This window comes from Citricoccus alkalitolerans (assembly GCF_039528175.1).
Lineage (GTDB): Bacteria > Actinomycetota > Actinomycetes > Actinomycetales > Micrococcaceae > Citricoccus > Citricoccus alkalitolerans.
In genome coordinates, this window is record NZ_BAAALH010000002.1 from 1081901 (window position 1) to 1139571 (window position 57671).

At 69.0% G+C, this 57671-nt stretch carries 49 protein-coding genes and 1 riboswitch (1 of these 50 cut by a window edge); of the genes, 23 read left to right on the top strand and 26 right to left on the bottom strand.

Annotation, left to right across the window (positions count from 1 at the left end; all coding sequences use genetic code 11):
- Positions 1 to 21 precede the first annotated feature (21 nt).
- The 3 genes from tcuA to ABD134_RS10830 form a co-directional block, all read right to left on the bottom strand.
- Entirely contained in the window at positions 22 to 1539 is a 1518-nt protein-coding gene (gene tcuA / locus ABD134_RS10820; protein WP_344229347.1) for an FAD-dependent tricarballylate dehydrogenase TcuA, read from the bottom strand.
- 182 nt (positions 1540 to 1721) lie between these two features.
- Entirely contained in the window at positions 1722 to 2495 is a 774-nt protein-coding gene (locus ABD134_RS10825) for a response regulator transcription factor (protein ID WP_344229349.1), read from the bottom strand.
- 14 nt (positions 2496 to 2509) lie between these two features.
- Positions 2510 to 4321 (bottom strand): sensor histidine kinase, encoded by a 1812-nt coding sequence (locus tag ABD134_RS10830; protein ID WP_344229351.1) that lies wholly within the window; start codon positions 4319 to 4321, stop codon positions 2510 to 2512.
- 193 nt (positions 4322 to 4514) lie between these two features.
- Here ABD134_RS10830 and ABD134_RS10835 point away from each other — a divergent pair, with 193 nt between their 5' ends.
- The 6 genes from ABD134_RS10835 to ABD134_RS10860 all read left to right on the top strand — a co-directional run bounded on the left by ABD134_RS10835 (position 4515) and on the right by ABD134_RS10860 (position 10770).
- Positions 4515 to 5498, top strand: coding sequence for a Bug family tripartite tricarboxylate transporter substrate binding protein (locus ABD134_RS10835; RefSeq protein WP_344229353.1), 984 nt, complete (start codon positions 4515 to 4517; stop codon positions 5496 to 5498).
- On the top strand, positions 5495 to 6181 hold the full coding sequence (locus ABD134_RS10840) for a tripartite tricarboxylate transporter TctB family protein (RefSeq protein WP_344229355.1): 687 nt from the start codon (positions 5495 to 5497) through the stop codon (positions 6179 to 6181). Before ABD134_RS10835 ends, ABD134_RS10840 begins: the two co-directional genes overlap by 4 nt.
- A 1-nt stretch (position 6182) precedes the next feature.
- Positions 6183 to 7859, top strand: coding sequence for a tripartite tricarboxylate transporter permease (locus ABD134_RS10845; RefSeq protein ID WP_344229357.1), 1677 nt, complete (start codon positions 6183 to 6185; stop codon positions 7857 to 7859).
- A gap of 214 nt (positions 7860 to 8073) precedes the next feature.
- On the top strand, positions 8074 to 9090 hold the full coding sequence (locus ABD134_RS10850) for a serine hydrolase (RefSeq protein ID WP_344229359.1): 1017 nt from the start codon (positions 8074 to 8076) through the stop codon (positions 9088 to 9090).
- Complete coding sequence (locus ABD134_RS10855; RefSeq protein WP_344229361.1) at positions 9087 to 10013, top strand: serine hydrolase; 927 nt, start codon at positions 9087 to 9089, stop codon at positions 10011 to 10013. The genes ABD134_RS10850 and ABD134_RS10855 overlap by 4 nt, the downstream gene beginning before the upstream one ends.
- An 85-nt stretch (positions 10014 to 10098) precedes the next feature.
- The gene (locus ABD134_RS10860) at positions 10099 to 10770 is read left to right on the top strand and encodes a DoxX family protein (RefSeq protein WP_344229363.1); all 672 of its coding nucleotides are present in this window, start codon (positions 10099 to 10101) and stop codon (positions 10768 to 10770) included.
- Here ABD134_RS10860 and ABD134_RS10865 read toward each other — a convergent pair.
- From ABD134_RS10865 to ABD134_RS10875, 3 genes are all read right to left on the bottom strand, one after another.
- The gene (locus tag ABD134_RS10865) at positions 10709 to 11188 is read right to left on the bottom strand and encodes a sensory rhodopsin transducer (protein WP_344229365.1); all 480 of its coding nucleotides are present in this window, start codon (positions 11186 to 11188) and stop codon (positions 10709 to 10711) included. The genes ABD134_RS10860 and ABD134_RS10865 overlap by 62 nt on opposite strands.
- A complete protein-coding gene (locus ABD134_RS10870) occupies positions 11188 to 12396 on the bottom strand; it encodes a D-arabinono-1,4-lactone oxidase (RefSeq protein ID WP_344229367.1) in 1209 nt (402 codons plus the stop codon). Before ABD134_RS10870 ends, ABD134_RS10865 begins: the two co-directional genes overlap by 1 nt.
- Positions 12397 to 12496: 100 nt before the next feature.
- Positions 12497 to 13162 (bottom strand): winged helix-turn-helix domain-containing protein, encoded by a 666-nt coding sequence (locus ABD134_RS10875; RefSeq protein WP_344229369.1) that lies wholly within the window; start codon positions 13160 to 13162, stop codon positions 12497 to 12499.
- 74 nt (positions 13163 to 13236) lie between these two features.
- Between ABD134_RS10875 and ABD134_RS10880 the strand changes: the two genes are divergently transcribed.
- Complete coding sequence (locus tag ABD134_RS10880) at positions 13237 to 13425, top strand: hypothetical protein (RefSeq protein ID WP_344229371.1); 189 nt, start codon at positions 13237 to 13239, stop codon at positions 13423 to 13425.
- A gap of 61 nt (positions 13426 to 13486) precedes the next feature.
- On the opposite strand, the gene ABD134_RS10885 is transcribed toward ABD134_RS10880, so the two are convergent.
- Positions 13487 to 14080 carry a cyclodeaminase/cyclohydrolase family protein gene (locus tag ABD134_RS10885; RefSeq protein WP_344229373.1) on the bottom strand — a complete coding sequence of 198 codons (594 nt, stop codon included), beginning with the start codon at positions 14078 to 14080 and terminating at the stop codon, positions 13487 to 13489.
- A gap of 122 nt (positions 14081 to 14202) precedes the next feature.
- Between ABD134_RS10885 and ABD134_RS10890 the strand changes: the two genes are divergently transcribed.
- Positions 14203 to 15546, top strand: a complete 1344-nt coding sequence (locus ABD134_RS10890; RefSeq protein ID WP_344229375.1) for an AI-2E family transporter — start codon at positions 14203 to 14205, stop codon at positions 15544 to 15546.
- Between the two features lie 31 nt (positions 15547 to 15577).
- Positions 15578 to 19180, top strand: coding sequence for an SNF2-related protein (locus tag ABD134_RS10895; RefSeq protein ID WP_344229377.1), 3603 nt, complete (start codon positions 15578 to 15580; stop codon positions 19178 to 19180).
- A gap of 190 nt (positions 19181 to 19370) precedes the next feature.
- On the opposite strand, the gene ABD134_RS10900 is transcribed toward ABD134_RS10895, so the two are convergent.
- From ABD134_RS10900 to ABD134_RS10910, 3 genes are all read right to left on the bottom strand, one after another.
- Complete coding sequence (locus ABD134_RS10900) at positions 19371 to 20549, bottom strand: hypothetical protein (RefSeq protein WP_344229379.1); 1179 nt, start codon at positions 20547 to 20549, stop codon at positions 19371 to 19373.
- 213 nt (positions 20550 to 20762) lie between these two features.
- Positions 20763 to 21869: an agmatine deiminase family protein gene (locus ABD134_RS10905; RefSeq protein WP_344229381.1), complete on the bottom strand. Its 1107-nt coding sequence runs from the start codon at positions 21867 to 21869 to the stop codon at positions 20763 to 20765.
- 147 nt (positions 21870 to 22016) lie between these two features.
- Positions 22017 to 22949, bottom strand: a complete 933-nt coding sequence (locus ABD134_RS10910; RefSeq protein WP_344229383.1) for a LysR substrate-binding domain-containing protein — start codon at positions 22947 to 22949, stop codon at positions 22017 to 22019.
- 170 nt (positions 22950 to 23119) lie between these two features.
- Between ABD134_RS10910 and ABD134_RS10915 the strand changes: the two genes are divergently transcribed.
- The 5 genes from ABD134_RS10915 (at position 23120) to ABD134_RS10935 (ending at position 32034) form a co-directional block, all read left to right on the top strand.
- Positions 23120 to 26935, top strand: a complete 3816-nt coding sequence (locus ABD134_RS10915; protein WP_344229385.1) for a proline dehydrogenase family protein — start codon at positions 23120 to 23122, stop codon at positions 26933 to 26935.
- 149 nt (positions 26936 to 27084) lie between these two features.
- A complete protein-coding gene (locus ABD134_RS10920) occupies positions 27085 to 27960 on the top strand; it encodes a TetR/AcrR family transcriptional regulator (RefSeq protein ID WP_344229387.1) in 876 nt (291 codons plus the stop codon).
- Positions 27961 to 28031: 71 nt separating this feature from the next.
- Positions 28032 to 29300, top strand: a complete 1269-nt coding sequence (locus ABD134_RS10925; protein ID WP_344229389.1) for an acyl-CoA dehydrogenase family protein — start codon at positions 28032 to 28034, stop codon at positions 29298 to 29300.
- A 96-nt stretch (positions 29301 to 29396) separates the two neighbouring features.
- Positions 29397 to 29954, top strand: a complete 558-nt coding sequence (locus ABD134_RS10930) for an acyl-CoA thioesterase (RefSeq protein WP_344229391.1) — start codon at positions 29397 to 29399, stop codon at positions 29952 to 29954.
- Between the two features lie 67 nt (positions 29955 to 30021).
- A complete protein-coding gene (locus ABD134_RS10935; RefSeq protein WP_344229393.1) occupies positions 30022 to 32034 on the top strand; it encodes an FMN-binding glutamate synthase family protein in 2013 nt (670 codons plus the stop codon).
- A gap of 12 nt (positions 32035 to 32046) precedes the next feature.
- Here ABD134_RS10935 and ABD134_RS10940 read toward each other — a convergent pair whose 3' ends face one another.
- Positions 32047 to 32952 carry a LysR substrate-binding domain-containing protein gene (locus ABD134_RS10940; protein ID WP_344229395.1) on the bottom strand — a complete coding sequence of 302 codons (906 nt, stop codon included), beginning with the start codon at positions 32950 to 32952 and terminating at the stop codon, positions 32047 to 32049.
- A 37-nt stretch (positions 32953 to 32989) separates the two neighbouring features.
- Positions 32990 to 34387 (bottom strand): MFS transporter, encoded by a 1398-nt coding sequence (locus ABD134_RS10945; protein ID WP_344229397.1) that lies wholly within the window; start codon positions 34385 to 34387, stop codon positions 32990 to 32992.
- A gap of 111 nt (positions 34388 to 34498) precedes the next feature.
- Between ABD134_RS10945 and ABD134_RS10950 the strand changes: the two genes are divergently transcribed.
- The gene (locus ABD134_RS10950) at positions 34499 to 35029 is read left to right on the top strand and encodes a DUF3237 domain-containing protein (protein WP_344229399.1); all 531 of its coding nucleotides are present in this window, start codon (positions 34499 to 34501) and stop codon (positions 35027 to 35029) included.
- A 9-nt stretch (positions 35030 to 35038) separates the two neighbouring features.
- Here the strand turns inward: ABD134_RS10950 and ABD134_RS10955 are convergent, their stop codons facing one another.
- Positions 35039 to 36070 (bottom strand): Lrp/AsnC family transcriptional regulator, encoded by a 1032-nt coding sequence (locus ABD134_RS10955; RefSeq protein WP_344229401.1) that lies wholly within the window; start codon positions 36068 to 36070, stop codon positions 35039 to 35041.
- 160 nt (positions 36071 to 36230) lie between these two features.
- Here ABD134_RS10955 and ABD134_RS10960 point away from each other — a divergent pair, with 160 nt between their 5' ends.
- From ABD134_RS10960 to ABD134_RS10970, 3 genes are all read left to right on the top strand, one after another.
- Complete coding sequence (locus ABD134_RS10960) at positions 36231 to 36998, top strand: DUF5058 family protein (RefSeq protein WP_344229403.1); 768 nt, start codon at positions 36231 to 36233, stop codon at positions 36996 to 36998.
- A 48-nt stretch (positions 36999 to 37046) separates the two neighbouring features.
- Positions 37047 to 37796 carry a hypothetical protein gene (locus ABD134_RS10965; RefSeq protein WP_378108216.1) on the top strand — a complete coding sequence of 250 codons (750 nt, stop codon included), beginning with the start codon at positions 37047 to 37049 and terminating at the stop codon, positions 37794 to 37796.
- Positions 37797 to 37954: 158 nt separating this feature from the next.
- Positions 37955 to 39130, top strand: a complete 1176-nt coding sequence (locus ABD134_RS10970) for an amidohydrolase (protein WP_344230857.1) — start codon at positions 37955 to 37957, stop codon at positions 39128 to 39130.
- A gap of 78 nt (positions 39131 to 39208) precedes the next feature.
- On the opposite strand, the gene ABD134_RS10975 is transcribed toward ABD134_RS10970, so the two are convergent.
- Both ABD134_RS10975 and ABD134_RS10980 read right to left on the bottom strand, forming a co-directional pair.
- Entirely contained in the window at positions 39209 to 40273 is a 1065-nt protein-coding gene (locus ABD134_RS10975) for an amidohydrolase family protein (RefSeq protein ID WP_344229405.1), read from the bottom strand.
- A 62-nt stretch (positions 40274 to 40335) separates the two neighbouring features.
- A complete protein-coding gene (locus tag ABD134_RS10980; RefSeq protein WP_344229407.1) occupies positions 40336 to 41391 on the bottom strand; it encodes an ABC transporter substrate-binding protein in 1056 nt (351 codons plus the stop codon).
- A 154-nt stretch (positions 41392 to 41545) separates the two neighbouring features.
- Between ABD134_RS10980 and ABD134_RS10985 the strand changes: the two genes are divergently transcribed.
- A complete protein-coding gene (locus ABD134_RS10985) occupies positions 41546 to 42304 on the top strand; it encodes an IclR family transcriptional regulator (protein WP_344229409.1) in 759 nt (252 codons plus the stop codon).
- Positions 42301 to 43539, top strand: a complete 1239-nt coding sequence (locus ABD134_RS10990) for an MFS transporter (RefSeq protein ID WP_344229411.1) — start codon at positions 42301 to 42303, stop codon at positions 43537 to 43539. The genes ABD134_RS10985 and ABD134_RS10990 overlap by 4 nt, the downstream gene beginning before the upstream one ends.
- Before the next feature lie 84 nt (positions 43540 to 43623).
- Here the strand turns inward: ABD134_RS10990 and ABD134_RS10995 are convergent, their stop codons facing one another.
- Positions 43624 to 44865, bottom strand: a complete 1242-nt coding sequence (locus ABD134_RS10995) for an MFS transporter (protein WP_344229413.1) — start codon at positions 44863 to 44865, stop codon at positions 43624 to 43626.
- 118 nt (positions 44866 to 44983) lie between these two features.
- Here ABD134_RS10995 and ABD134_RS11000 point away from each other — a divergent pair, with 118 nt between their 5' ends.
- A complete protein-coding gene (locus ABD134_RS11000) occupies positions 44984 to 46318 on the top strand; it encodes an MFS transporter (RefSeq protein WP_344229415.1) in 1335 nt (444 codons plus the stop codon).
- A 45-nt stretch (positions 46319 to 46363) separates the two neighbouring features.
- Here the strand turns inward: ABD134_RS11000 and ABD134_RS11005 are convergent, their stop codons facing one another.
- From ABD134_RS11005 to hisD, 7 genes are all read right to left on the bottom strand, one after another.
- Positions 46364 to 46675: a hypothetical protein gene (locus ABD134_RS11005; RefSeq protein ID WP_344229417.1), complete on the bottom strand. Its 312-nt coding sequence runs from the start codon at positions 46673 to 46675 to the stop codon at positions 46364 to 46366.
- A gap of 71 nt (positions 46676 to 46746) precedes the next feature.
- Positions 46747 to 47871: an Ig-like domain-containing protein gene (locus ABD134_RS11010; protein ID WP_344229419.1), complete on the bottom strand. Its 1125-nt coding sequence runs from the start codon at positions 47869 to 47871 to the stop codon at positions 46747 to 46749.
- A gap of 224 nt (positions 47872 to 48095) precedes the next feature.
- Entirely contained in the window at positions 48096 to 49100 is a 1005-nt protein-coding gene (locus ABD134_RS11015) for an aldo/keto reductase family protein (RefSeq protein WP_344229421.1), read from the bottom strand.
- 127 nt (positions 49101 to 49227) lie between these two features.
- Positions 49228 to 49431 carry a cold-shock protein gene (locus ABD134_RS11020; protein ID WP_115932123.1) on the bottom strand — a complete coding sequence of 68 codons (204 nt, stop codon included), beginning with the start codon at positions 49429 to 49431 and terminating at the stop codon, positions 49228 to 49230.
- A gap of 250 nt (positions 49432 to 49681) precedes the next feature.
- Positions 49682 to 50155 (bottom strand): RNA-binding S4 domain-containing protein, encoded by a 474-nt coding sequence (locus ABD134_RS11025; protein ID WP_344229423.1) that lies wholly within the window; start codon positions 50153 to 50155, stop codon positions 49682 to 49684.
- Between the two features lie 96 nt (positions 50156 to 50251).
- A complete protein-coding gene (locus ABD134_RS11030; RefSeq protein ID WP_344229424.1) occupies positions 50252 to 50809 on the bottom strand; it encodes a flavin reductase family protein in 558 nt (185 codons plus the stop codon).
- Between the two features lie 73 nt (positions 50810 to 50882).
- Positions 50883 to 51002: riboswitch (SAM riboswitch) on the bottom strand.
- A gap of 130 nt (positions 51003 to 51132) precedes the next feature.
- A complete protein-coding gene (gene hisD, locus ABD134_RS11035) occupies positions 51133 to 52440 on the bottom strand; it encodes a histidinol dehydrogenase (RefSeq protein WP_344229425.1) in 1308 nt (435 codons plus the stop codon).
- 103 nt (positions 52441 to 52543) lie between these two features.
- On the opposite strand from hisD, the gene ABD134_RS11040 reads away from it, so the two are divergent.
- Complete coding sequence (locus ABD134_RS11040) at positions 52544 to 54184, top strand: mechanosensitive ion channel family protein (protein WP_344229427.1); 1641 nt, start codon at positions 52544 to 52546, stop codon at positions 54182 to 54184.
- A 111-nt stretch (positions 54185 to 54295) separates the two neighbouring features.
- On the opposite strand, the gene ABD134_RS11045 is transcribed toward ABD134_RS11040, so the two are convergent.
- The 3 genes from ABD134_RS11045 to ABD134_RS11055 form a co-directional block, all read right to left on the bottom strand.
- A complete protein-coding gene (locus tag ABD134_RS11045) occupies positions 54296 to 54835 on the bottom strand; it encodes a universal stress protein (RefSeq protein ID WP_344229429.1) in 540 nt (179 codons plus the stop codon).
- 27 nt (positions 54836 to 54862) lie between these two features.
- Positions 54863 to 55705 carry an SDR family NAD(P)-dependent oxidoreductase gene (locus ABD134_RS11050; RefSeq protein WP_344229431.1) on the bottom strand — a complete coding sequence of 281 codons (843 nt, stop codon included), beginning with the start codon at positions 55703 to 55705 and terminating at the stop codon, positions 54863 to 54865.
- Positions 55706 to 55876: 171 nt separating this feature from the next.
- Positions 55877 to 56749, bottom strand: a complete 873-nt coding sequence (locus tag ABD134_RS11055; RefSeq protein ID WP_344229433.1) for an MBL fold metallo-hydrolase — start codon at positions 56747 to 56749, stop codon at positions 55877 to 55879.
- An 11-nt stretch (positions 56750 to 56760) separates the two neighbouring features.
- Between ABD134_RS11055 and ABD134_RS11060 the strand changes: the two genes are divergently transcribed.
- Positions 56761 to 57671, top strand: the 5' portion of a protein-coding gene (locus ABD134_RS11060) for a glutathione S-transferase family protein (protein ID WP_344229435.1). It continues 199 nt past the right edge of the window; only the first 911 of its 1110 coding nucleotides appear in the window; it begins with the start codon at positions 56761 to 56763; its stop codon lies off the right edge, out of view.

A 57671-nucleotide genomic window follows, 5' to 3' on the forward strand; every position in this document is an offset into this window, starting at 1 on the left:
CGGCCGGCACGCCTTCCGATGTCAGGCCAGCGTACCGGCGCGCCGTCCGAAGACGACGCCCGCGGCCAGGCCGGAGCCGCCGGGGTAGTTGCCGGCGAACAGCCCGCCGAGCATCTCACCGCACACGTACAGCCCGGAGATGTGCTCGCCCTCGGCGTCCAGGACCCGGCCGTGGGTGTCCGACTTCAGGCCGCCGAAGGTGAACGTGATGCCACAGGTGACCGCGTAGGCGTAGAAGGGCCCCTCGGTCAGCGGGGTGGCCCAGTTGGACTTGACCGGGGTGGTCTCGGCGCGGCGGCCGTCCTTGACGGTGGGGTCCCAGGGGACGGTGGTGTCGATGGACCCGTTGTAGTCCTGGACAGTGCCGGTGAGGGCCTCCGGGGCGATCCCGATCTTCTCGGCCAGCTCCTCGAGGGTGCCTGCCTCGGCCACGGTGATGCCGGGCATCTCATACTCCTCGCTCCGCAGCATGGCCCGCAGGGGGGCGTCGAAGATCTGGTAGGCGACCGAGCCCGGCTGCTTGAGGATCTCGCGGCCGAACTTGGCATAGGTGTAGTTGCGGAAGTCCTCACCCTCGTCCACGAACCGCTGGCCCTCGGTGTTGACGATGATCCCCAGCGGGTAGGACTGACGGGTCAACCGGTTGGTGAGCTCGCGGTTGGACTCGTTGTTCGGCGTGAACGCATCCCACTGCGTGGAGTGGCAGGTGGACCAGTGCCCGGCCTTCTGGGCACCGATCTCCAGGCCGGCGGCGATCATGTCCCCGTTGTTGAAGGGGGTGCCGCGGACCTTGGCGTTCTCCCATCCCTCTCCGAGGTGCTCGCGGCGCCATTCGGCATTGGACTCGAAGCCGCCGGCGCCCAGGATCACGGACTCGGCGTGCAGCTCCTGCAGAGACCCGTCCTCCTGGCGGACGGTGACGCCCTTGACCTGGCCCTCCTCGACGACCAGCCCGGTCACGTCCTGGCCGTAGCGGACCTCGGTGCCCAGCTGCTCGGCCACGCGGACGTGGTCATGCATCAGGCCCTCGCCGCCGCCGACGTTGCCGACATGCAGCCCGCCCCAGAACAGGTAGCTGCCGTCCTCGCGCTGGTAGGCCTGGCGCTCGTACATCAGGCGGTACTTCAGTCCCAGTGACTGCAGCCACCGCAGGTTCGGGGCGGCTTCCTGCACCAGGCCCTCGGTCAGCTCCGGGTCATTGCGGCCGTCGGTGACGCGGACGAGGTCGGCGGTGTAGTCCGCGGCGGAGTAGGCCGGAACCTCCGTGACGGCGTGGCGCTCGTCCGGCTCGATGAAGTCCTGCAGGTCCTCGAGACCGGCATGGGCGATGCGCGTGGCCCCTGCGGTGTAGTAGCTGTTGCCGCCGAAGGCATCGCGGGGGGCCTTCTCCAGCAGGAGCACCTTCCGGCCCCGCTCGGCTGCTGCGTGGGCGGCGGTGAACGCGGCGTTGCCGCCGCCGACGACGATGACATCGGCGTCCAGGCTGGTGCCGGTCTGGGCGTCACCGATGCGGGTGTCCGGGGTGGGGGAGGTGGTCATGGGGAGTCCCTTTCAGTCGGCTCGCCGGTCCACCCGACGACTGTGCACGAATGTATACAAATGTGGACAACGCTGCAAGCGCTGACGGGACAGGGACGCGGGGTGGCCCGCCGCCGATGCCTCGCGCCTGTTATCGGGGCACGGTGCTCCCTGCCGGATGCTCTGTGGCGGACTTCTGGGACTCAGCCGATCCAGGCGTACCGGTGTTCCGGGCGACCAGTGGCGCCGTAGCGCGGACGCAGCTCGGCTTTGCCGCGGTCGGTCAGCAGTTCGAGATAGCGGCGCGCGCTGACCCTGGAGATCCCGCAGGCCGCCGCCACCTCACGCGCCGAGAGGTCGACGCCGGCCCCGGCCCCTCGCAGCGCGGCTGCCACCAGATTCAGGGTGGGGGCCGAGTAGCCCTTGGGCAGGCGGTCCGGGGGTCCGCCCACTGGTGTGGCCGCGCCTGATCGTGCCTCCGCTCCCGACCGGGCCGTTGTGCTGGACTGCCCGGGTTGCTCCACGTTGCCCGGGGCTCTGCCGGATGCGCCCCGGACCAACCGGTCGATCTCGGTCTGGTCCAGTTCCGGGGCCGTGCCGGAGCCCTGGAGGGATCCGCCGTGGGCGGCCAGGAGGGCGGCGAACTCCCGGAGGCGCTCGTTGAACTCCTCACGGCTGAAGGGCTTGACCAGGTAGCCGTCCACGCCGTGGCCCACCGCGCGGCGGACGGTGTCCCGCTCGCTGGCGGCGGTCACCATGATCACCGCGACGTCATGACCAGCCGTTCGCAGGTCCTCCAGTACCTGGACGCCGCCCCGGTCCGGCAGGTGCACGTCCAGCAGCACGAGATCCACCTCGTGCTGAGTCAGGTAATCCGCCACCGGCAGGCCGCGTTCCAAGACCCCGACCACCTCGAAGCCATCGAGGGCCTCCACGAAACGCCGGTGCATTCCCGCGACCGCGAAGTCGTCATCCACTACGAGTGTCCTGATCAACGGATGCCCCCTCTGTCCCCAGTGTCTGGTGTCCCGGTATGTTCTCTGCCCGCTCCAGCACGAGAATCGTCATCGGTGCCCGTGTCGGTGCCCGTGTCGGTGCCAGCGTCCGGGACGGCGTCGGAGTCTGCGGCCGCCGGCCAGGCGGCCTGGAACCGGGCCCCGCCCCAGGGCGACGGGGCGATCTCCACCCGGCCGTGCCGGCGTCGGGCGATGCGGTCCACCAGGGCGAGGCCGATGCCGCGCCCTCCGACGGGCCGCGCTGACGCCGGGCCGGTGTCCTTGGTGGAGGTTCCCCAGCGGAAGAGCGCCTGCGCCGCGTCCGGGTCCAGCCCGGGGCCAGAATCGTCCACCTGGACCGCGAATCCGGTGGTGCCGGCGGTCACCTCCAGCATCACCCGGCCGCCGTCCCCGGCCGCCTCGATGGCATTCGTCAGCAGGTTGGCCACCACCGTGAGGGCGTCGTCGTCCGCACGCCAGTCCGTCTCGACGGAACTATCGGCGGTCAGCTCCAGCACGACGCCGGCCTCCCGGGCGAGCGCGGACTTCGCGCCGACCAGCGCGGACAGGGACGCATCGGAGAGATCGTGCTGAAAGGGACCGCCGGCCAGGCCCGTCAGGCTCCGAATGTACTCCTGCGCCTCCTCGGTCTCATCGAGGGACAGCAGGCCGGAGATCACATGGAGCCGGTTGGAGAACTCGTGGGTCTGTGACCGCAGGGTCTCCGTCAGGCTGCGCTGGCCTTCCAGCTCCCGCAGGCTGGCTTCCAGCTCGGTGCGGTCCTGCACGGTCAGGGTCCGTCCGATCTGCCGCCCCTGCGCCCGTGCCGGCCGCACCCGAGCCAACAGGATGCGCTCGCCGGCCAGGGCGAAGGTCGTCAGGTCCCAGTCGGCCTCGTCCGGCATCGGACGCCGGGGCCCGGCATCGGCTGCCGTGCCCGGAGGCGAAGCAGGTGTGGGTGCCGGTAGGGGGGAGGGGGCCAGAAGTGCGGCCAGGTCCGCATCCAGCACCTCTGCGGCCGGACGGCCCTCGATGTCCGTGCCCACGCCGAGCAGTCGGGTGGCCTCATCGTTGACGAGGGTGATGGTGCCGTCCTCGTCCACGCCGATGACGCCGTCTCCGACGCTGTGCAGCAGGGCCTGCCGGGACTGGTGCAGGCCGGCCATCTCCTCCGGGCCGGCCCCGTAGATCCTGGTGCGCACATAGCGGGAGGCCCAAGCGGCCCCGGCGGTGCCCAGGCCGGCGGCGAGCAGGACCCAGGGGGCGAAGCTGAGGACGACCTCGAGCAGGTCGGCGCGGATCTCGCTCTGCAACAGGCCCACCGAGACGGTGCCCACCACCTCGTCGCCGTCCCAGATCGGGACCTTGGACCGCAGTGACTCCCCCAGGGGGCCCTCCTCGGTGCCGCGGAAGGTCTCGCCAGCACGGATCGGGGCATGGTCTGAGGAGACCGGCTGGCCGATCTGCGCGGGATCGGGATGGGCCACCCGGATGCCATCCCGGTCTGCGATGACCACGAACTCGACCCCGGCGGCCCGTTCGGCCAGGTGGGCGATGGGCTGGATTCTCTCCACCGCATCCGCTGCGTTCACCGTGGCGATCACCTCGGGGACGCTGGCCATCTCGGTGGCCACGGTGTGGACCTCCTCGAAGGCGAGGTCCCGGGTGCGCAGTTCCTCGAAGCGCAGCACGATGGCGGCCACGGCCAGCACTGTCAGCAGCACGATGGCCAGCTGCAGGGTGAGCAACTGCAGGCGGAACCGGCGGCGGGGCCGGTGCCCGTGCAGGCGGGGCGGGGGGTGAAGCACCGTGGCTGACTCCTGGGGGATCAAGGGGACGGGGGGACGGGGGGACGTGACGCGGTGTTGTCAGAAGTTTCTTAACCACCCCTTATGACCACAACCATCATTCTGCTGTGCCATGGATCACGTTTCTGTCAACGTGGAGGATCGGCCACGGCTTAAGTGGTCCGAATCACTGACGTAGAGAGTACGGAAGACCATGAGTTCACGCACCTTCACCAAGGCCGCCCTCGGGGTGGCAGCCGCCGGCGTCGTCGGCCTTGCCTTGGTCAATGCCGCCGCTGGCGGAGGCGAGGCCACCGCCCGATCCAAGCTGGTGCTGATGGCACCCGCGGCGCCCGGCGGTGGCTGGGACGGCTTCGCCCGCGAATCCCAGCAGGCCATCAAATCCGATGGGATCTCCAACAATGTCCAGGTGGTCAACGTCCCCGGAGCAGGTGGCACCATCGGCCTGGGACAGTTCGCCCAGATGGAGGGCCGCTCGGACATGATGATGGTCACCGGCGGCGTGATGGTCGGCGCCGTCGAGCTGGCGGACTCCGGAGTCTCCATGGACGACGTCGAGCCGCTGGTTCGGCTGGCGGACGACTATGCCGCCCTCGTGGTGCCGGCGGACTCGCCGTACGAGACCGTGGACGAATTCATCGAAGCGTGGAAGCAGGACCCGGGTGGCACGTCCATCTCCGGCGGCTCGCTCGGCTCGATCGATCACCTGCTGACCGGCCTCGTGGCGGAGAAGGCGGGGATCGACCCGTCCAAGACCAACTACATCGCCTACTCGGGCGGCGGCGAGGCGCTGACCTCCATGCTCTCCGGCACCACCGTGGCCGGCATGTCCGGATACAACGAGGTGGCGGATCAGATCGAGGCCGGCAACCTGCGGGCCCTGGCCATCTCCTCGAAGGAGCGGCTGCCCGGCGTGGACGTGCCCACCTTCCTGGAGCAGGGCGTGGATGCCGAGATGGCCAACTGGCGCGGCCTGGCCGCGGCCCCCGGAGTCTCCGAGGAGGACCGGGGCGAGTTGCTGGAGATCGTGGCGGAATACCGCCAGACGGAGCACTGGCAGGACGCCCTCGAGCGCAACAGCTGGACGGACAGCTACATGACGGGCGACGAGTTCGAGGCCTTCCTCGACGAGGAGATCGACCGCACCCGTGACATCGTGGAAGGACTCGGACTGTGAGCCAGCAGCAGACACTACCCCCGGCCGGAACTGCCGGTTCGCCCGGCGGACCGCAGGGCCCGACGTCGGCCACACCCCAGGGCGGGACCGCGCGTCGGGGATTCTGGGCCGGCCGCAGCGAACTGATCATGCCCCTGCTGGTGGGCGGCATCGCCACCTGGCTCGCCATCGAGACCGCGACCATGAACGTCATGGGCGACTCCGTGCCGGGGCCCCAGTTCTTCCCGACAATCGTCTGCATCGTGCTCTACGCCGTCGCGGTCGTCCACGCCATCCAGCTGCTGCGCAACCCGCGGCTGCCGGACCTCACCGACGATGCGGTGAATGCGGACACCTCCTCGGACCTGCTCGGCGACCTGGCCCACGCCTCCGAACGGGGCCGTGAGCGGATCGCCGGCCGTACCCCGGGTGCCACACTGCCCCAGGGCTGGAAGACGTACACCGACTGGAAGACCGTGGGGCTGATCGTCGGCGGGATCGCCGTGTTCATCCTCGTGCTGCCCGTCCTGGGCTGGGTGCTGTCCGCGGCCGGCCTGTTCTGGGTGGTCTGCAAGGCACTGGGCAGCAAGCGACCGCTGTTCGACCTCATCATCTCGCTGGTGTTCTCCTCAGTCATCCAGCTGGCCTTCAACGCCGGCCTCGGACTGAACCTGCCCGGCGGTTTCCTGGAAGGACTGATCTGAGATGGACCAGTTGAACCTCCTGTTCGAGGGTTTCGGCGCCGCCCTCACCCCGATCAACCTGCTGTGGGTACTGATCGGCGCCCTGTTGGGCACCGCCGTCGGTGTGCTGCCTGGCCTGGGCTCATCGATGGCCGTTGCCCTGCTGCTGCCCATCACCTTCACGCTGGACCCGACCGCAGCGTTCATCATGTTCGCCGGCGTCTACTTCGGTGGCCTCTTCGGTGACTCCACCGCCGGGATCCTGCTGAACACCCCCGGCAACTCCGCGGCCATTGCCGGTTCGTTCGAAGGGCACCGGATGGCCAAGGACGGCCGGGCCGCCAAGGCGCTGGCGACGGCCGCCGTCGGCGCCTTCGTGGGTGGCCTGATCGCCACTACCCTGGTGGTGTTCTTCGCACCCCTCCTCGTCAAGATGGCCACCGCCTTCGGTCCGGCCGAGTACTTCGCTCTGGCGGTGTTCGCCTTCCTGGCGATCTCCTCTGTGGTCTCCGAGTCCGTGGTGAAGGGCCTGGGTGCCCTCGGCATCGGCCTGGTCCTGGCCATGGTGGGTGTGGACGGCCCCTCCGGCACGGTCCGGTACACCCTCGGGATGCCGCAGCTGTTCGACGGCATCTCGATCGTGGTGATCACCGTGGGTCTGTTGGCCCTCGGCGAGGTGCTGCACATCGCCGGCCGCATCCACCGGGATCCCGCCATGGAGCGGATCGGCACCAACGGCCGGGCCCGGCTGGAACGCTCGGACGTCCGCAAGGCCCTCCCGGCCTGGCTCCGTGGAACCGCCTTCGGCGTGCCCTTCGGGATCATCCCCGCCGGCGGGGCCGAGGTCCCCACGTTCCTGGCCTACGGCACCGAGAAGCGCCTGGCCAAGCGCCGAGGAGACCAGGAGTTCGGCTCGACCGGCTCCATCCGCGGTGTGGCCGCTCCCGAGGCCGCGGGCAACGCGACCGCCGGTACCGCCATGGGCGCCCTGCTCGCGCTCGGCCTGCCCACCTCCGCCACCGCGGCGATCATGCTGGCCGCCTTCCAGCAGTACGGCATGCAGCCCGGCCCCCTGCTCTTCGAGCGCAGCGGTGAACTGGTCTGGACCCTGCTGGCCTCACTGTTCATCGGCCTGGTGGTCCTGGTCATTCTGAACATGCAGTTCGCGGTGATGTGGGCCAAGCTGCTGTTGATCCCGCGCCACTACCTCTACGCCGGCATCACGGTGCTGTCCATGCTGGGCGTGTACGCCATCAGTTCCTCGACCCTGGACCTCTGGGTGCTCCTGGTGATCGGCCTGCTGGGCTTCGTGATGCGGCGCTACCAGTTCCCGCTGGCCCCTGTGCTGATCGCCGTGGTCCTCGGACCGCTGGCGGAGACCGAGCTGCGCCGCGCGCTGACCGTCTCCGAAGGGGACGTGTCCGTCCTGGTCTCCAGCCCCGTCACCGTGATCCTGTACTCCGTGCTGGTCCTGGCCCTCGCGGTCAGCGCCGTGCAGCACGTGCGTCACCGCCGCCAGAAGGCGGCCGCCGCGCTGGGCGGCACCGGTGAGGGGCCCGAGGGCGGCTCCGGCGGGCCTGGCGGCTCCGGCGGGGAGCCGGTGGCCCCCTCAGGACCGACCGGTTCGACGGTTGCGACCGGCGGCTCCGGACCGTCCGGCACCGCCGAGGAGACCGAGAAGATGGCGACCCGGCTCTAGCACTCGTTCCCTGCGGATCACTTCCGCGCACGTCGTGCGCCACTGCGTCCCTCCGGTTCCGACCGGTGGGGCGCGGTGGTGTCTCCGCGGTGGTCTGGGCGCAACGGGTGATAGGTTCCCGCGCAGGGCCGGACATCACCCGAGGACCTTCGGAGTCCGGAGGGCGCGCGGCAGCGCGAGGGAACACCAGCACGAGTAGACACCAGGAGGAGCGGTGGACACATCACTGCCGAGTCAGGATCGTCTCTTCGCCGTGGAGCGTCGCCTTGGCACTTTCCTGCAAGACCAGCCCTTCTCCGTGTCCTGGCGCATCGTCCCGCTCGTCGGGGTCGTCCCGGCCGGTGGCGCAGCGGCCCAACGTTCCGGCGCGGGTGCCCTGCCGGTCGCCGGCGCAGTGCGCGCCATCGGTGACGGCGCGGACACGGTGGTGCCCTCCTTCTCCACGCGTAAGGTGAGCATCCTCTGCGCCGTACTCGCGCTCGCCCGTGCCGGCCGGCTGGATCTCGAGCAGCGGCACACGATCACCGAGGCGCACCGCGACGGCGTGCAGGCCGGCATCATGCGCATTCTCAGCGCCGGGCTCGATCTGACGCTGGTGGACTGCCTAACGCAGATGATGTGCACCTCGGACAACATCTGCACCCAGCTGGTCTTCGAAGCCATCGGAGCGGCCGTGGCCGGCGAGGCGGCGGATGATGCGGCACCAGAGCGCGAGTCGCTGCAGTACGTCAACGACTACTGCGCCTGGGCCGGGATGCGCTCCACCCTCCACCGTGAGGTCTTCCCGCGCACCGGTGACCTCGCCTGGCATCACTCGATCGACGGGCTCACTGTCACCACCGCCGCTGACCAGGCCCACCTGCTGGCGTTGATCGGATCCGGTGCCGGTGGAGGTCCAGCGGCCGTCAGGGCCGCCGCCCGGCTCCAGCTCCATCCCGAAGACTGCCGCCGGATCATCGGCCTCATGCGGGGCATCTACACGCCTCGCCTCGGTGCCGCGACCACGCGCATCAGTTTCGCGGAGAAGAACGGCCGCGGCCTGCGCTCACTGTCCCAGGTGGGGCTGGCGCTGGACGCGCGCGGGATGCCACTGGCCGCCGTCGCGGTCTATGCCGAAACCATCCCCACCGCCCTGCCGGACGGGGTGCCGGGCCGCAACGCCGTCTTCACCGCCTTCGCCGAGATCGGCCGCGCGATCGAGGACTGGGCCGTGCCCGTGGTCACAGCGTGAGCCGGCTGCCCGCCGTGCGTGCTGTACGCCTCGCTGACATCCCGGCGGCGTACCCTCAGCTATGCTTCGCCGCCCGGTTCTCGGACGGCAGCGAGTACTCGCACGACGCCGGCACCCGCCATCCGCTAGCCGGCACCGGCACGCTGGTGTTCGCCGCGGCGGTGGCCCGGTGGGCCGAGTCCGATCCGGGGCTGCTGGGGGAGCGGCTCACCCTGACCGCCGACCATCGCAGGGCATCCCGGACGGGCACCCTGCGGAGGATGGACAGTGAGCTGCGGCTGACGGTGGATGACGCGTTGTCCCTCATCGTGGGGACGGGCGATGGTGCGTGCCTCCAGGCGGTGCTCGAGTTCCTGGCGGGCCGGGGTGTCGACTTGCTGGAGGTGGCCGGCACGCTGATCGGAGACTGGAACCTGGCAGACACCGAGATCACAGGATTCGAGCCGGAGGCGGGTGTGACGACTCCGGCCGACCTGTGCACCGCCCTGTCCCGGTTGCCCGAACGGGTACTGGGCTGGATGGGCGAGGTCTTCGAACCGGCTGGCCTGGCCAGTGCGCTGCCGGGCTTCGGACCACGGACGGTCCCGCACCACACCGTGGCCGGGTGGGAATCGGCCGGCAACCTGAGCGGTGAGGCAACCGGAGACCGGCCACGGTCGGGATTCGCCTCGGTCCTCGTCCTGCCCGGTGCTGACGGGCGGCTCCCCGGCGGCGAGGCTGAGGATGCGGACGGGTGCGCGGACGCTGGGGCTGGCGCCGCCGTCGTCGCGGCCTATCGTCCGGCGCTCCACCGGGACGGCGCGGCCGTCACGCCTCTGGAGGCGTCCACCGCCTTGGGCACGCTCGGGCTGTCCGTCTGGCGAGGCTGGACCGGGCTGGAGCAGCCGCTGCCCGCACCGCAGGCCACACTCCCATCCACCTGAAGGGGGGCTGGCAAGGCCCTGTGCATCCGCCGTCTCACCGGCAGGCCGTTTGACGCGACCACACTGGCGAGGAAGCCTTGAAGGAATGACCAGAGCCAACGAGGTGAAGACGCCCGAGGAACGCGCCGCCGAGGCCTTGGCTGCCCGGAGTGGCCACGAGGAGCCCTGCGGTGTCGAGTGGCAACGGGCGGGAGGGCCCTTCCGCCCTGCGGCCAGTGGCTCCACGCCGCCTGCCTCCGCCACGCCGTCCGCTTCGTCCTCCCGGTCGTCCGCACCCACTCGCTCCAGTGCGAGAACCGAGGACTCGGATGCCAATGTGGTCCCCGTCCCGCAGCTGATCCGGGACACCGTGCTGCTACTGGCGCGGGTGGTCCTCGGTGTGGTGCTGGTGGCCCATGGGCTGCAGAAGGCGCTCCAGGGCGTGTCTGCCACCGCCCAGGGCCTCGGCGGCATGGGTATCCCGCTGCCGGAGGCCGCGGCCGTGATCACGATGGCCGTGGAGATCGGTGGCGGCATGCTGCTCATCCTGGGGTTGCTGACACCGATCGCCGGAGTGCTGGCCGGGCTCGTGCTGGCCGGGGCAGTGGTGTTCGCCCACGTGAGCAATGGCCTCTTCGCCGCGGATGGCGGCTGGGAACTGGCCGCCGGGTTGGGTGTCGGTGCCCTGGTACTGGCCGTCGTTGGTCCAGGCCGGTTCAGCCTGGACCGGCTGCTGCTCCGCCGTCTGCGGGGCCCGGAAAGCCCGGCAGCGCCGTGAGCGCATAGTTTCCGCCACCGGTATCGAGCAAGAGCAACTGGGCCGTGACCGGGACATCTGAGGACACGGCCAGCCCATACGGCTGGCCCAGCGGCACGGCCTCCGGGTCGATGAGGTCGTTGATGCGAACGTGTTTGACCCGCTGCGCCGGAACCGCGACCTCGTACGGGCCGACGGGATCCCGGTCCTCGTGGAACACCGTGAGCCGGACGCAGGCATCGCGGCTGGTCGCGTTGAGCAGGCACAGCACATTGCGGCTGGTGCACTCGGGTTCATGGCCTGTGCTGGTTGCGGGGACCAGCCCGGCCGGGAAGGTCCATGCGGTGTGGGCGGCCCTCTGCGATGCCTCGGGGTGAATCGAGGCACCCTCCCGAGTATTCGTCAGGGGGCCGGCTATGGGATCCGTCTGGCTGTCCATCAGCGTTCCTTCCAGATCTCGGCGGCGGACGCCGACGGCGAGCTGGGCGTCCCTATGAGCAGTGCGCGGAGGTGGTCGTTCAGGAATACCCCGTCCGGATCGAGTTCACGGCGCCATCGGCCGAACTCCTCCCACTCCGGGTAGAGCGGAGCCAACCGCTCTGCGGTGGCCGAGTGCTTCTTGCCCCAATGAGGCCGCCCCTCGAAGCCACGCAACAGGGGTTCCATGTCGGAGAAGTAGTCCCGGTACGGCAGGGTGGCGTTGTGCAGAAGGGCGATCGTCATGGTCGGCCGGCCATTGGCCGTGCTGAGCATCCCGCGATCCGGGGCGATGGTCCGGACCAGCACCCGCCAGCCCACGCGGTCCCGGTGCCGTTCCCGCACCCGCTGCCGCACCTGCCGGAAGGCCTCGAGCCCGGTGTCCAGCGGGATCATGTACTCCATCTCCTCGAACGGTATCTCACGCCGGTTCGGGATGATCTCGTAGGACGGCCCGGTCTCGTCCCGCTTCAGCCGCCCCGGTGGGAGCAGGTCCGGCTCCTGGCCGGGTTCGTTGAGCATGCGCACCTGGGCCAGGTCGCTGCGGGGATACCAGTAGAAGTCCATATTGCGGTTGCTCGCCACCAGTTCCGCATAGTGCTCCAGCACCCAGTCGATATGCGTCATCCAGTTCGTCCGGCGCAGCTCATAGGCTGGGCGGACCTGCAGGGTCAGGGACGTGAGGAACCCCAGCGATCCCAGGGACACCTGGACGGCCCGCAGGAGACTGTCGTCGCTGTCGCTGTCGTCTGACTCGGTGCCGAAGCGAACCACCTCCCCGGTGCCGCTGACGAGGCGGCCCCCGACGAGCATCGAGGAGAGGTTGCCCAGGTCCCGGCCCGTCCCGTGGGTGCCCGTGGCGATGGCCCCGGCGATCGCCTGGTAGTCCACATCCCCGAAGTTCTCCAGTCCCAGCCCGGCCTCGGCGAGCGCGGAGCCCAGGTCCGCGAGCCCGGTCCCGGGCAACACTGTCGCCAGCCCACGGTGCGGGTCCGTGGACACCACCCCGCTGAGACGATCCAGGCTTACGAGCGCACCGTCTGTGGCCACCAAGGCGGAAGAGGAGTGGCCGGAGCCCAGTGGCCGCAGTGCCTGGCCGCCACTCCGGGCCTGGCGGACCAGCCGGGCGACGTCGACCTCGTCGGCCGGGTAGTGCCAGGCTTCGGGCACACAGGAGACGCTTCCTGACCAGTTGGTGAAATTTCGCGTGGTATCCATCAGCCTCATCATGGCATCCAGGGTCACTGCGGGTGTAGAGGTGGGTGGGCCTTCAGTCCTCGATCACCAGGGGGAAGACGCTGAGGTAGAGGCGGACCCGGCGGGTCTCCTCACCGTCCGCGGCCTGCTCGGAGAGTGCGTCCGGGGCCGGTTCCGCATGGTCCAGCGCCTGCTCGTGGCGTTCGATCACGGACATGAGCTCCTCGCTCAGGGCCCGAGTCTGCCGGGCAGTCATGGTGCGGGTGCTGGAGGAGTCGATGGAGGCCCTGACCCATTCGGGATCGGCGTGGTTCTCCACGCTCAGCCACCGACCGAGGGCTTGCGCCCGCTGATTGAGGGTCGTCTGGAACAGGGCCTGGATGGCAGGACGGTTGGACTCGTCCTGCGATAGCTCGTAGGTCGGCACCGCGAACCCCACGGGCTTCCACCAGCGCTCCCGGCCGGAGCCCCGCCCGGTGTCCTCCTCCACGAAGCCGTGCTTCTCCAGCTGACGCAGGTGGTAACTGGTCTGCCCGGTGCTCTCGTTCAGGTGCTGGGCCATGGAGGTGGCCGTCGCCGTGCCGCGGTCCGTGAGGTAGGAGTACATCGCCATCCGCAGCGGGTGGGCGAATGCCTTCATGGCGCGTGCGTCGAGCGCCCGGGACGCGACCCCCGGCATGGCGTCCTTGCCGACGACGGGATCAGGGGAATCGGGCACGGAGGTCTTGTCATCGGCCATGTGCAGAGCTACCTTTGCATAGACATCTTTGCAGAGAAATCTCTGCATATACTTCTTGGCAACAGTCTACGGAGATGATGAGCATGCTGCGCCGCACCCCGAACGTCCTGCTCCCTCGGGCCGGCCGGTCCGAGTTGAAGCCCACACCGGACGCCGCCGAGACGGCCCCAGCCCCGTCGTGGTGGGACCTGCGCTCCGCGGATCTGACGGTCCAGCGGGTGCTGCGTGCCGGCGTCGTCGGTGGGGGACCGGGATTGCGATGACGTGGACTGTGACGACCGGTGCGCCGGGGCAGCTGGCACAGTGATCCTCAATCGCAGATCCTCAACCGCGGATCCGCTGGCGCGTGCGGTCGATGAGATCGTCGGCCTGGCCGATCAGGCGGTCGGCCTCGAGGATGTCCGCGCTGACCTGGGTGCGGGCGTCCTCGTCCTGGAGCGGCGCCAGGTCCGTCTCCAGGGTCGCCGCCGCGGCCACCAACGTCCCACGCACACAACCGAGCCCGGCCCCGACATCGCTGAGCACGTTCGCGTTGCAGTCCGCAAGGATATCCTCCGCGATCCGCAGGGCGGCACCGGAGGCCTCCACCAGGTCCCGCGGTGGCACGGCGGCTGCCCGGATCGCCTCCTGGATGCGCCGCGAGCGTTCCTGCCGGTCTCCATCCGTGTCCTTCGGCAGACCGAAGGCCTCGGAGACCCGGGCGAACGCCTGCTCGTCGTCATCAGACAGGGCGAGCGCGCGCGAGGCCAGCGTGGCTGCCCGCTCCGCCAGTTCCTCGTGGTCACTGAACCGGGCCGCCATGGCCAGCAGGCCGACTCCCTGGGCCAGCAGGAGGGCGCCGGTGGCCCCGCCTCCCGGCGTGGGCTCGCCGGAGGCCAGGCGGTTCACGTATCCCTCAATGCTCTCGTCTCGGATCATGGTCCGAGGCTAATCGGGCCCTGCGGTCCTGTCAGCATCCCTGGCTCCGGGTGGTTCTCAGGGTGGGATTCAGGGTTCTCCCTGACGGCATCCTGTCCGGGGGCCGCCGTAGACTCTCGGACGTGGACACTGCAGATTCCTCCGGCATGACCCCAGGGACCAGATCGAACCGCGTTTGGCCGCGGTTCCTGGTCATCGTGCTGTGCCTGGCCGGCCTGGTCATCACGCTGCAATTCGTTCAGGGTCTCCAGACCATCATCGGCCCCGTGTTCCTCGGACTGAACCTGGTGATCATCGCCTATCCGCTGCAGGCATGGCTCATCAAGCGGGGCGTGCACCGCTTCATCGGCGCCTCGGTCACCGTGCTGATGGTCGTCGTCGTGCTGCTGGTGTTCATGGCGCTGATCCTGTGGTCGGCCTCCGAACTCGTGATGGCCCTGCCCGAGTACGGGCAGCAGTTCAACGAGATCTACAACAGCATGATCACCTGGATCGGCAGCTTCGGCGTCACCCCGGACATGATGATCGAGCAGCTCGCCGGCCTCAACATGTCCACGGTGGTGTCGACGGCCACCGGGATCGTCACCGCGCTGCTCTCCAACGTCACCGCCATCCTGGGGCTGCTGGCCACCGTGATCATGGCCGTCTTCTTCCTGGCCATGGACTCCGTGGCCGTAGACCGCCGCATGGCCCTGCTCAACACCGCCAAGTACGAGCTCGGCGCCGCTCTCACCGCCTTCGCCTACGGGGTGCGCCGGTACTGGGTCGTCACCACGCTCTTCGGCTTGATCGTGGCCGGGCTGGACGTCGTGGCGCTGGCGATCATCGGGGTGCCCATGATCTGGGTCTGGGGTGTGCTGAGCTTCCTGACGAACTACATCCCCAACATTGGCTTCATCATCGGCATGATCCCACCGGCCCTGCTCGGGCTGGTCGAGGGCGGTTGGGGCGCGTTCTTCGCCGTGGTAGCCGCCTACTCGGTGCTGAACTTCGTCATTCAATCGATCATCCAGCCCAAGTTCACCGGCGATGCCGTGGGCGTGATCCCCACCGTCTCCTTCCTGTCCCTGCTGTTCTGGGCCTGGATCCTCGGGCCACTCGGCGCCATCCTGGCCCTGCCCGCCACGCTGCTGCTGAAGGCCATCATGATCGACGCGGATCCCCAGTCGCGATGGATCAACTCCTTCATCGCCTCTGACCTGAGAGGCATGGAGTCCCGGCACCGCAAGGCCCGGATCGCGACGGCGGCGACCGCGAGTGACGGGGGCGCACCCGGAACCGTCGGCGGCCTGGACGACGGGGCCAGTGGCGGAGACGGTGCCGGTGGCGACGGGACGGTTCCGGGCAAGCCGGGAGACCCAGGCGAGGGGGCCACCGTCGCCCTCGACTCCGACGGCCGGACCCGTGCGAGAGGCGACGCCGGAACAGCTGCTGGAACACCCGTGCGGACTGTGGAGGAGGGCTGAGGGTGTCCGTGGGGCGTGAAACGATGGAGGGATGAGCAGTTCCCCCTCCTACCCCTATGTCGCCGACCAGGACATCGCCCGGTTGGTGGGCGCCCAGGCGGCCGAGCGCGGCAAGAAATACGCGCGCCAGGGAGTGGTCTCGGGGCTGCTGTGGGAGCCGACGGACGGCGGCTCCGGCCCGGACCGTGCCGGAGAATCGGCACCGAACTCCCCGCGCACGTTGTTCGGGCAGGTGCAGGGCAACGACCCGCTGCCGTACGACACGTTCGCGATCCTCGTGCCGGGCCGCGCCTCTTCGGAGTCCCTCCCGCGCCAATGGACTCCTCTGCGGGGCGGGTGCAGCTGCCCGGTCCGCAACGACTGCAAGCATGCCGCGGCCCTGCTCTATGCAGCCACGACGCTGGCGATCCGGGATCACCTGCGGCCGCCGGCTCCCGGGGCACCCCTGGCCGGAATGTTCGATCCGAACGCGGCGCCGCCAGCCCAGGGATGGGGCGAGGTGGATCGCTTCACGGATGGCGACGGCGTCGGGAATAGTGCGGCAGCGCGCCGTGGCGGTGGAACCCAGACCGGCTCGGTGGCAGGTGATTGGCGGACCGTGCTCGGCGAGCTGACCGGGCAGGAGGCAGTCACCCACGCGGAGGAGCCGGTGGGGATCGGGGTGGAACTGCTGGCTGAGCCGCGCAACGAGATGCGCCGGCGCTGGGGCGCCAACGAGGCGTCGGTGGCGGACATCCAGGAAGGGGTCCCGCTGCACGTCCAATTGCGGCCGATGCGCCGGGGCACCCGGGACAACTGGATCAAGGGCGGACTGACCTGGAAGAAGTTCCAGTACGGCGGCCTGCGCCACCAGCTCCGCGGGGACCACGTGGACTTGCTCGGACAGCTCTACCGCCTCTACCTCGCCGAACGGCCGCACGCCTATGGAAACGATGAGACGCTGCGGCTGGACTCCCTGTCCGGGCCGGCGGCCTGGCAACTCCTGACGCGCGCGCGGGACCTGGGCGTGGAGTTCGTGGGCCAGGGCATCCTCAGTGAGGTGGCCTTCACCGGGCCGGCCACCGTGAGGCTGGACGTCAGGGGACCGGACGAGGGCCTGGAGGTGGCCCCGATCGTGGAATCCGCAGGACAGATCATCCCCGGGGCCCGGGCCGCGGGCACCGGGGGATTCGTGGCCACCGAGATCCTCGACGACGCCCCGCGCCATCTCGCGCCGGTGCGCCTGACGCTCGCGCAGGCGTCGGCAGCCATCCCCCGCCCCGTGCTGGAGCTGTTGCAGCAGCCGGAACCGTTGCGGATCCCGCCGGAGGAGTCGGAGGAGTTCTTCTACGACGTCTACCCGCGGCTGTCCCGCATCATGGACGTGGACAGCGCAGACGGGACCGTGGAGTTCCCCGAGGTCCCGGCACCCGAGCTGTGGCTCGAGGTGGACCACCGGAAGAACCATGAGACCGCGCTGGAGTGGTACTGGCTGTACTGGGGCCCGCGCCGTGAGTTGCCCGTGGAACACCGGCGTCCACACACCCGCGGCGGCTGGTCCCCGACCGGATACTCCGGCCGTGCCCGTGGGGTGGACGTGGACCGGGATGTGGAACATGAGGACGCCGTGCTGGAAGCAGTCCGCGCGGCCGCCGAGGAAGCCACGGACGGCGTGGCCGTGCTGCCCGGAACCATCCGGAACACGCACCTGCACGGAGCTGACACCGCCCGGTTCGTCGAATATGTGCTGCCGACGCTCTCGAAGATGGACCACGTCAAGGTCATCGAACACGGCGAGCGTCCCGACTACCGCGAACTGACGGACGACCCCCAGGTGCGCGTCACCCAGGTCGAGGCGGCGAATCCACGGGACAACGACTGGTTCGACCTCGGCTTCGAGATCACCGTCGGCGGCCAGCTCATCCCGTTCACCGCGGTCTTCAAGGCGCTGGCCCAGGGCAAGAAGACCCTGATGCTGAATGACGGCAGCTACTTCTCGCTCGACCACCCCGGGCTGAACCGCCTGCGCGAGCTCATCTCCGAGGCCGAGTCCATGGGCGAGTGGAAGTCTGACGCTCCGCGGATCAACAAGTATGACGTGGCGCTCTGGGAGGAGTTCGAGGACCTCGCGGACGAGTCCGAGGAGGCGGTCGCCTGGCGGGAGTCCGTGGGCGCCCTCAAAGACCTCGCGGAGATCCCGACGCCGGCCGTCCCCCCGGGCCTGCAGGCCACCTTGCGTCCGTACCAGTTGGAGGGGTTCGCGTGGCTGTCCTTCCTCTACGACCATCACCTCGGCGGGATCCTGGCTGACGACATGGGACTGGGCAAGACGATCCAGACCCTGGCGCTGATGGTCCGTGCGCGGCAGCTCGCGGCTGGTGCCCCTCCCTTCCTGGTGGTGGCCCCGTCATCCGTGCTGTCCGTGTGGAAGGACGAGGCCGCACGGTTCGCGCCGGAGTTGACCCTGCGCGTGCTCGAGACCACCACCGCCAAGCGGGGGACGAGCGTGGCCGACGAAGCGGCCGGAGCCGACGTCGTGATCACCAGCTACACCCTGTTGCGTCTGGACTCAGAGGAGTACACCGGGCTCGACTGGGACGGGCTGGTGCTGGACGAGGCCCAGTTCGTGAAGAATCGGGCGGCGAAGGCGCACCAGGCGGCCAAGGCCATCCGGGCGCCCTTCCGCCTGGCGATCACGGGCACGCCCATGGAGAACTCCCTGTCTGATCTGTGGGCGTTGCTCTCGCTGACGGCCTCGGGACTGTTCCCCTCGCCGACGGTGTTCCGCTCCGAGTACACCAAGCCGATCGAGCAGCCGGACTCCTCCGCGGACGGGCGGCGGTTCGCCGCGAAGCGCATGGCGCGGCTGCGGCGGCGGATCCGGCCGTTCATGCTCCGGCGCACCAAGGACCTCGTGGCCTCGGACCTGCCGCCGAAGCAGGAGCAGGTCAGCCACGTGGAGCTCGTGCCGAAGCACCGCCGGCTCTACGACCAGGTGCTCCAGCGCGAACGGCGGAAGGTCCTGGGGCTGCTGGAGAACATGGAGGAGAACCGCTTCATCATCTTCAAGTCGCTGACCCTGCTGCGCATGCTGGCGCTGGATCCGGCGATCGTGGACGAGAAGTATGCTTCCGTTCCGTCCTCCAAGATGGAGGCACTCATGGGCCAGCTCGAGGAGATCGTCTCCGAAGGCCACCGAGTGATCATCTTCAGTCAGTTCACCTCCTTCCTGACGCGCGTGGGGGACGCCCTGGCGGATCGTGGGGTGGCCTTCGCGTACCTGGACGGATCCACGCGGAACCGCTCGAAGGTGATCGAGGGGTTCAAGGCGGGGACGGCTCCTGCCTTCCTCATCAGCCTCAAAGCCGGCGGCTTCGGCCTGACGCTGACCGAGGCCGACTACGTGTTCCTGCTGGACCCGTGGTGGAACCCTGCCACCGAGGCCCAGGCCGTGGACCGCGCCCACCGCATCGGCCAGGACCGGACCGTGATGGTCTACCGCATGGTGGCCGAAGGAACAATCGAGGAGAAGGTGCTGGCGTTGCAACAGAAGAAGGCGGCGCTGTTCTCCTCGCTGACCGACGGGGATGCTGCCTTCTCCTCCACCATCACCGCCGACGATGTCCGCGAGCTGTTCACCCCCGAAGACGACTGACACGCGGGGGCCCTGAGCCGGCGCCTGCTGTCACTGCCGTCGCTCGCGGTGTTACCTGCGTCGATTCCCGCCGATCGTGAGAATTTCCCATGATGATGACGGGGATTAATCGCTATCGTCGGGAATTTTCGGCGTTTCGGACGCGGTGTGGTTCGTTTCGACCAGTGGGTGGGTGGTCACGTCGCAGTCTTCAGCGCCGGGGGACGCCGGCACGCAGCAGTTTGGCTTCCAGTCGACGAGGTGACGTCAGGTCATCCCACATCCAGCGGACGAAGCGAATGCCTTCTTCCTGGATGCGTTCTGATCTCAACTTCTCGTCCAGGATCACCGGATCGACGTCGCGCCCCGAGTAGCTGTTGCCGCCGGCATACTTCCGCTTGCCGTCGAACTCACCGGCCAGCCGCAGTCCCTTCCACCAGAAGTCGAGGATTCCGAGGAGCTGGCCATCAGCGGACCGCACTTGATGCTGGAGCTCTGGCGGTTCGAAGCCAAGCCGGTCTATGACTACTCGGCTCCACGATTCGCCGGGAGACGCTGACAGGGGCGAGGCGAAGGCGGTGATCTGACGAAGGCGGTGGGCGGCTTTCCGGCTGGAGCACCAGTTCGCCATGGAGGTGAGGTCCTGGATGGTCCATGGTCTGGCCACCACCGCCGGCATGTTGGCTGGCGAGTTCCTCAGTCCGCTCAATAGTGCGTCAGCCACCACGATCGCGTCTTCCCACGGTAGCCGCGGCAAGGTGTCCGCCAGGCACAGCCGAAAGTCCTCGAGCACCAGCGAGGATCCTGGCAGGAGGAACTGTCGGAACGGATGTCTTTGCCCGGAGGACAAGCCACTCCACGCCCGTGGGACAGAAATCCTTCGCTCGTCGAAGAGCGGCCAGGTGGCGCCCTTCGGCTTCGTCCGCTTGATGGAGCCGGCCACGCTGGCGCTGGAGGCCCGCAAGGTCAGGACTCCGGGCCTGTTGACGAGTGGCAACCCATACAGCAGGAGCGCCGTCTCCCGGCAGAAGACGGGGTCGGTCCGGCTGGTCAGGGCGAGAGCCGCCGCAGAGGCACAGAAGCGGTCATCGCGTGAAGCCTGGTTCCACTGCTCGGCCGGGGCGAAGACACCGGGGCGGACTCTGATGAGGTCCCCGGACCTGGCCTTTCTGAACACCAGGCGTGCGTCGTCCGTCGGTGCACCGTCCTCGGTGGCTCGGCGCAGAGCGATGCCCCAAGCGGCGACGGCTTGCGGAGAGGTCGCCTCAAGTGGAAACCGGAGATCAGGGGCGAAGAGTTTGGTCGAGGCGGCCATCATGCCAGTCAGGACATCACGGGGGCGGGGTCCTGTGCGGTCAGCTGAAGGGCCGATGTGGACCATCGTGGGCATCTCGCCGGCTGTGGAGGATCAGACGACGCAGCTTTTCCCGCTCATCGTGAAGAAGCCCGGTCATTCTGAGTGGGAATGTTCACGATCATCGGGAATCGAGATGCAGGACGCGAGCGGGCCGAGCGTGAGACGTGGAGGTTCAGCCGCCACAGCCGCCACAGACAGCGGAGACGTCACAGGCAGCAGAGACACCACTGCCGCCATCCGCCTGGTCTAGGCGGGCACCTTCCGGGACGGCTGCGGCAGGACGACCTGGCGGATGCCGACGCCGCGTCGGTACAGCCGCTGTGCCGGGATGGGCACGACCGTGCGCCCCGGGTAGGCGGCGCGCAGCAGCTGGTGAGCGCCGTCGTCGTGCGGGTCCTCGAAGGAGGGGACCACCACGGCTCCGTTGACGGGCAGGACGTTGACATAGGACCAGGCGAGGGGGCCGCGGTCGTCCTGGCCGGCCAGGGGCGCGGTCAGGGTGGCCACGTTCAGGGGCCGGCCCCGGGCATCCGTCTCGTGCTGGAGGATGGACAGGGTGCGGGCGGAGACGGCGTGGTCCGGGTGGGCCGGGTTCTCCTGCCAGTGCAGCAGCAGCACGGTGGGGGAGGCGAAGGTGACCAGTTGGTCGATGTGCCCGCCCAGGCCGAACCGCCCCTGATTGCGGCTGAGACCGCCGGGCAGCCAGATGATCTTGCGGATATCCGTGTACCGCGTGAACTCAGCCTCGACGTGCTCGCGGGTCCATCCGCCGTTGCGTGCCGGGTCGAGCAGGACGGCTTCGGAGGCGATCAGGGTGCCCTCCCCGTCCGTGATGAAGGCACCACCCTCGTTGACCATGAGTGAGAGCTGGCGCCGGGCGTTGGTGAGGTCGGAGATGGTGCCGCCCACCACGTCGTCCAGGCGGTAGTCGAATCCGGGCCGGCGGCCGAAGCCGTTGAAGACCCAGTCGATCATGCCCAGCTGGCGCTGGCCCGTGGCTGGATCCACGTCACCTGTGGTGAAGGTCGGCCCGGTCAGGCCGAGGAAGGGGTTGTCCATGGCCAACGGCACGATGGGGAACATGGGATCCACGTACGTGTGCACGATCTGCCGGTCCGCCGGGTCCACCAACAGGGTCACGGGTACGTAGTCCATGACCGCATGCGCCACCCGGGTCCAGGCGCGGCGGGCTCCGGACAGCTCCCACGTGGAGGTGCCCATCTGCGCATAGTCGCGGGGGAAGGCCATCCACAGCCGTTCCTGCGGCTCGGTGTCCCCGGGCAGGTGCCACACCGCTGTTGACAGGTCCGTCGAGACCCCACCAAGCGGCAGTGCCTGCGGATCCTGGCGCATGGGTCCCTTTCGTCAGGTGCTTCACGGGGGTCGAGTGCGTCGGTCCTGACATGCGCAGGGCAGCGGACATCTGGTCACCGACTCCCCCATGCTATGCGAGTACGCAACCCCCGGGCCCGTTCCGCGCCGGTCGCGACCTGTTCGTTATCAGCCGTTCCCGGCATCCAGCGGCTGCGCCGCATCCTCCAGGGCGGAACGGACGGCGACGACGGCCGGAGACCGAGCCGACGAGGACCGGATGGACGTGAAGACGGTGCGCAGCGGCTGCCCGGGCAGAGAGATCCGGCGCAGTCGTTGAGGGTGGTCCGCCAGGGTCAGACCGGGCAGCAGTGCCACCGCATTGCCGGACTCGACGAGCTTCACATGAGACTGCAGGTCTGCCGAGACGAAGCGGACGTCCGGCTCGTGACCGGCGGACCGAATCAGCTGCTCGGCCCAGTGTCGAGTGGCCGTGCCCCGTGGCTCCATAACCCAGGGCAGCGGCCGGTGCTGCAGAAGAGTGGCCAGTTCTTCCCCGATCGGCAGGGGCTGGCCGCCGATGGTGAGTGTGGCGGGCACGGCCAGTTGCAACTCGTCCTTCACTAACTGGCGGCGGTCCAACCCTGGCCAATGCGGTGCCGAATGTCCGGGATACTGTTCAGCGACGACCACGTCGAAGTCCCGTGCCCACGTCTCATGCAGGGCGCGCTCCGGCTCGTACTGGACCATCTCCAGCCGCAGGGCGGGATGGCGCTCACGCAGCAGGGACAGGGCCGGCGGGATCAGGACGAGGGCTGCGGACTGGAACACCGCCAGGCGCACGCGCCCACTGATGGCGCCACCGGTCGAGACCAGAGCCGTCTCGGCTTCCTCGAGGGCGCCGAGGATCGGCTCCACCCGTTCCACGAGGGCCATCGCCGCCTCCGTGAGCTGCACGTTCCTCCCGACCCGGCGCAACAACTCGGTCTTGGTCTCCCGCTCCAGCATGGACAACTGTTCGGAGACGGAGGAGGGGGCCAGGTTCGTGGCCCGGGCCACCGCGGAGATCGTGCCCCGGATGGACAGCTCGCGCAGCAGAACGAGACGGCGGACGTCCAGCATGACTCAGGCCTTTCACGAGGGATCGGGTGGGGTGCGTGGGGATCGGGTGGAAGGACGGCGCAAGGGCCGAGGCCCCCCGGAACGCCACAGGAGAATGTTCGGTTCAACCGAACAATACTCGGCGGAAACGTTCGCTAGTCACGCACAGTGTAAGGGAGAACAATGTCAGCATGACGACCCACCCCGTTGATCACTCCGCCCAGCCGGCGAACCCGGTAGACCCCGCTAGCCCGGTAGGCCCCGCTAGCCCGGTAGGCCCCGCTAGCCCGGCAAACTCGGCCAACCCGGCAAGCCTGACCGCCGAGACCCGGCAGGTTCCCCAGCAGAACGCGGCCATCCCGGACCCCGAGGAATTGCGCGCGCTGGCCCCGGCCGCCGTCGAGCAGGTCCGGACCTGGCTCCGAGAGGCCCGGAAGCATCCCTCGAACTTCTCGGCCAAGCAGCTGGCGGGTGTGCTGAAGGACCCGGCGGGGCTGGACTTCACGGTCGGCTTCGTGGACCGGGTGGTGCGTCCCGAGGACCACCGGATCGCGGCGGAGGCACTCGCAGACCTGGCGCCCCAGACGCCCGGCTTCCTGCCCTGGTACATGAAATCGGCCATGAACCTGGGTGGCCGGCTTGCCCCCGCCGTGGCCCCGATCGCCGTGCCGGCAGCCCGCAAGGTCCTGCGCGAGCTGGTCTCCCACCTGATCGTGGATGCCACGGACGCCAAACTCGGCCCGGCCATCGCCAAGCTGAGGACCGAGGGCATCCGCCTCAACATCAACCTGCTTGGTGAGGCCATCCTCGGCCAGCGGGAAGCCGATCGCCGGATGGAAGGCATCCGCACCCTGATCGAGCGGGATGATGTGGACTACGTCTCCGTCAAGGTCTCCGCCGCCACCGCCCCGCACAGTGCCTGGGCGTTCAACGAGGCTGTCGAGGAGGTCACCGCCCACCTCCTGCCGCTTTACGAACTCGCCGCCTCCCAGAGTGATGGAGTCGGTGGTACCGGCCCCACGTTCATCAACCTGGACATGGAGGAGTACCACGACCTGGACATGACCCTGGCCGTGTTCATGCGGCTGATGGACACCCCCGCACTCCACGATCTCGAGGCCGGGATCGTGCTGCAGGCCTACCTGCCGGACGCCCTCGACGCCATGATCCGCCTGCAGGAGTTCGCCGCCCGTCGCGTGGCCGCCGGCGGTGCCCCGCTCAAGGTCCGCGTGGTCAAGGGCGCCAACCTGCCCATGGAGCAGGTCCAGGCCTCCGTCACCGGCTGGCCCGCCGCCACCGTGCCCTCCAAGCAGGCAGCCGATACCAACTACAAGCGCGTCCTGAACTACGCCCTCACGCCCGAGCACACCCGCAACGTGCGAATCGGAGTGGCCGGGCACAACCTCTTCGACATCGCCCTGTCCTGGCTGCTCGTGCAGGAACGCGGACTCACCACGCAGTGGGAGCAGGGCGGTCGCAGCCCGGACGTCGAGTTCGAGATGCTGCTGGGCATGGCCACCGGCCAGGCAGAGGCCGTCCGCCAGGACGTCGGCTTGCTGCTGCTCTACACCCCGGTGGTCCACCCGCATGAGTTCGACGTGGCCATCTCCTACCTGATCCGCCGCCTCGAGGAGGGGGCCAGTCAGGAGAACTTCATGTCCGCCGTCTTCGAACTGGACACGGACCCAGCGCTCTTCGCCCGTGAGCAGGACCGCTTCGTGGCCTCGCTCGAGGACCTGGACACCGCCATCCCGACGCCGGCCCGCACCCAGAACAGGCAGGCTGCGGATCTCGACGTGGCGCGGGGCCCTGCCCCGGAACCCGTGGACGGCTTCGCCAACACCCCGGACACCGACCCTTCCCTGGCGGCGAACCGCGACTGGGGGCGGACCATCACCGCCAACATCCCGGGCTCCATGCTCGGTACCGAGACCGTGACCGCCGCCACCGTGACCTCACCGGACCAGGTGCAGGCCGCCATCGGGAAGGCCGTGGCGGCGGGGAAGGCGTGGGCGAGCCTGACGGGAGCCGAGCGGGAGAGCGTGCTGGGCGCCGTGGCCGATTCCCTCGAGGCCCACCGCGCGGACCTGCTCGAGGTGGCCGCAGCCGAGACCGGCAAGACGCTGGACCAGGGTGACCCGGAGGTCTCTGAGGCCATCGACTTTGCGCGGTACTACGGCCGGCTGGCCCGCGGGCTCGACGAGGTGCCCGGCGCCCGGTTCCACCCGGCCCAGCTCGTGCTCGTCATTCCGCCATGGAACTTCCCGGTGGCCATCCCGACGGGCGGAGTGCTCGCCGGGCTGGCCTCCGGCGCGCCCGTGGTGTTCAAGCCGGCGCCGCAGTCGGTCCGCACCGGTGCCGTGGCCTACGAGGCCATCCGGGAGGGCCTGATCGCCGGGCTCGCCGCACTGGACGGCGTCAGCACCGAGGAGGCCGGAGCGCTGGCCTCGGACGTGGTGAGCTTCATCAGCATCGACCCGGAGCAGGAGGCGGAGCTCGGGGAGGGACTCATCGCGCACCCGGACGTGGAACGGGTCATCCTGACCGGCGGCTACGAGACGGCGAGGCTGTTCCGCTCCTTCCGCCCGGACCTGCCGCTGCTCGCCGAGACCTCCGGCAAGAACGCGGTCATCGTGACCCCGAGCGCTGATCTGGATCTGGCCGCCAAGGACGTGGTGACCTCCGCATTCGGCCACGCCGGGCAGAAATGCTCGGCGTCCTCCCTGGTGATCCTCGTCGGCTCCGTGGCCACCTCCCCGCGCTTCCACCGCCAGTTGGTGGACGCCGCGAACTCCCTGACCGTGGGCTACCCTGAGGACCCGCGCTCCCAGATGGGCCCCGTGATCGAGGTCCCGGGGGAGAAGCTGCAGCGGGGGCTGACGGAGTTGGGGGACGGAGAGACCTGGGCGCTGGAACCGCGTCAGCTGGACGGGACCGGTCGGCTCTGGAGCCCCGGCATCCGCGCCGGCGTCCGCCCGGGCTCGGACGCGCACCTCACCGAGTACTTCGGGCCCGTGCTCGGCGTGATGACCGCCGAGACGCTGGAGGACGCCATCGAGCTCGTGAACGCCGTGGACTACGGCCTGACCTCCGGGATTCACTCCCTGGACCCGGATGAGATCGGGACCTGGCTGGACACGGTGAATGCCGGCAACCTCTACGTCAATCGCGGCATCACCGGTGCGATCGTCCGCCGACAGCCCTTCGGTGGCTGGAAGCGCTCTGCCGTTGGCGCCGGCACCAAGGCCGGTGGCCCGCACTACCTGCATGGACTGGGGTCCTGGACGGACGCCCCGGTCGCGGCGGTGCCGGGCGAAGGCCCCGACGCCGCCTCCGTCCAGCGACTGGCCGAGGCCGCAGGTCTGGAGGCCGGGGACCGCGCATGGCTGGCCGGCGCGGCTGCCCTGGACGAGCAGGCGTGGAACGAGTGCTTCGGCGTGGCCACGGACATCTCCGGACTGATGGCGGAGCGCAACGTGCTGCGCCACCGTCCGGTCCCGGTGACCATCCGCTGGGAGTCCGGCCCGCTGGTGCACCTTCTGCGGGTGATCATGGCCGGTCGCCGTGCTGGGGCACCGCTCACGGTGAGCGTGGCGGAGGGACTGCCGGCCGGCGTCGGGCAAATCCTGGAAGGCGACTCGCAGGTGGAGGTGCGGGTGGAGGACACTGAGGCGTTCCACGCCCGGGCCCTGCAGCTGACCCAGTTGCCGCCGTCTGCGCCCTCCGGCGGGGACCCGCGCATTCGCCTGGTGCTGGACTGGAGCGAGTCCGGGACACGTGCCGGGTCCCACCCCCGGACCGGAGCTGAGGCAGGAACCGAGGCATCCCGGGCGGCCGTGCTGGCCCTGCACGAGGCCCTCGGCGGGTCGCCGGACGTGGCCGTCTACGCGAATCCGGTGGTCTCGGCCGGGGATGTGGAGCTGCTGCCCTTCGTGCATGAGCAGGCCATCTCGATCACTGCCCACCGCTTCGGCACCCCGGACCACCTGACCGATCACCTGCTCTGACCCACTCCTGGCATCTGGGCAACTGCTGGGCCACTGGAGGCCGAATTCGCACTGTCTGCTCGGGAACAGCCGTTGAGAACGGCGCGAATTCGACCTTCAGATGAGGAGCAGACGGGGAGGGCGGGGTTCGGCTGGATAGAGTCAGGCGCATGACTCTGGAACGTGCGCAGTCCCGATCCGTCGAGGTCCGATCCCTGGTGGTCGAGGCCGCCGTGGAGCTGTTCGGCGAGCGGGGCTTCGAAGCCACCAGCGTGGACGACCTGGCCCGCGCCGCCGGGCTGTCCCGTTCCACGTACTTCCGTCAGGTCGGCGGCAAGGAGGACGCAGTCTTCGCGGACCACCCGCCGCTGATCGAGGAACTCGCCGCGTGGATGGACGAGCAGCCGAGTGATCCCTGGACCACCGTGTGCGCCGCCTCGGAGCGGGTCTTCGCGCACCTGTCCGAGGACCTGGAACTGGCGCGCCGCCGCTACGCCGTGGTCGGCGGGGTGCAGGCCCTGCGCGACCGCGAGATCGTCACGGAACGCCGCTACGAACAGCTCTTCTCCGGACATCTACGCCGGACCGTGCCCGGCCTCGAGCCCGTGGACGCCATCGGCTTCGCGGCGCTCGTCACAGCCACCCACAACCACTTCCTGCGCCAGGCCGTCCGCAGCGGCGAGAACGGTGGCGAGGGCGGCGGTGCTGGCAGCACGGTCGCCTCTGGTCCCGCCGGCCCCGAGGCGACCGCCGGGGTCACCGCGCGGTACGCAGAGGCATTGGACCGGGCGCTGGCGATGGTCCGGCTGCGTTTCGGGGTCGGTTCCCCGGCGGGCGCCGAGACCGGGGCCGCCGGGGGGTCGGCGTCACACCCCGCGGACGACGCCGGCGCACCGGCGGGAGCGGACCTCGCCGACGGCTCCGGTCGGGTTCCCGACCCCTCCGTCGCGCCCGGTCAGGTGGTGGTCGCGAGCTTCCCCACGACGATGCCCTCGGGCGAGGTGTTGCGCCGGGTCCGCCAGGCCCTGGAGTCGAACTCTCCGTGACCCGGACTGATAACGATCCTCGGCATTGAGTCCCGCTAGATCTGACACGCAGTTCCACTTATGCTGATGTGATGACTGAGATTCCCGCCCGCACCAACCGTGTGTCCCGACCTGCCGGATCGCCGTTCCCTGGCGCCACCGAACCGGCCTATGACGTGACCAGCCCGCTGGACATCGACTACTACGGCACCTTCCGGGGCATCCCCGCGGCGGACCGCGAGATCTGGGAGCGGGCGCGGACGGCCGCCACCGCCGTCGCCGGTCAGATGGCAGAGGGCTGGGATCGACATGAGTACCCGATCGAGGCTGCCGTCAGCCTCGGGCGCCACCAGCTGTTCAACGACGGTCTGACCCACCCGGACCTGGAGCAGTTCTCCCCACTGGCCACCGGTCTGGTCAACATGGAACTCTCCCGTGTGGATGGCTCCCTGGGCACCGTGCTGGCGGTTCAGGGCGGGCTCGCGCTGCGCACCCTCGTGTACTTCGGCAGCCAGGAGCAGCAGGAACGGTATGTGCGGCCCATGGCCTCGGGAGAGGTGCTCGGGTCCTTCGCCCTGACCGAACCGGACCACGGTTCTGACTCCTCGGGGCTGTCCACCCGGGCCACCCGTACCCAGGCCGGGTGGGTGCTGCGTGGAGCCAAGAAATGGATCGGCAACGGAGCCTCGGGTGGTGTGACCTTCGTCTGGGCGCGCGTGGACGCAGAGGGCGACGACGACCATGGCGCGGTCCGGTGTTTCCTCGTCCCCCAGGAGACTCCCGGTTACCAGGCCCGGGTGATCGCCGGCAAGGGCGCTCTGCGCGCCATCGACCAGGCCCTGATCCTGCTGGATGACGTGGAGTTGCCGGCTGACGCCCTGCTGCCCGGAGCGCACTCCTTCAAGGACACCTCCAAGGTCCTCTATGCCACCCGTGCCGGGGTCGCGTGGTCGGCGCTCGGCCATGCCACCGCCTGCTTCGAGGCCGCGCTGGCCTACTCGCAACAGCGGGTGCAGTTCGGCAAGAAGCTCGCCCAGCACCAGATGGTCCAGGAGAAGCTGACCCGGCTGCTCTCCCACCTGGTAGCCATGCAGATGTACTGCGTGAACCTGGCGCACCTGGAGTCCGAGGGTCTCCTGCGCCCCACCCAGGCGTCCCTGGCGAAGTATCACAACACCCGCACCGCACGCCTGATCGCGTCCGAGGCGCGGGACATGCTCGGGGGCAACGGCATCCTGTTGGAGAACGGCGTCATCCGTCATCAGGCGGACATCGAGGCCATCCATACGTACGAGGGCACCGAATCGGTGCAGGCCCTGCTGATCGGCCGTGATCTCACCGGGTTCAGTGCCTTCGCCTAGTCAGGACGCCCGGCGTCTGACGAGAGGGTCCCGGCCAGTGAGTGCTCCAGCCCATGCTTCCCCTACCCGTGGGTAACTACGTGGCATCATGGAGCCATGCACCTGATCTTCCGCACCCTGCTGTTGCTCGCCCGGTCCCGCCGGCGGCCTCGGCTGAGCCTCTGGCAGACCTCCTCGCTGCCGTTGAAGGCATTGCCGACGGACATCGACATCGCCATGATCATCAACAACGGCATGTATTTCTCCCTCATGGATCTGGGCCGCTTCGACCTGATGGTCCGGGCAGGATTCTGGGACGTGATGTCGAAGCGCAAGTGGACTCCGGTGGTGCAGTCGGAGCAGATCTCCTTCCGCAAGTCGATCCGGTTGTGGCAGAGCTTCAGCATCGAGACCAAGATCATCGGCCTGGACGAGAAGTGCATCTGGATCGAGCAGCGTTTCGTCCGCGAAGGCGAGATCTATGCCCGCGGCTACCTGGCCACCCGGTTCGTGGATGCGAACGGTGCGGTTGCCCTCGAGGACATCGTCGAGGCGGTCCGCACGGAGCTCGGCGAGGTGCCGCCCGAGGACTTCACCGTTCCGGAGTGGCTGCACGAGTGGCGCGGCGACGTCGCGCTGCCCGGTTCCCGGAAGCCGGCCCCGCACCGCTGGTGACCTGAATGCGGGTGGCCTGCGCGCCGCCGTCGTGCGTTATGCCTCCCGCCGGGGCAGGATGGGAAGCATGAACAACCGCCTCCTCATCATCGGCGGGCTCACCACGCTCGTCCTCATCCTGGTCATCGCCTACCTGGTCGGGTTCTGGGCGTGGATCTTCCTCGGGCTGGTCGCCCTGCTGCTGGTGGGGCTGGCCATCTGGGACCTGACCCAGAAGCGGCATGCGATCCTGCGGAACTTCCCGGTGATCGGGCACATGCGGTACCTGCTGGAGTCGATCCGTCCGGAGATCCAGCAGTACTTCATCGAGCGGAACTTCGACGGCAAGCCCTTCGACCGGGACACCCGCTCGATCGTGTACTCGCGGTCCAAGGGCGCGGATGACCACAAGGCCTTCGGCACGGAGCGGGACACGGGGCGGATCGGCTACGAGTATCTCCTGCATTCCACGGCCCCCGTGGCGCCGCCGAAGAAGATTCCCACCGTGCGGATCGGCGGCCCGGACTGCCGCCAGCCCTATGACCTGTCCCTGATGAACATCTCCTCCATGTCCTTCGGCTCGCTGTCCAAGAACGCGGTGGTGGCCATGAACAAGGGTGCCGGCCTGGGTGGGTTCGTGCACGAGACCGGCGAGGGCGGGCTGACGAAGTACCACCGCGGCAACGGAGCGGATCTGTTCTGGGAGATCGGCTCCGGCTACTTCGGCTGCCGCACCGAGGACGGCCGCTTCAACCCGGTGAGCTTCGCGGAGAAGGCCACCCTGCCGGAGGTCAAGGGCATCACCATCAAGCTCTCCCAGGGGGCCAAGCCCGGGCTCGGTGGCGTGCTGCCCGGCCCCAAGGTCACCCCGGAGATCGCCGAGGCGCGCGAGGTGCCGGTCGGCGTCGACTGCATCTCCCCGGCCTCCCATTCGGCCTTCACCACGCCCCGGGAGATGGTCCGGTTCATCGGCCGGCTGCGCGAGCTCTCCGACGGCAAGCCGGTCGGCATCAAGTTCTGTGTGGGCTCCCGCACGGATGTGCTAGCCATGTGCAAGGCCATCTGGGAGGAGCGGACAGCCCCGGACTACATCATCGTGGACGGTTCCGAGGGTGGCACCGGCGCCGCCCCGTTGGAGTATTCCGACCATGTGGGCACCCCGCTGACCGAGGGCCTCATGCTGGTGCACAATGCCCTGGTCGGCACGGGCCTGCGGCACATGGTCAAGCTGGGCGCGGCCGGCAAGGTCGCCACTGGATCGGATATCGTCAAACGGCTGATCCAGGGGGCCGACTTCACCATGTCCGCCCGCGCCATGATGATGGCCACCGGCTGCATCCAGGCCCAGAAGTGCCACACGAACCATTGTCCCGTGGGCGTGGCCACGCAGGACCCGCGGCTGACGCGGGCGCTGGACGTGGAGGACAAGTCCAAACGCGTGCACAACTACCAGAAGCTCACCGTCCGTGAGGCCGTGCAGATCATGGCGTCGATGGGTCTGAACCATCCGTCCCAGCTGAACACTCGGATGCTGCGCCGCCGCGTGGACCACCTCAACACCCGCTCCTACGCCTCCATCTACCACTGGCTGCGGGAGGACGAACTGCTCAACGAGCCTCCGCGCGGCTGGGCCGCCGACTGGCGGGAGGCGGACGCCGACCACTTCGGTGAGCACGCCCCCGTCGGCTACCTGACCGAGCCGGATCCGCAGTGGCGTGACGAACTGGACGTGCAGACCTCCGCGATGTCCTTCGGAGACCTGCGCGCCTCCCTGCACTCCGGTGAAGCGCAACGGCCCGTTCCGACGCCGGCCGGTTCCGCCGGTGCCGATGCTGCCGTGGGAGCGGGGCGCGGCGAGAGGCCAGCCGAGATGGCACCCGCGGGCTCTGCCGCAGGCTCGGGTACCGACTCGGCCGGTGACCGCAGCGGTGAGGGGGCGAGTGAGGGTGAAGGCGAACCGCGTTCCGAGGGCCGCCCGCCGGAGCGCAACGCCGACGAGAAGGACATCGACGGCGCTCGGCCGCGGCGCACCGGCGCGGACACCGGGTCCACCCCCGTGGTCAGCAACGAGCCCCGGCCGGAGGGCCGGCTGGGGTCCTGACCGGCATCGCCATCACGGTGCCGGCGCGACCTGCGGACCCAGGGCGATGGCCAGGTCCACGAAGCTCCGTGCCGGGCCGGGCAGCCGCCGCCGTTCCGACCAGGCGATGGACGCCCGTTCCAGGTGGGGCTCGGGGTCCAGGGGAACGCAGGCCACGGGCAGGCCCTCGTAGGAGACGTCCTGCCGGGGCCGCTGGATGAAGATCGAATAGCCCAGCCCGCGGGCCACCAGGGACCGGATGAGTTCGAAGTCCGGGGACTTCATCCGCACGTTCGGGGTCGCGCCGTGATGTGCGAAGTAGGAGAGGATGTCGTCGGAACTGGGGGAGACGTCCATGAGCAGCAGGGGCTCCGCGGCCAGCTCGGCCAAGGGTGCCCGCCTCTGCTCGGCGAAGCGGTGGTCGGCGGGCAAGAGCGCGTACATCGTGGTGTCGTAGAGGCGGGCGGAACCCAGTCCGGGCAGGGCATGGAGGTTGTACGCCAGGATCACGTCCAGGATCCCAAGGGAGAGCTGTTCCACGAGTTCGGCCCGGTTCCCGGTGGTCACGGAGACGGTGACGCCGGGGTGCCGGGAGGCGAACTCGGACCACAGCGCGGGCAGGACGGTCGGGGCCAGGGACCGGAAGCAGCCGATGGCGAGGGTCCCGCCGAGCTGCCGGTCGCCGTCGGGCACCTCGAGGTCAAGGGCCTGGTCCAGCACCGAGCGCGCCCGGATGAAGAAGTCCTCCCCGGAGGCGGTGAGCACCACTCCCTCGGCCTTGCTGCGGCGGCACAGCACGGTGCCGGCGACGCGCTCGAGGGTGTCCAGTGCCTCCGTGACGGAGGTCCTGGACACCCTCAGCTGGGTGGCCGCGGCGCTGATGCTGCCGGTCCGGGCCACAGCGCAGAAGTGTTCGAGTTGGCGCAGTGTCAGTCGCACCCGTCCCCGTCTTCCTGCCGGACCGGTGCCGGCGGGTTCAGCGGAGGTCGCGGCGGGCGGTCTCCGGCATCTTGATGATGACCACCACGCTAACCAGGCAGAGCAGGATCATGTAGCCCACGAACAGTCCGTGCATCCCGATGCTGGACAACCAGGTGTTCAGGTAGGGCGCAGTGCCGCCGAAGATCGCCCCGGAGGTGGCGTAGCCGACCCCGATCAGGGTGGCCCTCAGCTTGGTCGGGACCAACTCGGCGAAGACGGCGCCGAGCGGGGCGCAGTTCGCGGCCAGCAGCACGGAGCCGGCCGCCATGGCCAGGAACAGCATGAACGGGCTCGGGCCGAGCATCCACTCCAGGGGGAAGGCCACGAGCGCGAATCCGGCCGCGAAGACCATCAGCACCGGTTTGCGCCCGAAGCGGTCGGAGAGTCTGCCCATCACGGGGATGGCCACCAGGAACACGGCCTGCCCGCACAGTCCGGCCACCAGGGAGGCGTTCGGGTCCATGCCGAACTCGCGGGAGGCGTAGCCGGGGGCGAAGATGAACCAGGTGTAGAAGGCCACCACGCCGGAGATCGTCAGGCCGACGATCTGCAGCAACGGCTTCCACTCGCGGCCCAGCTCGGTGAAGACCTCTCGCAGGGACTGGACTCCCGTGCCCTCGCGCTGGTCCCGTGCCTTGCGCTCGGTGTGCACCTCGGACTCGTTCATGGTCTTGCGGATGTAGAGGGCGTAGACCCCGAGGACGGCGGCGACGGCGAACGGGATGCGCCAGCCGAACTCGGCCATCTGTGCCTCGGAGAGCAGAGCCGTCAGCAACACGCCGACTCCGGTGGCGAGCATGGTGCCCACTCCCACGCCGAGCCACGGTGTGGAGGCCCAGAAGCCACGCTTGTCCCGCGGCGCGATCTCCGCCAGATAGGTGAACGCGCTGCCCGTCTCACCACCGTGGGACAAGCCCTGGATGAGGCGGGCCACCAGGAGAATGACGCCGGCCCACACGCCGATCGCGTCAAAGGTCGGGGCGACGGCAATCAGCAGGGAACCGAACGAGGCCAGCAGGATGGCCAGGGTCAGGCTGAACTTCCGGCCCCTGTCATCGGCCAGCCGGCCGAACAGCCAGCCTCCCACCGGGCGCATGAGGAAACCGACCGCGAAGACGGCCAACGTGGAGAGGAGGCTGGAGACCGGGTCCTCGGCGCGGAAGAACTGGGCGGCGAAGAACGGCGCGAAGATCGCGTAGATGTTCCAGTCGAACCACTCCAGGGCATTGCCGATGTTGACGGCGACGAGGTCCCGGGGCCGACCGGCACGCGGAGCGGTGCCGGTGGACATCCCGGCGATGGTGGCCGGAGTGGTGCCGGGGGCAGAGGCCGCGACGGGGTCCGGGGACGGGTCGCCCGCGGTGCGAAGCTGGGAAACGGTGCTGTGATCCATAACACCTCATGGTGCCCCGAACCGTTGGTGAACTCAACGGAATTCGCTGTGCATCGGATGCACGGAGGATGTGCATGGCGTCCGCATGAGGCGGGCTCTAGCGTGGTGCTCATGACCCACGCCTCAGCCTCCACCTCCGCGGCACCGCAGCCTGCCCCCGGACGCCCCGATGGTGCCGCCGGTCCCATCCCGCCCCGACTCGAGTTCCTCGCCACCGTGGCCGTGGAAGTAGCCGAGCCCGTGGAGGTCGGACGGACCCACCGAGGACTGCGCCGGGTCATCCCGATCTCCGGCGGAACCGTTGCCGGCCCCGGGCTGAATGGCCGTGTCCTCCCCGGCGGGGCGGACTTCCAGCTCATCCAGTCGGACACGGCCTCGGACCTGGACGCCCGGTACGTCATCGAGACCGACGACGGCGACCGGCTCTACGTCATGAACGCGGCCTTCCGTACGGGCGCGGCCGAGGATATCGCCGCACTGGCCCGCGGTGAACGGGTGCCGGCCGAGCGGATCTACTTCCGTTGCGCGCCCCGCTTCGAGGTGGCCGGGGAGACCTGGTCCTGGCTCGAGTCCACCGTGGTCCTCGGCTCTGGCCGCCGCGAGCCGGACCGGGTGATCATCGACCTCTGGGTGGTCCGCTGACCCACCGTCTCACAACCAGTGGTGCCCCACCTCGACGAAGTCCTCCTGGCGCCTGCCGTCGGTGTCCAGGTGCCAACCGGCCCGCTTGGGGATGTTGGAGATGATGACGGTCTCCCGGATCTCCAGGCGGGGCAGCTTCTCTGAGGCCCGCCGCTCCATGGCCATGATGTCCGTGGCCGAGCGGTGCCACGTCATGAACATGAAGTTCGAGCGCCCCGTGGTGGAGGCACAGATGCGCAGGGCTCCGAGCCGCGCCAGTTCGGCGGCGGCCGCATTGTGGTCGGCAGCCGGCAGCCGGGCGAACCACTGGCACATGACGGGGTAGCCTGCGGCCCGGTGCGAGACGTCACAGCGAAAGCTCAGGATGCCAGAGTTCAACACCCGCTGCAGTCGACGACGGGCCGTGGCGGGGTGCAGGCCGGAGGCCGCAGCCACCTGGGCGGCTGAGGCCCGCCCGTTGCGTCCGAGGATGCGGGCGATCGGACCGAGCGACGGCAGCTGGGGGTCGGCGTGGGCTGCCGGAACCGGGGGCGGCCCGACGGCCGCACGGAGGTCCCGCCGCTGACCGGGATCCAAGGCGTCGAGCTCCCAGTCAGCGGCAGTACGGTGCAGCCGGGTGCAGAAGGTTGACTCGTATCCCGATAGTTCTGGGATGTCCTCGAGCTGGGGATAGACGACGTCCGTGAGCTGGGCTGGGTCCGGGGTGATGACGGTCAGCATGAAATCCCGGTCCCGGTGGCACTCCTCCACCGAGAAAACCTCGGGAATTCGCCCGATCGCCGCTGCCACGGCCCGTCGGTGGCCGGGACGGCACCTTACGTCATGGAAGGACAGGGCCATCTGGTCCGGATGACCCAGCGGGTGGGCGGTGATCCACGCCGAGCCGCTGTCCTCGAGGCGCCGCCACCGGGCGGCCAGCGAGGTCGGGTGCTGGTCGAGGACCTCGCCCAGCACCGTCCATGGCAACCGGGGCCCGATCTGCAGGGCATGAACCAGGGGGAGGTCACCCTCGTCCAAGGGCTCGACGGGCTTGTTCACCATCTCGCGAAATCTGCCAGGGTGTGTAAATTTTCTGCGATTGAGCGTGAAGTGATGTTGAGCACACCACAATGATAGCGACGAATTGCATCAATCGGTTTCCGAGCCAAGCGCCGACTGCGGGGCTCTGAGCCAGAACCGACCTCACGAATCGAAGGACTCCATGATCTCAGCAGCAAGCGCGGCCGCTGGCCAGGGCCAGGACCCGAATTCTGTCCTGGCCCTGGCCAACACACCAGTCCTCTGGATCTGCGCCCTGGGCGTCTTCTTGGTCATCGCAGTCCAGTCGGTCATGTACATGAGGGCGGCCCGCAAGGCCGCCCCGGCGGCGGGGATGAGCCAGCAGGAACTGCGCACCACGTTCCGTACCGGAGCCATCGCCGCCATCGGCCCTTCGTTGGCGGTGGCGCTGGTGGCGATCGCCGTGCTGGCCCTCTTCGGCACCCCGGCCACCCTGGTGCGCATCGGCCTGATCGGGTCGGTGCAGTATGAGACCGCGGCGGCCAGCATCGCGGCCGGAACCGCCGGTGCGGAGCTGGGTGGACCGGAGTACACCCAGCAGGTCTTCGCCATCGTGTTCTTCGCCCTGAGTCTGGGCGGGGCGATGTGGATGATCGCCACCCTCATCCTCACGCCGCTGCTGAAGAAGGGGGAGCACCGTCTGGGCAAGGTCAACCCGGTCCTCATGACCGTGGTGCCGGGGGCGGCCCTGCTGGGCGCGTTCTTCTCCCTGGGCCTCGCGGAGGTGCCCAAGAGTTCTGTTCATGCGATCACCTTGGCCGCCTCAGCAGCCGTCATGGCAGCCTGCCTGCTGTTGGCCCGGCTACCGGGAATGCGCTGGCTGCGCGAATGGGGGCTGGGCATTGCGATTCTGCTCGGACTCACTGCCGCGTACCTGGCCCAATCCGCAGGCCTCGGTGCGGGTGTCTGAGTCCCCCGACATCCCGGTTCCCGATCCTCTAGCCCTTCAGGAGTCCCCATGATGGTTACGTCCTCCACCACATCCACTACCGTGCCAGCCGCAGGCAGCATGGAGGAGTTCGACGCCACCACATCGCGCTGGGGCCGGTTCACCATGCTGGTCGGCCTGGTGCTCTCGCTGGCCGGCCCCCTCTACCTCGTCTTCTTCGCCGACCTCGGCATCACCGCAACTCAGCTGTTCACGGCGTTCATCGCCGTGGCCGGCACGTTCTTCGTCATCTGGATCATCGAGCCGATCACCTACTTCCCGATGCTCGGTCCGGCCTCGATGTACCAGGCGTTCATGATCGGGAACATCTCCAACAAGCTCCTGCCCGCGGCCCTCATCGCACAGGCCAGCATCGGTGCCAAGCCGGGCACGGCACGCGGTGGGCTGGCCGCCGTGATGGCGATCAGTGGCGCCGCCATGGTCCATCTGCTGTCCCTCCTGGTGTTCGTGGGCCTGCTCGGCACCTGGCTCATCAGCGTGGTTCCGGAGGACGTCACGAACGTGGTCCGCACCTACGTGCTGCCGGCCGTGCTGGGAGCGGTCATCATCCAGGCCATCGTCTCCCTGAAGCAGGTGCGTGCCACCGCGGTGGCCGTCATCGTGGCGGTGCTGGTGATCTTCGTGTTGGTTCCGCTCGCCCCCGTCCTGGCCATGGCATCGACCGCCATTGCCGTGATCTGCACGCTGGTGATCACCTGGTTCGTGCGCCCGCGTGCACCGAGGGCGCCAGAACCCGCAGCCACCGTGGACGCACCCTGACCCCCCACTCAGTCATCGGCAGCAGGTCGCCCCACTTTTCGGAAAGGAACACCGTGCAACACCGCACCACATCCGAGCAGTCCGCCGAGGAATCGGCTGGATTGACCGACGGCCGACCCCCGGAGTACCCGGAGATCCCGGCCGAGCTGCGTCAACGCATGCTTGACGTCTACCGGCACCTGCACTCGAATCCGGAACTGTCCATGCAAGAGCACGCCACGGCGGCGTTCATCGAGGCGCACCTGGACACGCTCGGCATTGAGCACTTCCGCTGCGGGGGCACCGGCGTGGTGGGCCTGCTGCGCAACGGTGCGGGGCCCGTCGTCGGGTTCCGGGCGGATACGGACGGACTACCGATCCAGGAGGACTCCACGGTCGACTACCGAAGCACCGCCCGCGGCACCTTGGCGGACGGCACCGAGGTGCCGGTGATGCACGGTTGCGGCCATGACACCCATGTGGCGGCGCTGATGACCGCCACTGAGGTGCTGGCGGCCCAGCGCGAGACCTGGTCCGGGACCGTCGTGCTGATCTTCCAACCCGGTGAGGAGACCGCGGCCGGCGCCCAGGCGATGGTGGAGGACGGGCTCTGGGACCGCGTCCCACATCCGGAGATCATCTTCGGCCAGCACGTCATGCCAGGCCTGGCCGGGACGGTCGAGGTGGTCGGTGGGCCCGCCATGGCCTATGCGGACTCCTGGAAGGTCACTCTGCGCGGGGAGCAGTCCCATGGCTCCCAGCCGGAGAACTCGATCGACCCCATCGTGCTCGGTGCCCACATCGTCACGCGGCTGCAGGGCGTCGTCTCCCGGGAGATCTCCGCCCGTGAGTCCGCCGTGGTGACGGTGGGCACGTTCCACGCGGGGCTCAAGGAGAACATCATCCCGGACTCAGCCGAGTTCACCCTCAACGTCCGCACCATGGACGACGACGTCCGCGCCACGGTACTGGACGCCCTCAGGCGCATCATCCTCGCCGAGGCGCAGGCCTCCGGGGCGCCCGAGCCGGTGATCGAGGAGCTCTACCGCTTCCCCCGGAACTTCAATGACCCGGACGCGACGGCTGAGCTCATCGAGACCCTGCGCGGCACCCTCGGCACCGAGAAGGTGAGGGACGGCCAACCTATGATGGGTTCGGAGGACTTCGGCATCCTCCCCGGCGCGCTGGGCGTGCCCTCCGTGTTCTGGTTCTTCGGTGGCATGGATGCCGAGACCGTGGCCTCCGGTTCCATGCCGGTCAACCACTCGCCTCGATTCGTCCCCGTACCAGAGCCCACCTTGTGGACGGCGGCGACGGCGGCGCTCGCCGCCCTGCGCTCCCGGCTCAGTTCCTGATCCGCCCTCCTCTCAGTCGAGTTGGAGTGGGCGCCGGGTGAAGATGCCCACTCCACGTCGACTGCAAGCGTGGGTGGGTCAGAACTCGAGGTTGAACACCCGGGTGGCGATGCCCTCGAAGAATTCGAACTTCTCCTCCGCCGAGATCGGCAGGTCGTCCTGCAGGTCCACCTCGGACGGCTCGTACTGGTACGGGTAGTCCATCGCGTACATGACCCGGTCCGCACCGACCATCGTGCGGACGAACATCACCTCGTCCTGCCAGGGCATGCCGCTGGTGGTGATCCAGACGTTGCGGCGGATGTACTCGGAGGGCTTCAACGGCAGGGGCTTCACGTGCGGATAGCGTCCCGTGGCCACCTGCTTGCCGTACATGTAGTCGATCCGGTTCAGCCAGAACGGTACGGCCTCACCGAGGTGGCCGACCACCATGGTCAGGTTCGGGAAGCGCTCGAACACCCCGGAGACCACCAGTCGCATCAGATGCAGGCCGGTCTCCACTCCGAACCCGTACATCGAGCCGTCCAGGCCGCGGTCATGCAGGGGTTTGAACAGACTGGCCGAGGGGGCATTGGGATGCAGGTAGACCGGCACCCCGAGTGCCTCGGCGGCCTCATAGAAGGGCAGGAATTCATCTGTGTCCGTGTACCGGTCCCGCACATGCGAGTTCAGGATGGCGCCCTTCAGGCCCAGCCGCGTGACGGCCCGCTCGAGCTCAGAGGCGCCGGCGTCGGCCGCGGAGAAGGGCACGGCGGCCAGCGCGGAGAAGCGGTCGGGCCGGTTCCGGACGATCTCGCCGAGCTGGTCATTGGACAGCCGGGCCAGTTCGGTCGCCTGCGCCGCCGGCAACGGGTTGGTGCCCGGAGCCGTCAGTGACAGGATCTGATGATCGATGCCGGCGGCGTCCATGTCCTTCAGGCGCACCCCCTCGGTGTCCGTCATGCGCTCGCGGATGAAGCGCGGGCGCTCTCCGTCATTGAGGACGTAGTAGCCCATGAGGCTCATGAACCCCGGATCGTCCTCAGGGTGGTCGCCGAGGATCTCCCGGAACATGTCGAACATCTCCGGCGGGGCCCAGGCCTCCTCCGTGGCGATGCGCCGGTAGGGGCGGGGTGCGGGGCTGGCAGTCGTGTCACTGGTCATGTGCTGTGGTCCTCAGGTCTCTCGGGTCTCTCGGGTCTCTCAGGCGGGATGGACGGGGTGGCTCAGTCTGTGGGCGCGGTGACGATGTCCTCGACGTTGATCTCCTCGTCGATCAGTCCGTACCGGACCATGCGCTCGTTGAGGAACTGCAGGGTCTCCAGGTCCACCGAGGCATCCCAGGCGGGCAGGTGGATCTGGCCGGCGAGGTCGGGCTCGATCGTGGTGACCTCGGGCAGGGCTTCACGGAAGGCGTCCGGATCCTCGGCGATGGCCTGTCCGGTGGCGCTGAGGCCCCGCTGGAACGCCTCCACCGTCTCCGGGTTCTCTGCGGCATACTCCTCGGAGGTCATGTAGGTGCCCACCATCATGTTCGGACGGGACTCGGCGTAGGGGCTGGCGACCTCCGTGGCGCCCTGGTCCACGGCCATGGTGACGAACGGTTCGATCAGCAGCGCTGCGTCGACCTGCCCGTTGGCCAGGGCCGGGAGCATGTCTGAGAAGCCCATCTCGGCGAACTTGACCTGGGTGCGGTCCGCGCCGGCGTCCTCCATCAGCGTCATGATGACCACGTCGTTGATGTTCTCCAGCGTGTTGACCGCAATGGTGGCGCCTTCCAGGTCTTCGACGTCCTCGACACCGCTGGAGGTGGACGCCACGATGCGGGCGAAGTCCTCCTCAGGAGCCTCCATGGTGCGTGTGCCGGCGGCCACGATGGTGATGGGGAGGCCCTTGCTGGCGGCCAGGATGGCACTGACGGTGTTGGAGCCGGCGAACTGGGTCTCTCCATTGACCACGGCAGGCACGGCTGCGGCGCCACCGATGCTCACGTCGACTGTGACGTCCAGGCCTTCCGCCTCGAAGTAGCCCTCGTTCACCCCGTACTGGAGGAAGGCCGAGGGCATGCCGGCGGTGTCCGCCACCCGGACCTCCGTGGTGCCTGCCGCCCCACCCGTTCCTGTAGCGGCGCCGTCCGTGGGTGACCCTGTTCCGGTACCGGACCCCTGGCCTGAGGTGCCGCCATCGCCGCAGGCGGTCAGCAGCAGGGGTGCTGCCAGCAGTGGTGCCAGCCAGCGGCTACGACGCCGGGTGCTCGTCCATGTCCTCGCGGTGGTTCTCATCGGACTCCTCATTCGTACTGGTGTGGCTGTACAGGTTGCGGTGGGTAGCGACTCCGGTCTTTCCAGAAGCGTAGGATTCAATAGCGACAGGCGGAACGATTAGACCAAATGTTCTGCTGTAAAGAACAACTTTCACGGAAGGGCGAGGGATGCCATGACGGAGATCAGGTCGGTGATCCACGCGCTGACAGTGGTGGATCGCGTCATGGCTGAGGGCGGCGTCCGCGTGCGGGAGATCGCCGAGGACCTCGGCATCGCCCCATCCAGCGCCCACCGCCTCCTGGGCACGCTGGCCTCGCGGGGCTATGTGGTCCAGGACCCTTACAGCCGCGTCTACCGGCCGGGTGCCGCCCTGCTCTCCCTGGCCGGTGGCGGGATGGAGAACCGGGAGATCCGGCGGGCCGCGCACCGCCCCATGGAGTCCCTGGCCTCCGCCACGGGGGAGTCGGTCTCCCTGTCCGTGCTGGTCCGCTCCGAGGTCGAGTTCGTCGACGGCATCGAGTCTGCCCACGTTCTCCGTGCTTCTCCTCGTATCGGCGCCCGGATGCCGGCGTACGGCACGGCCGGAGGGCGGGTGATGCTGGCAGATCTGGCCCCGGCCGACGTCGCCGGCATGTTCGGTGGTGGTCTGAAGAAGTTGACGGACCACACCGTGGACACCGTGCCGGACCTGGCGGGGATGCTGGCTAGAATCCGACAGGCCGGCTACGCGGTGTCCCGTGGCGAGAGCACGGAGGGGATCTCCGCCGTCGCCGTGCCACTGCGGGATGTCACTGGCCGCACCGTGGCCGGTCTGGCCGTCGTGGCCCCCACGGAGCGGCTGCCAGACGCCGGGCTGTCGGTCCTCATCGACCAACTCCAGCAGGCCGCCGCGGAGTTCTCCACGGCCCTAGGGAATCGAGGGATGGATTGAGCCAGTCAACGCCGGCACCGCAACCGGAGGTGCCGAAGGCCGGCGCGGCGCTGTTGACCGTCCTGCTCATCGCCATGGGCGTGGGCCCGCTGCTCAACTACGGGCTCTCGGCGACCTCGGACCTGTTGATCCAGGAACTCGGCGTCTCGGCCGGCCAGTTCGGCCTCCTCGTGACGGTGTTGTTCGTCAGCGCCGCCGTCTCCTCCATGGTGATCGGGCGGCTCGCTGACGTCCTCAGCATCCGCAGCCAGCTGGTCTTCAACTACGGCGGCACCGTGCTGGCGCTGCTGATCTCGGCCCTCGGCCCGCAGTACTGGACCTTGATCGTGGCGTGCATCCTCGTCGGGCCGGCCCAGGTGATCGCCAACCCGACCACCAACCGCGTCATCTACTCGTCCGTGCCCGCCGTCAAGCGGTCCGGGTGGATCGGGGTCAAACAGTCCGGGGTCCAGGCCAGCCAGTTGGTGGCCGGTCTGCTCTTCCCGGCCGCGGCCCTCTGGGCCGGCTGGTCCGGTGCAGCGCTCGCCGCCGCCGTGGGGGTGCTGGTGCTGCTGTGGTGGTCGCTGCGCCACATCCCACCGGAAGACCCCACTGACTGGGCGGCAGTCCGGGCGGTCCTCGCTGATCGGTTCCGGCGGCGGCGATCCGGTTCGACGGCCTCCCTGCCGGTCCAGGTCTGGCTGTTCGCCGCCGTCGCCTTCTTCTCCGGCATGGGCACCCAGGCCACCAACGTGTACCTGCCGCTCTTCGCGGTGCGGGACCACGGCTACAGTCTGCTCATCGGCGGGTTCGCCGCCGGGCTCTCCGGCGTGGTGGGCGTGGCCAGCCGCATCTACTGGGGCCGTGCCCTGGGTGCCGGGCGCCGGCCGGGCACGCTGCTGCTGCTGATCTCCTCCGGCGCCCTGCTCGGCATGGCCTGCATGGTCACCTCATCCCTGTGGGACCTGCCCGCCCTGTTCTGGGCCGGGGTCGTCCTGCACGGGTTGACAGTGCTGGGCACCAACGTGGTCGTCAACGCGGGGACCATGCAGTCCGTGGACGCCACCCGGATCGGTGCGGCCAGCGGGACCACGACCATGGGCATGTACGCGGGCTTCGCCGTAGGCCCCGTGGGGATGGGCGCGATCGTGGAGCTGACCGGTGGATTCGTGCTCGGCTGGGTGCTGGTCGGCGTGGCCTATGCCATCCTGTTCGGCCTGGCAGTGGCCATGGTCCGCACTACCCGCCGGGACTGAAGAGTCATTCGGCGGCTTGACCACGCACTACTGATGTATCAGAGGCGAGGTGGGGAATCTTCGCGGCCCTCGTGGCGCCCCTCATCACCGCGGCATGCTCGGTGCTGTTGCGCCGCCGGCACGGCGGCGGCCGTGGGCGAACCAGTAGACCACCATGGCCAGCACGAGGAACCCGGACAGCAGCAGGTACATCCCGGAGAACCCGGTGGCCGGCAACAGCGCGCCCAACACCACCGGGCCCAGGCCGGTGCCGATGTCCAGCATCAGGAAGTACGTGGAGGTGGCCACCCCGATCTGGAAGGGCGGCACCACGGTGGCCGCCACCGACTGCAGCGAGGTCAGCAGGGCCCCGAAGCCCAGGGCGCACAAGGCGGCCGCCACCAGGAAACCGCCGTTGGCCGGCCAGAGGGCCAGCACCGCCATGCCGCTCACGAGACATGTCAGCAGGGGGAACATCACGGAGTTGTCGCCGTACCGGTCCTGCATGGTCCCCACCACGAAGCGCGAGAGGACGAGGACCATGGCGTAGACCATGAAGTAGGCACTGGCAATCGTGGAACTGATGCCCTGTTCCTGGGCATAGCCGTTGAGGAAGGCCAGCACCCCGGAGTATGCCAGGCCGGCCATGAGCATCACGAGGGACACCGGCAGGGCCGGCAGTGAGATCACCCCACGCAGGGAGAATCGCGGTCGGAGGCTTTTCTGCTGGTTCTGCTGGCCCTGCTGGTGATGTTGGGCCCGCGGCAGGCGCACCACCAAGCCGGCCACCAGGCCGCAGACCGAGAAGGCCGTGCACAGGTAGAACAGTGAGTCGAAGCCGAACCTATCCGTGAGCTGGAAGGCCAGCAACGGTCCCAAGGCGGTGCCCACCGTGGTGGACGTGCCGAACCAACCGGTGCCCTCACTGCGGCGCCGCGGCGGGATCATCCCCTGGACCGCGGTGGCCAACACCGTGCTGGCGCCGCCGAACGCCAGCCCGTGGATCAGGCGGACGGTGATCAACAGGCCAAGGTCATCGGCCATCAGGTACAGGGCCGAGGCGACGAGGAAGAGCGCCAGGCTCGCGACGAGGACCCTCTTGCGCCCGATGATCTCCATGGCCTGGCCGGTGACCAGGCGGGACACCACGGCGCCCAGTACGAAGGCGCTGACCGCCAGGCCGGACAGCATGTCCGTCGCCTGGAACTCGTTCACAGCGTAGAGGGCCATCGCCGTCACCAGCAGGTAGAACACCATGGCCAAGAACAAGTTGGTCACGGCGGCCAGGACGAAATTCCGGCTCCACAACAGCCGCGGGGGCTGCGGGACGCTGGATGCGGAGGACACGAAAGGGACCGGCTTTCCAAGGTGTGGGGGGAGGGGCCCGGCGAGGGCAGGGCCGTCGTCATTCTAGTCCGGGGCCAGGAGGCCGGACCGGAGTGGAGTGAGGACTACTCTGGAGATCATGGCAAACCGCGGAAACCTGACCTGGCTCTGGGTCATGATCGCCGCAGCCGTCCTCACGCAGACCGCCCTGAACCTGTTGCGGCCCGTCACCAGCTACAAGCTGTTGGCCCTGGGCGCCGGCGAGGCGACGGTCGGCTTGGCCACCGCTGCCTATGCCATCCTCCCGTTGGTGTTCGCGATGTCCCTGGGACGGCTCAGTAGCCGGCTGCCCACCCTGCGCGGCATGATCGCCCTCGGGGCGTTGGTGCTGGGGCTGGGCGGCGTCGGCTTGGCCTTCGGCTCCACCATCGCCGTGCTGATGGTGTCCTCGGCGGTGCTCGGCATGGGCCATCTGCTGTTCACCATTGCGGGCCAGACCGTGATCGGCCGGCGAGCCGCCCCGGAGAACATGGACGCGGCGTTCGGGTGGTTCACTGCCGCCTTCTCCGTGGGACAGATGTCCGGACCGTTGATCTCGGGGTTGATCCTCGGCAACGCCACTCTCGGCGAAGCCAGCCACAGTGCGGAGTTCGACGGGCGCATCGACGGGGCGCTGTGGCTCGGTGCGGTCTGTTCTTTGCTCGCCGTGCCGGTGATGTACCTCATGCGGGCTGACGGGGGCCGCCGCTCCCGGCGCCTGCCCGCGGAGCCCACGGAGGAGCCCGGGGACCGGCCCCATGGATTGGGGGACGGGAACAGCGGGCCGGCGGGGCCGGCGTCGGCCACCGAGACTGCCTTGGGTGCGGGTGCTGCGGGTGCTGCAGGCCCGGGAAAGCCCACGATGCTGGCGATCTGGCGGGTCCCCGGGATCCCCTCGCACATGATGGCGTCCCTGGCCCTGTTGGCGATGCTGGACATCCTCACGGCGTTCATGCCGCTGGTCGGCGAAGCGGCCGGGGTCTCACCGTTCTGGGTCGGCATCCTCCTGGCGGTCCGCGGGGGAGCCTCGTTCCTGTCCAGGATCGTGTTGCCCTGGATGTCCGGTCGGTGGGAGCGGCACCACCTGGTGCTCGTGTCCCTGTTGGCATCTGCCGTGGCCTTGGGATTCGTGCCACCGGCATTGGAAGGATGGCATGCCGTCTGGCTGGCGGTGGTGCTCATGGCCGTCGGCGGCTTCGCCCTCGGCATCGGGCAGCCGCTGACCATGTCCTTGGTGTCCCAGGCGGTGCCACCGACCTGGCGCGGGCCCGCATTGGCGTTCCGGCTGGTCGGCAACCGTGTGGGACAGGTGGCAATGCCGGTGGTGGCCGGCCTGGCCGCCGCACCCCTCGGGCCTGCCGGTGGCATCTGGTGCGCCTGCCTGATCCTGGCCGCTTCCGGCACGGAGCGACTGGTCTCCGGCCGGAAGCGCTAGCAGGAGCACCAATAGGAGCGCCAACAGGAGCCGAGTCGAAAGGTTCTAGACTGTGACGTCTGAGCCTTCCTCGTCCTCCTCGTCATCCCAGCCGGCCCACTCGGAGTCCTCATCCGGCTCGGCCGCGCCGCCGGAGTCGTCGGAACTGCCCTCCTGATAGTCCGGGACGCCGTTGTAGTCCTCGTCTCCGTCCAGCAGGAAGGTGTCCCGGCGCAGCGGGTCGATCGCATCCAGTGAATCCGGGTCATCAGAGGAGCCGTGGTCCGTGGTCCCGTCGCGGCCGTCAGCGGGCTGCTCCAGGTCGTTCTCGGGTTCTTCGATGAATTGCTGTTCCAGATCGTCTTCGTAGCGGGCCAACTCGAACCTCCTGAATCTCGGGCGGCCCTCCGAGGGACAATCCGTCCGAACGGCCGCATCGTCCGGTCAGTCTAGTGCCGACGGCCGTCGCGGGGCAGGGCTGCCAGGGCCAGGGCAGTGAGGACGATCATCATGAAGCCCACCCCGGCGAACAGCCACGGAGTGGACCCGGTGTGAGCAGTCCGCTCGGCAGCGGCCACGGACTCCGCACTGTCAGTGCCCTCGCTGGCATCACCGCTGGGGAAGTTCCCGCCACCGGGGTGTGACGTCATGCCGGCGGAGAGGCCCTCGACGAGCCTCTCGGCATCCGCCACGACCTGGGCCGGGCAGGCAAGGGTGGTGTCCCTGATGATGTTGCTGAGCTTCTGTGCGCTCGGCGTCTCGGGCGCCGTTGCGGAGGGCGATCCGGTGGTATCCGGTGTCTGGCCGTCCGGGCCACCGTTGCCGCCCGCATCGCCGGGAGCAGATCCACTCGGCCCGGAACCCTCGCCGCCGGTCCCGCCACCTCCGTTGCCGCCTTGGCTGTTGCCGAGGCCGGGTGCTGGGGCGGGCGCACCGGTGGTCGGGGTCGAGCCGCCTGGCGTGGTCGGGTTCTGAGATGGGCCGGCCGTGGGGGCCGACGTCGGAGCCCGGCTCGGGGTGTCCGACCCGCCAGTCGGCTCCGGGCTGGGCTGCGGGGCGGACGTCGTGGGATCAGGCGTGGGACTCGGGCCCGTCGGGGTGGGCGTGGGAGTGGGGGTCGGAGTGGGGCTCGGCCCGGCCTGCACCAGGATCGAGATCTCGCACTCTGATGTACCGCCCCGGCCATCGTCCGCGGTGACGGTGAGGCCGTCGTTGCCATGGGTGTCGGTGGGAGCCGTGTACGTCACCACGTGACCCTCGACCGAGGCCTCGCCGCCGAGCCAGGATGTCCCCGCGCTCAGGGTGACGGTGTCCCCGTCCGGGTCGAGGACATGTATACGCACGGACTCGGTGTCTCCGGTTTGGGTGACGAGACCGGGACAGTCGATCTCGGGAGGCTGATTGCCACCGGGGGAGGGGGAGGGAGACGGGGAAGACGAGGACCCGGGCGGCGAGGGGGCCGGGGTCGCAGACTGTGTGGGACCCAGGGAGTCGCTGGGCGAGGGCATCGGGCTGGCCCGGGCGGTTCCGACCAGGCCGGCCAGCACCATGAGGATGCCCGCGGTGGTGGCCACGGAGCGTCCGAGGAGCGGGAGTGCTCGACTCGTGGAGGCGTGGTCAGGAGAGCGTCCTACCCTGGTGGTCATGCTCCGGCCCCCGTCGGTTGGCATCTGACCCCGTGTTGCCCGCCCCGTCGAGCAGAACGGGCAACACCGGCTGACTGTGATCATACCGTGATCTTTGCGGATGTCCACATCACGGAAGTGTCACAGTCTGCGTGGGTCATGCCACTACGAGGTCAGGCGGGGCGGCCTTCCGGGACGGACACGAGTGAGGGGTCATCCGTGACGACATGGCCGATGGCCGCGTCGATGGCTCCGAGGGTCGCCTGGTCCAGGGTGAGGTCCAGGGCTTTGACGTTCTCGACGATCTGCTCGGGGCGGGAGGCTCCGACCAGAGCGCCGGCGACGTTGGGGTTGGACAGTACCCAGGCGATGGCGAGCTGGCCCATGGTGGCGCCGAGCCCGTCCGCGATCGGGCGCAGCTTCTGGACGGCGGTGAGGACCTCGTCCGTCATCTTGCTGGCCATCGAACGCGCTCCGCCCTTCTCATCCGCACCGCGGGATCCTTCCGGAGCCTGCTGGCCGGGCAGATACTTTCCGGTGAGGATGCCACCGGCCATGGGGGACCAGACGATCTGGGACAGTCCGAGGTCCTCGCAGGCCGGGACGACCTCGGCTTCGATGACGCGCCACAGCATGGAGTACTGGGGCTGGCTGGAGATGAGCTGGAATCCGAGCTGGGCGGCCATGGCGTGGGCCTCGCGGATCTTGTCCGCCGGCCATTCGGAGACGCCGATGTAGAGGGCCTTGCCGGCGCGGACGATGTCCGCGAATGCCTGCATGGTCTCCTCCAGCGGGGTCTCCACGTCGAAGCGGTGGGCCTGGTAGAGGTCCACGTAGTCCATGTCCAGGCGCTGCAGGGATCCGTTGATGGACTCCATGATGTGTTTGCGGGAGAGGCCGGTGTCATTGTGGCCCTTGGGGCCGGTGGGCCAATAGACCTTGGTGAACACCTCAAGGGACTCGCGGCGTTCGTTCTTCAGCGCCTCACCCAGGACGCTCTCGGCCTTGGTGTTCGCGTAGGTGTCCGCCGTGTCAAAACTGGTGATGCCCTGTGCCAGGGCCTCCTTCACACAGGCATGGGCCGTCTCGTTCTCGACCTGGGAGCCGTGGGTGAGCCAGTTGCCGTAGATGATCTCTGAGATCTTGAGCCCGCTGTGGCCCAGGTAACGAAATTTCATGGTTGTACCCTAGACCGGATTCCGGTGAAGTGGTGCGCTGACATGGCGCGTTGGTCATAGCAAAATGGCCACCGTCCCCGAGGGGATGGTGACCATTCTGCTGCCTGAAGGGTTCAGGCGTACTCGATCAGAGCGGGCGGACTGCCGCAGCCTGCATGCCCTTGGGGCCCTGCTGGGACTCGAACTCGACCTTCTGGTCTTCCTGCAGTTCGCGGAAGCCATTGCCCTCGATGGCGGAGAAGTGAACGAAGATGTCAGCGGACTGATCGTCCGGGGAGATGAAGCCGTAGCCCTTCTCTGCGTTGAACCACTTGACGGTACCGGTAGCCATGATGGGCCCTTTCCTGAGGTTGTAAACCCATCGGTCTTCCGACGGGGGCGAAGCGGCGTGTGCGAAACCGCTTCCTACAACGCCCCGAGCGGCCAGAGGGCCAACCGGTCCGCAGTGGTGACGGACTTACTGCTACTACTACTTCTGAGACACATAATACGGGAGATGCCGCGGAACTGAAGCCCTCAATTTCCTCGGTGCGCATTCTTTTCCCGGTGTTCACCTGAGTCAGTCGCCGCGGTCCCGGACGTCATTCGAGATCGAGGCCGCGGTCAAGACGGTCAATACCGGGTTCTGGGGCGTCACGGCCACGGAGGCGGTCCAGCTGGCGCCGGTCTCGCTTGGTGGGCCGGCCTGCGCCCCGGTCTCGATGGGGCACGGCCAGCAGTTCCCGGGGCACGGGCTCGGGGGAGTGGTCGAGGTAGTGCCGGACTGCCTCGGGAGCTCCGACCCGCTTGGCTACCAGGCCGGTGACCTCCAGGATCCGCTCGCGGCCCGGCAGACGCAACCGGATGGTGTCGCCCGGCTTGACCGGTTGGGCAGCCTTGGCCGGCTGCCCGTTGAGGCGGACGTGACCGGCCCGGCACGCGGTGGTGGCGGCCGAACGGGTCTTATACATGCGTACGCCCCAGAGCCAGGCATCCAGGCGGACCGGGCCGGCCGGCGTCGTGCCCGCGCCTGCGCCCGAGCCGGGACGCCGCGCGGACGGGGTAGCGGAAGGCATGCCGGAAATCCTACCTCCGGACCGGGTGCCGGCCCCGAGGAACACTTTGCGGGCAGAGAACAGTACTCTTCTCTGCCCGCAAAACGAGGAACAGGGCTACTGGTTGCCCTCGGCGGTGCGCAGGTTGCGGAAAGCCGAGCGGTGGAACACGATCGGCTCGTGCTCTGCGGAGTGATCGTGCACGCCGTGCACCTCCAGCAGGACCATGGTGTGGTCACCGGCAGGCAGCTCGGAGTAGACGGTGGTGTCCAGCCACAGGGCGGCGCCGTCCAGGAAGATCGCGCCCTCATCCGTGGACCGGATGTCCAGTCCGGCGAAACGGTCCCCCTCCTTGGAGGCCAACTGACGGCAGACATCGGTGTGGTCCTCGCCGAGGATGGAGATCCCGATCCGCTCGGCCCGCTTCAGCCGGGGCCAGGTGCGGGAGGTGTTCTGGACGGCGAAAGAGACCAGGGCGGGCTCCAGGGACACCCCGACGGTGAAGGACGAGGCCACGAGGCCCTCCTTCACGCCGTTGGCGACTCCGGCAAGCGCGGCCACGCCGGAGGGGAAGTGGGAGAAGGCCGAGCGAAGGGTCTGAACGGACAGGTCTCGATCGAGGTCACTGCCGAGGTTGGTGGTCTGCTGCAGCTCGTGGGTAGCCAGGGCGGTCATGGTGGGTCCTCCGTCCGAAGGCGCATCTGCACGGCGGCACGCCACGGGAGGCTCCCGATCGGCACCAGCAGAAACGCGGTACTTGCCTGCCGGGGCATCCGGTAGGCCGAATCCTCACCTGGAGCACCCCACTACTGCGTGAAGAGGGTTGCCGTCCCGCAAGCCAGGGCTGTAACAGCGGGAACTCGTGATTCTGGGTTCCAGACTAACGACGGACGTCCGGAACGGTCAAAGGGTTTCTCGGACTATGAACCCCCGTGACCATCGCCGCTCGCCCGCACCCGCCTCCCATCCCGGGGGTGCGGCGGCCGTGGAGAAGCAGGTCAGCGGAAGCGCAGGGAGACGGCCTCACCGTGGGCCGGCAGCCCCTCCGCCGTGGACAGGGCGGCGATCTTGGTGTCCAGTTCCTTCAACCCCGTCTCCGTGTAGCGGATGAGTTGCTGCAGGCGCAGGAAGCTCACCGTGTTCAAGCCGGAGGAGTAGCGGGCGGAACCACCGGTGGGCAGCACGTGGTTGGACCCGGAGGAATAGTCGCCCAACGGCACGGGCGAGTGCGGTCCCACGAACACGGCGCCGGCGTTGGTCACCCGGCGAGCCGTCTGCAGGGGGTTCACGGTGTGGACCTCGAGGTGCTCGGCGGCATAGGCATCCGCCACGGCCAGCGCCTCGCCCAGGGTTCCCACCAGCAGGATCCCGGATTGCGGGCCGCCCAGGGCCTGACGGATCTGCTGCTCGTGGAGGCTGCCCGGAACCTGCCGCTCGATCTCGGCCGCCACGTCGCGGGCCAGCTCGGGTGACGTGGTGATGAGCACCGAGCCCGCCATGGGGTCGTGCTCGGCCTGGCTGATGAGGTCAGCGGCCACCCACCGGGCATCGGCGGTGCCGTCCGCCAGCACGGCGATCTCGGTCGGCCCGGCCTCCGCGTCGATGCCGATGGTGCCGAGCAGGGCGCGCTTGGCGGCGGCCACGAAGATGTTGCCCGGCCCCGTGACCATGTCCACGGGGGCACACACGCGAGTGCCGTCGTCGTCCGCCACCCCGTAGGCGAACATGGCCACCGCCTGGGCGCCGCCCGCGGCGTAGACCTCGTCCACGCCGAGCAGGGCGCAGGCCGCGAGGATGACTGGGTGCGGCAGGCCTCCGAAGTCCTTCTGCGGCGGGGAGGCGACCGCGAGCGAGGCGACGCCGGCGGCCTGGGCCGGGACCACATTCATCACCACGGAGGAGGGGTAGACGGCACGGCCGCCCGGGACGTAGAGGCCCACCCGGTTCACCGGGACCCAGCGGTTCTCGACGACGGCCCCCTCCCCGAGCTCCACCTCGGACCCCGCGGGGACCTGGGCGGCATGCACCTTGCGGGCGCGGTCGATGGACTCCTCGAGGGCGGTGCGGACCTCTGGGTCCAGCGACTCGAGCGCCTCGGTGAGCTTCTCGGCCGGCACCGCCAACGACGGCGGCCGGATCCCGTCGAACTGCTCGCCCAGATCCAGCACGGCTCGGGACCCCTCGGTGCGCACCCGGTCCAGGATGGGCATCACTGTCGGCACGGCGGCGGCCACGTCGATCTCGGCGCGGGGGAGCACCGTGGCGGGATCGTAGGTGCGGCCGCGCAGGTCCGTGGTGGCAAGCATGGGATGGCTCCTGTGATTCCGAGGGATCGGCTGGTTCCGGTGGTCCAGTGTCCATTCTCCCCCCGTTCAGCAACGACTGAGAACCAGATGACAGACTGGGGCCATGCCGAGTTCGTCCTTCTTCACCGATCTGTTCACCGCCCCGCCCGCCACCATCCTCGCCTCCGGGGCGGGGCTGGACTCCGAGCCGAGCGCCGAGCCGAGCGGATCCCCGGAGAACGTGCAGGACAGCGTGCGCGAGGGGGCCGAAGGGGCCGTCGACTCGCTCGGACCGTTCTGGGGGATGCTCTCCACCGTGGCGATCTCCGTGGCGTTCGCGCTGGCCGTGCTGGTGGTTGCCTGGCTGCTGGTCAGCGCCCTGCTGCGCCGCAAGCCGCAGCTGCGCAATCAGGTTGCCCGATGCCGGGTCCCGGTGGCGGTCGCCGCCGTGCTGCTGGCCGTACGGATCGCGCTCGGACTCACCGCTTCCACGTATGCGTGGTTCAGTGGCGCGAACTTCCTGCTGATGGCCGGCATCATCGGCTCCCTCGCCTGGCTCGCGCTGCGCGTGGTGCGGATCGTCGAGGAGCGGTTGCTCGGCAAGTACGCCTCGGAAGGGGTGGACGACCGCCGAGACCGCAAGATCCGCACCCAGACCGTGTTGCTGCGGCGCGTGATCCAGGCCGCCGTCATTGTCATCGCCGTGTCCATCGTCCTGCTGACCATCCCGCAGGTCCGCGCCGTGGGTGCCGGCCTGCTGGCCTCGGCCGGCGTGATCTCCGTGGTGGCCGGCCTCGCCGTGCAGTCCACCCTGACCAACGTGTTCGCCGGCATCCAGCTGGCGTTCACCGATGCGATCCGCGTGGGAGACGTGGTGACCGCGGATGGGGTCTACGGCACCATCGAGGACATCACCCTGTCCTACGTGGTGGTCAAGATCTGGGACGGCCGCCGGGTGATCTACCCCTCCAGTCACTTCACCACCACCCCGTTCGAGAACTGGACCCGCACCGGGTCCGCCCTGTCCGGGACGGTGGAGATCGACGTGGATTGGCGGGTTCCGGTGGACGCCACCCGGGAACGCCTCAAGGCACTGCTGGGGTCCACCGAACTGTGGGACGGCAAGGACAGCACCATCCAGGTGAGCGAGGCCCTGGGTGGCACCGTGAAGCTCTGGGTGGCGGTCTCCGCCCGCAATGCCGGCGACCTGTGGGACCTGCGCTGCCTCGTCCGGGAGGACCTCGTCAACTTCCTGCGCAGCGAGCATCCCGAGGCGATCTACGCGCAGCGCTTCGCCGAGATGCCCGCGCACGCGCCTTCCCTGGCGCCCGTCGGCGCCGAACCCGGGTCCAGTTCCGGCGCAGTCGAGACGGGCACGGGGGTGCCGGCGGAACAGGATCACGACGGCGGCGGGTCCGGTGGAGCGGCGGATGATGCTTCCGCGTTCCATCCGCGGACCCCGACCAGCCGACTGCCGCAGGTCAATCCAGTCACGGGCCAGCAGCCAACCACCGGAGCCACCGCGGCCGTCACGGGCTCCACTCCTCTGACCCGGTCCAGCGACGATTCCACGGTGTTCACCGGCTCCATCACCGCGGTGGAACGAAACCGCGAGTTCGCCGGCCCGGGCGAGGCCGCCTTCGCTGAACGCAAGGAGAAGGCCGCCGAAGCCGCTGACCCAGAGGCTGTTGATCCCGAGGCTGATCCCGCTGAAGGTGTTGACGCCGAGGGCGCGGAACGCGGTGATGAGAGCCCGCGGCTATAGGGCCACCACGGTGCGCAGCCGCTGCACGTCGGCGCCATCGCCGCTGACCATGGTGTCGGCCCGATAGTCGGTGGCCCTGGCCCGCGGCGTGGCCTTGATCGAACCGCCTGGCTAGTGGCGCGGGCCGGTGTCCGTCCTGGCGGTGTCGGGGCCGTCCGGGGCTTCGGCGATGTCCGGGGCCTCCTCGAGGGCCCGCGGCTCCGGGGCGGCGGTGATGTCCTGGGACGGCTCACCGCGGACCATGCCGGAGGGCTTGGCGGGGTTCTCCTTGACACAGAGCACGGGCTGGTCGAGCTCCTTGAGCAGACCGTCCGAGACGGAACCCATGACGAACCGGCCGAAGGTGCCACGGCGCTTGAGGCCGATCACCACGACGGAGGGCTGGACCTCGTCCGCCACGTCCTTGATCTCGTCCACCGTCGAGCGGCCACGGGCGTACTGGCGGAACTCGGCGGACAGGCCGGTGGAGTCCAGGAGGGTCTGCAATTCCAGCTGTTGGTCCTCGGTGACCATGGAGTCGTGCTTGTGCTCTCCGCCGGGTCCCGCGTTGACCACGAGCAGGTTCTCCTGGGTCGACCGGGCGATCCGGATGGCCTCCTCGAGGGCCGCCTTCGATTCCTTGCTGGCCGTGTAACCGACGAGAATGGTCATGGTCGGTACTCCTCTCGTCATCCGGGGCTATTTTCCCGCCTTGGGCTCGATCCGGCTGAACCACTCCACCACGGAGTCGGGGCTGAAGCGGGCGGCCGTCATGAGGGAACGATACCGGCGGGAGGGGATGCACACACTCCTGCCCTCGGCGGCAGCGGTCAGGCCCTCACGGACCACGTCCTCGGCGTCCATCCATGCCCACTTGGGCTTCTTCGAGGTGTCGATGCCGGCCCGGGTGTGGAACTCGGTCCGCACCGGACCCGGGCACAGTGCCGTGATGGTCACACCGTCAGGCTTGTAGCGGGTGTTGGCCCATCGACTGAAGCTGATGGACCAGGCCTTCGCGGCGCCGTAGCTGCCCTCCGGGAGGAAGCCGGCTACGGAGGACACGTTGATGATCCGGCCGCCACCTCGGGCGAGGAAGGCCTGGATGGCGGAGTGGGAGAGCAGCATCGGCGCCTCGACCAGCAGCTTGAGCATCGCCAGTTCGTCCTCCGGCTCGCTCTCGTGGAACTCGGTGGCCAGGCCGGAACCGGCATTGTTCACGAGCATGGTGATGGGCTGCTCACGCTGGCGCAACCGTGCGGCCACCACCTCGACGCCTTCCGCGGTGGACAGGTCCGTGGTGAGGGTCTCCACGCTGATGCCGTACTGGGCCTCGAGGCCCTGGGCCTTGGCAACCAGCTGGAGCGGGTTGCGGGACGTGATCACGAGGTGGTGGCCCTGGCCGGCGAGTTGCCGGGCGAATTCCGCCCCGAGCCCGGCGGTGGCGCCGGTGATCAGGATCGTCTGGCCCGTGCCCCGGGACGAGGTTCCGGGCGGGACGAGTTCGTCCTGCTGGAGTGCGCGTTCATCGAGTTGTTCTGCCACGTGGTCCGCCTTGCTTCATGACTGTCGTCCGACTGCCGAAAAGTACTCGGGAGGTGGGGGATGGAGGAGCTGGACCCTCCGCCTCCCATGATATTCGCGCGTGCACCCCGAATGAGGGCAGCTTGGCGGCGCGGGAGGTCACAGTCTGGAAACTCTCGGCAGCGGCCGATGTCAGCCCTCGTCAGATGCCTCCTCCAGATAGGCCAACTGGGCGGACAGGGACTTGACGGCGGCGGGTCGCACGCGTTCGTCGATGTCCGGGTACACGGTGTGGGAGAGCAGCCGGGCGAGCTCGTCGATCGAGGAGGCGTTCCGCTGTCCCTCATCCAGGGAGCCCAGGGCCTGACGGGCCTGGTCCAGGCGCTGCTGGCGGTGGTTGCGGTAGATCGTCCCAACCTGGGCCATGGACGGCAGGACCGGACCGTGGGCCGGCAGCACCGTGGCGTCCCCGAGGGCGATCAGGGTCTCCAGCGAACGAAGGTAGTCCGCGAGCGTGCCGTCCGGGTGGTCGATCACCGTCGTTCCCCGGCCCAGCACCGTGTCCCCGGTCAGTACCGAGCCGGCCGCGCCGTCGTCGGGCAGGGCGAACGAGAAGGAATCCGAGGTGTGACCGGGCGTGTGCCAGGCGGTGATCACGACGCCGGCCGCCGGGATCCGCTCGCCCGGCACCAGGGGTGCCGCGCCGCGCGACCAGTCGGGGGAACCGCCGCGCACCGGGGCTCCGGTCCGCGCGGCGAAGAGGTCCACGGCGCCGGTGTGGTCACCATGGTGATGGGTCACGAGGATCAACTCGACCCGGCGGCCGCCGGCGGCCTCGAGCACGGCCTCCAGGTGCTGCTCGGCGCCCTCCACCGGACCTGGGTCCACCACGACCACGGTCTCGGCATCAGGATCCCCGACCAGATAGGTGTTGGTGCCCTCCAGTGTCATGCCCGAGGGGTTGTCCGCCAGCACGGACGCCGTCAGGTGCGAGTCCGCGAGCGGGGGTGTGGATGCCGGCGGCTGCTCCGGCAGGGGTGCTGGGAGCGGTGAGGTGGAGGCCATAGGCTCAGTGTATGGACCAGAACGAGAACCGACAGGGCAGCTACGTGATGGCCGGGCAGGAATTCACCCGGGACACCAACTACATCCAGGACCGGATCGTCGCTGATCCGGCCGCCGCACTGGCCGCTCCGCGGGTCGCCGGGGACAAGATCGGCCGGGCGCGCGGCGGACTGACCGACGGCGCCGAGGCGTGGCCGGTGGAACCAGGCCGCTACCGCCTGGTGGCCGCCCGGGCCTGCCCGTGGGCTAATCGCGCCATCATCGTGCGCCGCCTCCTGGGCCTGGAGGACGTCCTCTCCCTCGGCACTCCGGGCCCCACCCATGATGAGCGGTCCTGGACCTTCGACCTGGATCCCGGCGGCAAGGATCCCGTCCTGGGCACCGAGCGCCTCCAGGAGAACTACTTCCAGCGCTTCCCCGGCTACCCGCGCGGCATCACCGTGCCCGCGATCGTGGACATCCCCACCGGCGCCGTGGTGACCAACGACTATCCGCAGATGACCCTCGACTTCTCCACCCAATGGAAGAGGTACCACCGCGAGGGGGCACCGGACCTGCTGCCGCAGGAGAAGCTGCCGGAGATGCGTGAAGTGGTCACCCGCATCTTCACCGAGGTCAACAACGGCGTGTACCGCTGTGGGTTCGCCGGCTCCCAGGAGGCCTACGACTCCGCCTACGACCGTCTCTGGACCGCCCTGGACTGGCTCGAGGAGCGGCTGACCCGCCAGCGGTACCTGATGGGGGACTCCATCACCGAGGCCGACGTGCGGCTCTTCACCACGCTCGCCCGCTTCGACCCCGTCTACCACGGTCACTTCAAGTGCAACCGCAACAAGCTGGACGAGATGCCCGCGCTATGGGGGTATGCCCGGGACCTGTTCCAGACGCCCGGCTTCGGGGACACGATCGACTTCATACAGAT

Coding starts and splice junctions, on each gene's coding strand:
- hisD (WP_344229425.1), bottom strand. CDS start 52,440: ATGCTTGCCACCACGGACCTGCGCGGCCGCACCTACGATCCCGCCACG.
- ABD134_RS10975 (WP_344229405.1), bottom strand. CDS start 40,273: ATGACCAGTGACACGACTGCCAGCCCCGCACCCCGCCCCTACCGGCGC.
- ABD134_RS10880 (WP_344229371.1), top strand. CDS start 13,237: ATGATGAGCATGCTGCGCCGCACCCCGAACGTCCTGCTCCCTCGGGCC.
- ABD134_RS10920 (WP_344229387.1), top strand. CDS start 27,085: ATGACTCTGGAACGTGCGCAGTCCCGATCCGTCGAGGTCCGATCCCTG.
- ABD134_RS10875 (WP_344229369.1), bottom strand. CDS start 13,162: ATGGCCGATGACAAGACCTCCGTGCCCGATTCCCCTGATCCCGTCGTC.
- ABD134_RS10950 (WP_344229399.1), top strand. CDS start 34,499: ATGACCCACGCCTCAGCCTCCACCTCCGCGGCACCGCAGCCTGCCCCC.
- ABD134_RS10900 (WP_344229379.1), bottom strand. CDS start 20,549: ATGCCCACGATGGTCCACATCGGCCCTTCAGCTGACCGCACAGGACCC.
- ABD134_RS10860 (WP_344229363.1), top strand. CDS start 10,099: ATGACCAGAGCCAACGAGGTGAAGACGCCCGAGGAACGCGCCGCCGAG.
- ABD134_RS11025 (WP_344229423.1), bottom strand. CDS start 50,155: ATGCCTTCCGCTACCCCGTCCGCGCGGCGTCCCGGCTCGGGCGCAGGC.
- ABD134_RS11055 (WP_344229433.1), bottom strand. CDS start 56,749: ATGGCCTCCACCTCACCGCTCCCAGCACCCCTGCCGGAGCAGCCGCCG.
- ABD134_RS11030 (WP_344229424.1), bottom strand. CDS start 50,809: ATGACCGCCCTGGCTACCCACGAGCTGCAGCAGACCACCAACCTCGGC.
- ABD134_RS10945 (WP_344229397.1), bottom strand. CDS start 34,387: ATGGATCACAGCACCGTTTCCCAGCTTCGCACCGCGGGCGACCCGTCC.
- ABD134_RS10910 (WP_344229383.1), bottom strand. CDS start 22,949: ATGCTGGACGTCCGCCGTCTCGTTCTGCTGCGCGAGCTGTCCATCCGG.
- ABD134_RS10885 (WP_344229373.1), bottom strand. CDS start 14,080: ATGATCCGAGACGAGAGCATTGAGGGATACGTGAACCGCCTGGCCTCC.
- ABD134_RS10905 (WP_344229381.1), bottom strand. CDS start 21,869: ATGCGCCAGGATCCGCAGGCACTGCCGCTTGGTGGGGTCTCGACGGAC.
- ABD134_RS10985 (WP_344229409.1), top strand. CDS start 41,546: ATGACGGAGATCAGGTCGGTGATCCACGCGCTGACAGTGGTGGATCGC.
- tcuA (WP_344229347.1), bottom strand. CDS start 1,539: ATGACCACCTCCCCCACCCCGGACACCCGCATCGGTGACGCCCAGACC.
- ABD134_RS10960 (WP_344229403.1), top strand. CDS start 36,231: ATGATCTCAGCAGCAAGCGCGGCCGCTGGCCAGGGCCAGGACCCGAAT.
- ABD134_RS10970 (WP_344230857.1), top strand. CDS start 37,955: ATGCTTGACGTCTACCGGCACCTGCACTCGAATCCGGAACTGTCCATG.
- ABD134_RS11020 (WP_115932123.1), bottom strand. CDS start 49,431: ATGGCTACCGGTACCGTCAAGTGGTTCAACGCAGAGAAGGGCTACGGC.
- ABD134_RS10925 (WP_344229389.1), top strand. CDS start 28,032: ATGACTGAGATTCCCGCCCGCACCAACCGTGTGTCCCGACCTGCCGGA.
- ABD134_RS10915 (WP_344229385.1), top strand. CDS start 23,120: ATGACGACCCACCCCGTTGATCACTCCGCCCAGCCGGCGAACCCGGTA.
- ABD134_RS11015 (WP_344229421.1), bottom strand. CDS start 49,100: ATGAAATTTCGTTACCTGGGCCACAGCGGGCTCAAGATCTCAGAGATC.
- ABD134_RS10935 (WP_344229393.1), top strand. CDS start 30,022: ATGAACAACCGCCTCCTCATCATCGGCGGGCTCACCACGCTCGTCCTC.
- ABD134_RS10865 (WP_344229365.1), bottom strand. CDS start 11,188: ATGGACAGCCAGACGGATCCCATAGCCGGCCCCCTGACGAATACTCGG.
- ABD134_RS10955 (WP_344229401.1), bottom strand. CDS start 36,070: ATGGTGAACAAGCCCGTCGAGCCCTTGGACGAGGGTGACCTCCCCCTG.
- ABD134_RS11000 (WP_344229415.1), top strand. CDS start 44,984: ATGGCAAACCGCGGAAACCTGACCTGGCTCTGGGTCATGATCGCCGCA.
- ABD134_RS10930 (WP_344229391.1), top strand. CDS start 29,397: ATGCACCTGATCTTCCGCACCCTGCTGTTGCTCGCCCGGTCCCGCCGG.
- ABD134_RS10845 (WP_344229357.1), top strand. CDS start 6,183: ATGGACCAGTTGAACCTCCTGTTCGAGGGTTTCGGCGCCGCCCTCACC.
- ABD134_RS10895 (WP_344229377.1), top strand. CDS start 15,578: ATGAGCAGTTCCCCCTCCTACCCCTATGTCGCCGACCAGGACATCGCC.
- ABD134_RS10965 (WP_378108216.1), top strand. CDS start 37,047: ATGATGGTTACGTCCTCCACCACATCCACTACCGTGCCAGCCGCAGGC.
- ABD134_RS10835 (WP_344229353.1), top strand. CDS start 4,515: ATGAGTTCACGCACCTTCACCAAGGCCGCCCTCGGGGTGGCAGCCGCC.
- ABD134_RS10980 (WP_344229407.1), bottom strand. CDS start 41,391: ATGAGAACCACCGCGAGGACATGGACGAGCACCCGGCGTCGTAGCCGC.
- ABD134_RS11040 (WP_344229427.1), top strand. CDS start 52,544: ATGCCGAGTTCGTCCTTCTTCACCGATCTGTTCACCGCCCCGCCCGCC.
- ABD134_RS11045 (WP_344229429.1), bottom strand. CDS start 54,835: ATGACCATTCTCGTCGGTTACACGGCCAGCAAGGAATCGAAGGCGGCC.